The sequence below is a fragment of the Actinosynnema sp. NPDC049800 genome (genome assembly GCF_040656635.1).
Classification (GTDB): Bacteria; Actinomycetota; Actinomycetes; order Mycobacteriales; family Pseudonocardiaceae; genus Actinosynnema.
In genome coordinates, this window is sequence record NZ_JBFAMT010000006.1 from 1 (window position 1) to 57671 (window position 57671).

The 57671-nt window shown below is 73.7% G+C and carries 47 protein-coding genes (1 of these 47 running past the window's edge); 14 read left to right on the plus strand and 33 right to left on the minus strand.

All coding sequences use genetic code 11. From position 1 onward, the window contains the following. Positions 1 to 211 precede the first annotated feature (211 nt). From AB0I91_RS10080 to AB0I91_RS10130, 11 genes are all read right to left on the minus strand, one after another. Positions 212 to 1300, minus strand: coding sequence for a glycosyltransferase (locus tag AB0I91_RS10080; protein WP_498773155.1), 1089 nt, complete (start codon positions 1298 to 1300; stop codon positions 212 to 214). Then, positions 1297 to 2742: an oligosaccharide flippase family protein gene (locus AB0I91_RS10085; RefSeq protein ID WP_499636366.1), complete on the minus strand. Its 1446-nt coding sequence runs from the start codon at positions 2740 to 2742 to the stop codon at positions 1297 to 1299. The genes AB0I91_RS10080 and AB0I91_RS10085 overlap by 4 nt, the downstream gene beginning before the upstream one ends. Positions 2743 to 2915: 173 nt before the next feature. Then, positions 2916 to 4223 carry a glycosyltransferase 87 family protein gene (locus AB0I91_RS10090; RefSeq protein WP_499636368.1) on the minus strand — a complete coding sequence of 436 codons (1308 nt, stop codon included), beginning with the start codon at positions 4221 to 4223 and terminating at the stop codon, positions 2916 to 2918. Continuing rightward, positions 4217 to 5140 carry a YveK family protein gene (locus AB0I91_RS10095; RefSeq protein ID WP_499636370.1) on the minus strand — a complete coding sequence of 308 codons (924 nt, stop codon included), beginning with the start codon at positions 5138 to 5140 and terminating at the stop codon, positions 4217 to 4219. Before AB0I91_RS10095 ends, AB0I91_RS10090 begins: the two co-directional genes overlap by 7 nt. Next, positions 5137 to 6192, minus strand: a complete 1056-nt coding sequence (locus AB0I91_RS10100; protein WP_499636372.1) for a glycosyltransferase — start codon at positions 6190 to 6192, stop codon at positions 5137 to 5139. The genes AB0I91_RS10095 and AB0I91_RS10100 overlap by 4 nt, the downstream gene beginning before the upstream one ends. Further along, complete coding sequence (locus AB0I91_RS10105; RefSeq protein WP_499636374.1) at positions 6182 to 7348, minus strand: O-antigen ligase family protein; 1167 nt, start codon at positions 7346 to 7348, stop codon at positions 6182 to 6184. The genes AB0I91_RS10100 and AB0I91_RS10105 overlap by 11 nt, the downstream gene beginning before the upstream one ends. Continuing rightward, positions 7345 to 7494 carry a hypothetical protein gene (locus AB0I91_RS10110; protein WP_499636376.1) on the minus strand — a complete coding sequence of 50 codons (150 nt, stop codon included), beginning with the start codon at positions 7492 to 7494 and terminating at the stop codon, positions 7345 to 7347. Before AB0I91_RS10110 ends, AB0I91_RS10105 begins: the two co-directional genes overlap by 4 nt. Positions 7495 to 7521: 27 nt before the next feature. Then, entirely contained in the window at positions 7522 to 8475 is a 954-nt protein-coding gene (locus AB0I91_RS10115) for a polysaccharide deacetylase family protein (RefSeq protein ID WP_499615296.1), read from the minus strand. Then, positions 8472 to 9296, minus strand: a complete 825-nt coding sequence (locus AB0I91_RS10120) for a DMT family protein (protein ID WP_499615299.1) — start codon at positions 9294 to 9296, stop codon at positions 8472 to 8474. The genes AB0I91_RS10115 and AB0I91_RS10120 overlap by 4 nt, the downstream gene beginning before the upstream one ends. A gap of 307 nt (positions 9297 to 9603) precedes the next feature. Beyond that, positions 9604 to 10554: a hypothetical protein gene (locus tag AB0I91_RS10125; protein ID WP_499636378.1), complete on the minus strand. Its 951-nt coding sequence runs from the start codon at positions 10552 to 10554 to the stop codon at positions 9604 to 9606. 10 nt (positions 10555 to 10564) lie between these two features. Beyond that, positions 10565 to 11059 (minus strand): SigE family RNA polymerase sigma factor, encoded by a 495-nt coding sequence (locus tag AB0I91_RS10130; RefSeq protein WP_498773137.1) that lies wholly within the window; start codon positions 11057 to 11059, stop codon positions 10565 to 10567. Between the two features lie 133 nt (positions 11060 to 11192). On the opposite strand from AB0I91_RS10130, the gene AB0I91_RS10135 reads away from it, so the two are divergent. Next, positions 11193 to 11816, plus strand: coding sequence for an SAM-dependent methyltransferase (locus tag AB0I91_RS10135; protein WP_498773136.1), 624 nt, complete (start codon positions 11193 to 11195; stop codon positions 11814 to 11816). Between the two features lie 19 nt (positions 11817 to 11835). Here the strand turns inward: AB0I91_RS10135 and AB0I91_RS10140 are convergent, their stop codons facing one another. From AB0I91_RS10140 to AB0I91_RS10150, 3 genes are all read right to left on the minus strand, one after another. Then, positions 11836 to 12741, minus strand: coding sequence for a phenylalanine 4-monooxygenase (locus AB0I91_RS10140; protein ID WP_498773134.1), 906 nt, complete (start codon positions 12739 to 12741; stop codon positions 11836 to 11838). Between the two features lie 95 nt (positions 12742 to 12836). Beyond that, positions 12837 to 13709: an NAD-dependent protein deacetylase gene (locus tag AB0I91_RS10145; protein WP_499636380.1), complete on the minus strand. Its 873-nt coding sequence runs from the start codon at positions 13707 to 13709 to the stop codon at positions 12837 to 12839. Between the two features lie 10 nt (positions 13710 to 13719). Beyond that, on the minus strand, positions 13720 to 14754 hold the full coding sequence (locus tag AB0I91_RS10150; protein ID WP_499636382.1) for a LacI family DNA-binding transcriptional regulator: 1035 nt from the start codon (positions 14752 to 14754) through the stop codon (positions 13720 to 13722). A gap of 69 nt (positions 14755 to 14823) precedes the next feature. On the opposite strand from AB0I91_RS10150, the gene AB0I91_RS10155 reads away from it, so the two are divergent. Genes AB0I91_RS10155 through AB0I91_RS10165 form a run of 3 tightly spaced genes read left to right on the plus strand, consistent with a single transcriptional unit; the run spans position 14824 to position 18564 of the window. After that, on the plus strand, positions 14824 to 16767 hold the full coding sequence (locus tag AB0I91_RS10155) for a glycoside hydrolase 5 family protein (RefSeq protein WP_499636383.1): 1944 nt from the start codon (positions 14824 to 14826) through the stop codon (positions 16765 to 16767). Beyond that, entirely contained in the window at positions 16764 to 17993 is a 1230-nt protein-coding gene (gene manD / locus AB0I91_RS10160) for a D-mannonate dehydratase ManD (RefSeq protein WP_498773126.1), read from the plus strand. The genes AB0I91_RS10155 and manD overlap by 4 nt, the downstream gene beginning before the upstream one ends. 7 nt (positions 17994 to 18000) lie before the next feature. Beyond that, on the plus strand, positions 18001 to 18564 hold the full coding sequence (locus tag AB0I91_RS10165; protein WP_499615314.1) for a dihydrofolate reductase family protein: 564 nt from the start codon (positions 18001 to 18003) through the stop codon (positions 18562 to 18564). Positions 18565 to 18567: 3 nt separating this feature from the next. On the opposite strand, the gene AB0I91_RS10170 is transcribed toward AB0I91_RS10165, so the two are convergent. Then, positions 18568 to 19710 carry a Dyp-type peroxidase gene (locus AB0I91_RS10170; RefSeq protein ID WP_498773122.1) on the minus strand — a complete coding sequence of 381 codons (1143 nt, stop codon included), beginning with the start codon at positions 19708 to 19710 and terminating at the stop codon, positions 18568 to 18570. Positions 19711 to 19774: 64 nt separating this feature from the next. On the opposite strand from AB0I91_RS10170, the gene AB0I91_RS10175 reads away from it, so the two are divergent. The 3 genes from AB0I91_RS10175 (at position 19775) to AB0I91_RS10185 (ending at position 23126) form a co-directional block, all read left to right on the plus strand. Further along, positions 19775 to 21097, plus strand: coding sequence for a right-handed parallel beta-helix repeat-containing protein (locus AB0I91_RS10175; RefSeq protein ID WP_499615315.1), 1323 nt, complete (start codon positions 19775 to 19777; stop codon positions 21095 to 21097). Positions 21098 to 21178: 81 nt separating this feature from the next. Next, on the plus strand, positions 21179 to 21754 hold the full coding sequence (locus tag AB0I91_RS10180; RefSeq protein ID WP_499636384.1) for a TetR/AcrR family transcriptional regulator: 576 nt from the start codon (positions 21179 to 21181) through the stop codon (positions 21752 to 21754). Then, a complete protein-coding gene (locus tag AB0I91_RS10185; protein WP_499636385.1) occupies positions 21738 to 23126 on the plus strand; it encodes a nitrilase-related carbon-nitrogen hydrolase in 1389 nt (462 codons plus the stop codon). The genes AB0I91_RS10180 and AB0I91_RS10185 overlap by 17 nt, the downstream gene beginning before the upstream one ends. Before the next feature lie 7 nt (positions 23127 to 23133). Here the strand turns inward: AB0I91_RS10185 and AB0I91_RS10190 are convergent, their stop codons facing one another. Next, the gene (locus AB0I91_RS10190) at positions 23134 to 25332 is read right to left on the minus strand and encodes a M20/M25/M40 family metallo-hydrolase (protein WP_499636387.1); all 2199 of its coding nucleotides are present in this window, start codon (positions 25330 to 25332) and stop codon (positions 23134 to 23136) included. A 67-nt stretch (positions 25333 to 25399) separates the two neighbouring features. Here AB0I91_RS10190 and AB0I91_RS10195 point away from each other — a divergent pair, with 67 nt between their 5' ends. Beyond that, entirely contained in the window at positions 25400 to 26341 is a 942-nt protein-coding gene (locus tag AB0I91_RS10195; RefSeq protein WP_498773110.1) for a GNAT family N-acetyltransferase, read from the plus strand. A gap of 28 nt (positions 26342 to 26369) precedes the next feature. Here AB0I91_RS10195 and AB0I91_RS10200 read toward each other — a convergent pair whose 3' ends face one another. From AB0I91_RS10200 to AB0I91_RS10210, 3 genes are all read right to left on the minus strand, one after another. Then, positions 26370 to 27989 carry a protein kinase domain-containing protein gene (locus AB0I91_RS10200; protein ID WP_499636389.1) on the minus strand — a complete coding sequence of 540 codons (1620 nt, stop codon included), beginning with the start codon at positions 27987 to 27989 and terminating at the stop codon, positions 26370 to 26372. A gap of 181 nt (positions 27990 to 28170) precedes the next feature. Then, positions 28171 to 29214, minus strand: coding sequence for a hypothetical protein (locus AB0I91_RS10205; RefSeq protein ID WP_499636391.1), 1044 nt, complete (start codon positions 29212 to 29214; stop codon positions 28171 to 28173). Positions 29215 to 29229: 15 nt separating this feature from the next. Further along, positions 29230 to 30525 (minus strand): CoA transferase, encoded by a 1296-nt coding sequence (locus AB0I91_RS10210; protein ID WP_499615331.1) that lies wholly within the window; start codon positions 30523 to 30525, stop codon positions 29230 to 29232. 62 nt (positions 30526 to 30587) lie between these two features. Between AB0I91_RS10210 and AB0I91_RS10215 the strand changes: the two genes are divergently transcribed. Then, complete coding sequence (locus AB0I91_RS10215; RefSeq protein ID WP_499636393.1) at positions 30588 to 31757, plus strand: cytochrome P450; 1170 nt, start codon at positions 30588 to 30590, stop codon at positions 31755 to 31757. A gap of 23 nt (positions 31758 to 31780) precedes the next feature. After that, positions 31781 to 32722: a phosphotransferase gene (locus tag AB0I91_RS10220; protein WP_499636395.1), complete on the plus strand. Its 942-nt coding sequence runs from the start codon at positions 31781 to 31783 to the stop codon at positions 32720 to 32722. Between the two features lie 79 nt (positions 32723 to 32801). On the opposite strand, the gene AB0I91_RS10225 is transcribed toward AB0I91_RS10220, so the two are convergent. The 9 genes from AB0I91_RS10225 to AB0I91_RS10265 all read right to left on the minus strand — a co-directional run bounded on the left by AB0I91_RS10225 (position 32802) and on the right by AB0I91_RS10265 (position 43326). Next, positions 32802 to 33806 carry a sugar phosphate isomerase/epimerase family protein gene (locus AB0I91_RS10225; protein ID WP_498773098.1) on the minus strand — a complete coding sequence of 335 codons (1005 nt, stop codon included), beginning with the start codon at positions 33804 to 33806 and terminating at the stop codon, positions 32802 to 32804. Beyond that, positions 33803 to 34942, minus strand: a complete 1140-nt coding sequence (locus AB0I91_RS10230; RefSeq protein WP_498773096.1) for a Gfo/Idh/MocA family protein — start codon at positions 34940 to 34942, stop codon at positions 33803 to 33805. Before AB0I91_RS10230 ends, AB0I91_RS10225 begins: the two co-directional genes overlap by 4 nt. Before the next feature lie 55 nt (positions 34943 to 34997). Beyond that, the gene (locus tag AB0I91_RS10235) at positions 34998 to 36044 is read right to left on the minus strand and encodes a substrate-binding domain-containing protein (protein WP_498773094.1); all 1047 of its coding nucleotides are present in this window, start codon (positions 36042 to 36044) and stop codon (positions 34998 to 35000) included. Positions 36045 to 36097: 53 nt separating this feature from the next. Further along, positions 36098 to 37105 (minus strand): ABC transporter permease, encoded by a 1008-nt coding sequence (locus AB0I91_RS10240; protein WP_499636397.1) that lies wholly within the window; start codon positions 37103 to 37105, stop codon positions 36098 to 36100. After that, positions 37102 to 38652 carry a sugar ABC transporter ATP-binding protein gene (locus AB0I91_RS10245; protein WP_498773090.1) on the minus strand — a complete coding sequence of 517 codons (1551 nt, stop codon included), beginning with the start codon at positions 38650 to 38652 and terminating at the stop codon, positions 37102 to 37104. The genes AB0I91_RS10240 and AB0I91_RS10245 overlap by 4 nt, the downstream gene beginning before the upstream one ends. Continuing rightward, a complete protein-coding gene (locus tag AB0I91_RS10250; protein WP_499636399.1) occupies positions 38649 to 40022 on the minus strand; it encodes an ROK family protein in 1374 nt (457 codons plus the stop codon). Before AB0I91_RS10250 ends, AB0I91_RS10245 begins: the two co-directional genes overlap by 4 nt. Positions 40023 to 40196: 174 nt before the next feature. Continuing rightward, entirely contained in the window at positions 40197 to 41432 is a 1236-nt protein-coding gene (locus AB0I91_RS10255; protein ID WP_499636401.1) for an epoxide hydrolase family protein, read from the minus strand. A gap of 133 nt (positions 41433 to 41565) precedes the next feature. Beyond that, the gene (locus AB0I91_RS10260; protein ID WP_230569628.1) at positions 41566 to 42768 is read right to left on the minus strand and encodes an ROK family transcriptional regulator; all 1203 of its coding nucleotides are present in this window, start codon (positions 42766 to 42768) and stop codon (positions 41566 to 41568) included. A gap of 9 nt (positions 42769 to 42777) precedes the next feature. Next, positions 42778 to 43326 (minus strand): DUF6939 family protein, encoded by a 549-nt coding sequence (locus tag AB0I91_RS10265; RefSeq protein WP_498773084.1) that lies wholly within the window; start codon positions 43324 to 43326, stop codon positions 42778 to 42780. A gap of 221 nt (positions 43327 to 43547) precedes the next feature. Here AB0I91_RS10265 and AB0I91_RS10270 point away from each other — a divergent pair, with 221 nt between their 5' ends. The 3 genes from AB0I91_RS10270 (at position 43548) to AB0I91_RS10280 (ending at position 46417) form a co-directional block, all read left to right on the plus strand. Then, a complete protein-coding gene (locus tag AB0I91_RS10270) occupies positions 43548 to 44177 on the plus strand; it encodes a LysE family translocator (RefSeq protein ID WP_498773082.1) in 630 nt (209 codons plus the stop codon). 528 nt (positions 44178 to 44705) lie between these two features. Next, on the plus strand, positions 44706 to 45791 hold the full coding sequence (locus AB0I91_RS10275) for an S-(hydroxymethyl)mycothiol dehydrogenase (RefSeq protein WP_498773080.1): 1086 nt from the start codon (positions 44706 to 44708) through the stop codon (positions 45789 to 45791). Continuing rightward, positions 45788 to 46417 carry an MBL fold metallo-hydrolase gene (locus AB0I91_RS10280; protein WP_499636540.1) on the plus strand — a complete coding sequence of 210 codons (630 nt, stop codon included), beginning with the start codon at positions 45788 to 45790 and terminating at the stop codon, positions 46415 to 46417. Before AB0I91_RS10275 ends, AB0I91_RS10280 begins: the two co-directional genes overlap by 4 nt. A gap of 277 nt (positions 46418 to 46694) precedes the next feature. On the opposite strand, the gene AB0I91_RS10285 is transcribed toward AB0I91_RS10280, so the two are convergent. Beyond that, entirely contained in the window at positions 46695 to 49679 is a 2985-nt protein-coding gene (locus AB0I91_RS10285; protein WP_499636404.1) for a hypothetical protein, read from the minus strand. A gap of 172 nt (positions 49680 to 49851) precedes the next feature. Continuing rightward, positions 49852 to 52578, minus strand: a complete 2727-nt coding sequence (locus AB0I91_RS10290) for an ABC transporter substrate-binding protein (RefSeq protein ID WP_499636406.1) — start codon at positions 52576 to 52578, stop codon at positions 49852 to 49854. A 582-nt stretch (positions 52579 to 53160) separates the two neighbouring features. Here AB0I91_RS10290 and AB0I91_RS10295 point away from each other — a divergent pair. Further along, positions 53161 to 53970: a transglycosylase SLT domain-containing protein gene (locus tag AB0I91_RS10295; protein WP_498773074.1), complete on the plus strand. Its 810-nt coding sequence runs from the start codon at positions 53161 to 53163 to the stop codon at positions 53968 to 53970. Positions 53971 to 54214: 244 nt separating this feature from the next. On the opposite strand, the gene AB0I91_RS10300 is transcribed toward AB0I91_RS10295, so the two are convergent. The 3 genes from AB0I91_RS10300 to AB0I91_RS10310 form a co-directional block, all read right to left on the minus strand. Further along, complete coding sequence (locus AB0I91_RS10300; protein ID WP_499615363.1) at positions 54215 to 55609, minus strand: BNR repeat-containing protein; 1395 nt, start codon at positions 55607 to 55609, stop codon at positions 54215 to 54217. 142 nt (positions 55610 to 55751) lie between these two features. Next, positions 55752 to 56537 carry an endonuclease/exonuclease/phosphatase family protein gene (locus AB0I91_RS10305; RefSeq protein WP_498773070.1) on the minus strand — a complete coding sequence of 262 codons (786 nt, stop codon included), beginning with the start codon at positions 56535 to 56537 and terminating at the stop codon, positions 55752 to 55754. A gap of 75 nt (positions 56538 to 56612) precedes the next feature. Then, on the minus strand, positions 56613 to 57671 hold the 3' portion of the coding sequence (locus AB0I91_RS10310; RefSeq protein WP_499636408.1) for a sigma-70 family RNA polymerase sigma factor. Its footprint extends 1023 nt past the window's final position; only the last 1059 of its 2082 coding nucleotides appear in the window; its start codon lies beyond the right edge, outside the window — the gene reads right to left on this strand; the stop codon is at positions 56613 to 56615.

The window sequence follows — 57671 nt, forward strand, 5'->3', positions numbered from 1 at the left end:
GGCCTGGCGGGACGCTCTTCCCCGCCGGGCCTGCCGGCTTCGGCCTGCCTGGAGTGCCCGTAAGGGCCCCATGTCAAATCGAGCCGGACCCAACCCGAGCAGTCACACCGAACGGGCCTTGACCTGAGCGAGCAGTCACCGAACGGGACTCAACCCGCCCCACCCTCAACCACCGAGCGGAACTCGAACTTCACCACCCCTCTCCGCGCCTTCACCGCGCCCCCACCAACAACTTGTCCACCAACGTCGCGATCTGATCCGCCACCTGCCGCCGATCGAACAGCAGCTCCACCCGCCGCCGCCCGTGCGCACCCTCCAGGTCAGCCGCCGACGGATCGGCCAGCCGCACGGCCACCGCCTCCGCCAACCCCTCGACGTCACCGGCCGGCAGCACCGCTCCCGCCTCCCCGACGCTCTGCCGCACCCCGCTGACGTCGAACGCCACCACGGACCGCCCGCACGCCATCGCCTCCAACGGCACCAACGCCATGCCCTCGGCCCGCGACGGCAGCACGACCACATCCGCGGCGGCGTAGAACTCCGCGACCGAATCGTCGTGCCCCCACCACCACACGGACTCGTCCTCGCACGCCGTCCGCCATCTCTCCGCCATCGGGCCGTCCCCGACCAGCACGAGCAGCGCGTCCGGCACCTGCTCCCGCACCACCGGCCACGCCGCGAGCAACTGGTCCTGCCCCTTGTACGGCACCAGCCTCCCCACGCACACCGCCGTCGGCACGTCCGGCAGCCCCAACCGCCGCCGCGCGGCCGCCCGGTCGCCCGGTCGGAACCGCTCGACGTCCACGCCGTTGCACACGACCTCCGCCGGCCCCCGCACGCCGACCGCACGCCCGGCGGCCAACTCGTCGTCGCTCACGCACACCAACTGGTGCGTCCACCGCGCACCGACCCGTTCCCAGATCCGGGCCGCCCACGCCACCACCCCGCCGGCGCTCTGGAACGACCACATGTGCGGCTGGAACAACGTCGGCCGCCGCCCGCGCACCACCAGCCGCCCGACCAACCCGGCCTTGGAGCTGTGCAGGTGCACGACATCCGCCTCCAGGCCGCGCAACACGCGCCGGAGTCGCACCGCCTCCCCCACCGTCCCGATCCCCGGCTGCCGACGGGCCCGCCACGCCCGCACACCCACGCCCAGCCCGCGCGCCCGTTCGGCGAGCGGCCCCGGCGGGGACACGACGGTCACCGACCACCCGAGGTCCCGTTGCGCACGGGCCAGTTCCAGCACCACCGCCGCCACACCCGCCGTGACGGGTTGGCTCACGTGCACGACCCTCACCGGCGCACCACCTCCCGGTTCGCGCCCAGCACGACCACGACGCACACCACCGCCAACACGACTCCCTCGCCCAACGCGGCCACCACGGAACCGGGTGGCCCGAACACGTCACCGACTCCGAACGCCACCGCCGCGCAACACCCGGCCGCCGCGACCACCCCGGCGACGCCGCGCGCCACCGAGGCCAACGGCGGGCCGATCCCCCGCCGCGCCAACGCCCACCACGTGCACGGCACCACCAGCCACGCCGCCGCGACCTGCACCAGCGCGACCGCCACCACCCCGTGCCGGGTGAAGACCACCAGCCCGCCGACCAGCAGCACGAGGTGGCTCACCTCCAGCGCCAGGTAGCGACGCGCGTGCCCGGCGGCCTTGAGCACCTGGTACCACAGGTGCAGCAGGCTGATCCCCAAGCCGTACAGGCACAACAGGGTCAGCGGCACGGCCGCCTCCGCCCACCTCGCCCCGAAGACCACGACCCGGTCGGCCAACGCCGCCGTCACCGCGTACAGGCCGCCGGTCACCACCAGCACGGCCGACGTGAACCGCCCGACCACGGCGGACAGCCCTTCACCGGCGCGGATCAGCTTGGCGCACAACGGCAGCACCACGCCGCCCAGCACCACCGCCACCAGGATGTACGGCACCCACGCGATCCGGTAGGCCAACGAGTACACACCGACCGCCTCCGGCCCGTGCACCCTGGCGATCGCCAGGTAGTCCACGTTGATCAGCAGCACGGCCACCAGCGCGCCGGGCCCGACCACCGCGATCCAGCGCGTCGCCTCACCCGCCGCGCCCGCGTCCCACACCGGCCGGACCCGCACTCCGACGACCACACCGAGCACGGGCTGCGCCACCGCCGTGCACAGCAACCCGACGACCAGCGAGTACGGTCCAGCGCCGGTCACCGCCAGCACCACCGCGACCACCGCGCCGAGCACCGCGCCGCCCGCGTCCGGCAGCAGCCGACGGCGGAAGTCCAGGTCCCGGTGCAGCAGCCCCATCTGCACCCCGGCCACCGCCGAGAACGGCAGGCTCACCGCCGCGAGCCGCACCAGCGGCGCGACCGACGGGGCGTCCAGCGCGTGCGCGATCCCGTCGGCCGCGAGCACCAGCGCTAACGCCAGCACCACCCCCGTGCCCGCGCTGAGCACGAGCAACGTGCCCGCCACCCGGCGCGGGTCGCGGTCGGTGCGGCTGACCACGTCGTACACGCCCATCGACTGGACGACCTGGCCGATGTTGACCAGCGCGACGGCCAGCGCCACCAGCCCGAGCCCTTCCTCGGTGAGGAACGCGGCCAGCACCAGCGTGACGGCCATCTGGCTGCCCTTGCTGAGGAGGTTGACCAGGAACAACCAGAGCGACCCCCGCACCGCCCGCCGCCCGACCGACCCCGCCGCCTCACCCGACCTCGGCGCCTGACCCGGACCCGACACCCAACCGGACGCCACCTCCGAACCAGGCACCACACCCGAACTCGACACCACCTCCGAACCTGCCCCCGACCCTGACCTCGACCCCGCCCCCAAACCCAAACCCGGGCCCAACCCCGGACCCGACCCCGGGCCCAACCCCGGACCCGACCCCGACCCCGCCTCCGAATCGGGCGTCACGTCCGAACCGTGCCCACGGCCGAACACCGGCGGGTCGCCGCGAACACCGCCGCCAGCACCCACGCGACCACGACGGCCACACCGTCGACCGTCACGTCCACCCGCGCGCCCGTCACCGCCCGGATCGCCAGGCTGACGAAGTGCAAGTGCGCGAACGGGACCAGCAGCAGCACCACCGACAGCCCGAGCCGCCAGTCCCGCTCACACCGACCCCGCCACAGCACGACGCCCACCGCCACCAACGACGGCACCGCGATCAGCACGTCACCCGGCTGGTGCACCATGGCCGCCACCACCGCGAGGCACGTGAGCAGGTCCGCCGCGGCGGGCTGTCCCATCCGGTCCAGTCGCCGCACCAGCACCGCGCTCACCACCAGCACACCCACCAGCGCGACCGGTTCCGCGCCGCCGGGCAGCCAGCCCGTGACCCGGTACAGCACCGCCGCGAGGTCGATCCGCTGCGCCGTCATGGAGTCCACCGCGCCGTACGCCGTCTCACCGGCGTGCGCCAGGTTCGCCGCGATCACGTCCAGGAACGGCCCGACGCCACCTCCCCGCACCACCAGCGGCACCACCACGACCATGCTCGCCACCGCCGCGACCGCCGTCCCGGTCACCGCCACCCGCTGCGACCCGCGCACGAACAGCAGCACCGCCAGCGGCAGGCCGAACTGCGGCTTGAGCCACGCCAGCGCCAACGCGACCGCCGCCCACCTCGGCGCGTCCCGCCGGGCCAGCAACGCGCCCGCCGCGCCGAGCGCGATCAGCGGGTTCACCTGGCCGACGTACAGCTGCGCCTTGCCCACCTGGCTGAGCACGAGCAGCGTCGCGATCACCCCCGTGCCCAGCGCCAGCGGCACGTGCGGGCGCAACCGGCCGGCCGCCAGCACCGCGAGCGCGACCAGCAGCACCAGCGACGCCAACGCGAACGCCACGGCGCCCACCCGGTACCCCGGCAGCGCGAACGGCGCGTGCAGCAGCAGGTGGTAGGGCTGGTAGAGGTTGAACGTCTGCCGCACCGGCCAGTGCTCGACCATCGTGGCCGGGTCGTACGGGTTGCCGCCCGCCAGGAACTCGCGGATCGGGAAGTACAGCGCGTCCCGGAAGTCCTGCATCCGCTCCTCGGGCCGGGTGGCCCAGGTCGGCAGCGGCACCTGCCACGACGGCCGCAGCGCACGCCACGACGCCACCGCCCCGACCAACACCACCAGCGCGGTGAGCACCCGCACCTTGTCCTTCGACGCAAGAGCTCTCAACGCCGCGGTCTTCACCACAGCCGCCTTCAGCGCCACGGTCTTCAGCACGTCACCACCGCCACCAGGGTCGCCGCGGCCGGCAACGCGCCGACCACGGTCGCCAGCTCGTCCTGCCGCCCACCGTGGGGCACGACCGCGATCACCGCGTCGCCGTCGGCGGGCTCGCCGGTCTTCTCCGGCAGCTCACCGGCCAGGGCCTCGGCGCGGTCGGCCAGCTCCGGGACCACCGCCACGACGCGCGCGGGCCGTGCCGACGCCTCGCACAGCAAGGCCAACCGCTGCGCCAAGTCGGGGTCGTCGTCGGGCAGCACGGCCACCGGCCGCCGCACGCCACCGGCGCTGAGCGCCGCGCGCACCTGGTCACGCGGCCGGGTCCGGCGCAGGTGGCCGACGGCGTGCGCGGCCAGGCCGGCCAGCACGCCGGCGATCAGCGCCAGGCCGTAGGCCAGCGGCCGGTCCGGGGCGACCTGCGTGGTCTCGGGCCGGTCGAGCAGGCGCAGCCGGGCGGCGGGCGCGAACAGGTCGGCATCCACCACGGTCTGCGCGATCCGGGTCGCGGCCTGCGCGGCCCGGTCGGCGCTGTCGGCCCGCACCGACAGCCGGGCCAGGCCGGAGGCCGGCACCAGCTCCACCGACACCCGGCCGGCCAGGTCGTCGATCGTGGTGCCCAGCTCGCCGGCCGGACCCCGCAGCACGGACGGGCTGCGCGACACCTCGACCAGCGCGGGCAGCGACAGCGCGACCACCTCGCCGAAGCTGGCCTCGGGCGGTTGGTCGGGATCGCCGACGGCCGGCACCGCGAGCACGCCGACTCGGCTCTCGTACTCCTTGCCCGCCACCTCCACCGCGACCACCACGGCGGTCGCGACCAGCAGCGCGATCGCGAGGCTGACCGCCAGCGGACGCTTCAGGACCGCGGGCACCTCCGGGACGCGCACGTCCCGCAACACGCTCAGACCCCTCATGACGCTCCGATCGCGGTGCGCAGCAGTTCGTCGTAGGACCGCATCAGCAGACGCGGGTCGTGCTCGCGCCGCACGGACGCACGGCCCGCCTCGGCCAGGTCGGCCCTGGCCCGCGGGTCGAACAGCAGTGACCGCAACGCCTCGGCCGTCGCGCCGGGATCGCGGCGCGGCACCACCACTCCCCCGCCACCGGCCAACGCCTGCCGCACGCCGTCCACATCGGTCGCCACCACGGGACGTCCGGCGGCCAGCGACTCCAGCACCGCGATCGGCATGCCCTCCCAGTCGCTGGTGAGCACGGTGACGTCGGCGGCGGCCAGCAGGTCGGGCACGTCGCAGCGGTTGCCCAGGAACCGCACCCGGTCCGCGACGCCCAGCTCGGCGGCGCGCACGCGCAGCACGTCGCGGAGGCTGCCGTCACCGGCCAGCCACAGCACCGCAACGCCGTCGAGCTTCGCCCACGCCTCCAGCAGCACGTCGTGCCGCTTCTGCGGTTCCAGCCGGGCCGGGCACAGCGCGACCGGCACGTCCGGCGCGACGCCGTGCACCGCCCGGACCGCGTTCCGGTCCACCCGTTCGGGTTGCGGGAACACCGCGTTCGGGATCACCACCGGGTCGGGCACGCCCGCCGCGCGCAGCCGGTCGGCCGTGGCGTCGGCGACCGCGACGACCGTGCGCGAGGTCCGCTTGAGGATGCGGGCCGCGCCGGTGTAGTCGGTCTCCGCGACGCCGTGGAACACGGTCAGCAGCGGCAGCTTCCCCGGCAGCACGGCCAGGCGCGCGACGAGGCTGGCCGACACGTTGTGCGCCAGCACGACCTGCGGCCGGAAGCTGCGGATCGCGGCCTTGGTGGCCGTGGTCGCGCGCAGCACGCCGGTCGCCCTGCGCCGGGCGACGGGCACGGTGAACGTCGGCACGCCGCACGCGCGCAACGCCTCGGCCCGGTGCCCGCCGCCGCTGGCCACGGCCGACTGCCAGCCGAACTGACCGCCCGACCTGGCCATCCCGGCGACGAGCGCTTCGGCGCCGCCGGTACCCATCTCACTGATCACGTGGAGCACACGCAACGTCGCTCGCTCTCCTCAGACGCAGGTCGGCCGCGGCCACGACCGCGACCAGCGACCACAACGGCAGGTAGTACTGCTGGGACAGGAAGGTCGAGGCGACCACGACCGCGATCAGGGACGCTTGGACGGCGACGATCGGCAGCGGGTCGTCGGTGGTGCGGCGCACCCGTGCGCACGTGACCGCGGTGAACACCAGCAGCCCGGCGAACAGCGCGAAACCGGGCGCCCCGAGTTCGGCGGCGATCTCCAGGTACATGTTGTGCGCCACCGGGGTCTGCTCGTCGATCTCGGCGTTGTTCGAGGCAGCGGGGTAGCCCTCGCGGAACCCGCCCGGCCCCACGCCGAGCGTGGGGTGTTCGGCGACCATGCGCGCGGCGGCCTGCCAGCGCAGTTCGCGGGTGTCCACGTTGGTCCCGGCGACGTGGGTCTTCTCCCGCACCGCCCGGTCCAGCTCCGGTCCGGCGAACAGGACGGCGGCCACGCCGAGCACGGCCAGCGCCGCCACACCGCCCGCCAACGCCTTGAGCGGCACCGCGCGGCGGGCCAGCAGCCACGCGACGGCGGCGGTGAGGGCGAGCGCGCCGCCCCGGGAGAACGTCGCCGCCGCGCCCGCCGCCAGCACGACGGCCGCCGCCGCGGTCAGGACCGAGCGGCGCAGCGCGACCAGCAGCGGCAGGGCGGCGACCAGGAAGTAGGCCAGGTCGTTCGGGTCCTCCAGCGGCCCGGCGGCCCGGGTCTGCCCCTCGGCGACCATGCCGAGCAGCGCGCCGACGGCCGACACCACGGCTCCGGCCACGGTCGCGGCGAGCACCGCCCGCAGCGGCACCTCACGGGAGACGACGTCGATCAGCACCACCGTGACCAGCAGGAACGGCAGCCAGCGCAGGGCGTACCCGGTCGCGAACGGGCCTCCCGCGTGCACCGCCCAGGACGCCAGCAGCACGACGGCGAGCGCGGCGAGGACCACGTGGACCGGGTGCGGCTCGGGCGCGCGGCGTTGCCGCACCCGCAGGACGGCCCAGACGAGCACCAGCAGGGCGGACGGCGCCTTGGCCAGGTGGCCGTGCACGTGCAGGAGGTAGCCCTCCAGCGGCGCGGCGAGCACCGTCGCGCACGCCAGGGCCCGCACCAGCCACGTCATCCCGCCCACCGCGCCCGCCACGTCACCGCCCGCACCACGCCACGCCGCGCCATCCCCCGCACCACGCCACGCCGCGCCATCCCCCGCACCACGCGACGCCGCGCCATCCCCCGCACCACGCGACGCCGCATCACCCGCCGCACCACGCCACGCCCTCCCCCGCATCCGCGACGTCATCCCCCGCACCGCGCCAGCAGCCCGGTGTCGTGCTCGCGCAGGCCCGCGTCGAGCCGGTCGACGTGGGCGCCGGTGCCGATCACCTCGAAGTGGTGCTCGCGCAGCGCGCCCAGCACCCAGCCGAGGAACTCGACCTTCCGCGCGCCGGGCACCGCCATGCCGGGGAAGAACTCCATGCCGGGCGCCTCGGCCGCGCCGAGCACGTCGGTGGGGTGCAGCAGCAGCGACGGCTGAACGCCGCGTGCCCGGCACAAATGCAACGCTGCGGTGAAGTACGCACGGGCCAACCGCGGCGAGACTTGGTGCAGTTGCAGCAGGTACGAGCCGTGGATCGGGACGCGCAGCAGCGGCATGGTGGTGACCGGCAGCTCGACCAGGCCCGTGCCGACGCGCCAGCGGTAGGCGGCGTTGGGCGCGCGGACGCGGGAGAAGCCGCCGAACAGGTCGCGTTCGCCGCCGGTCGGCGCGGTGCGGTTGTGGTAGGCGCGGGCGAGCGGGCCGATCCAGGTGGGCAGGGTGCTGGCGTCGTAGCGGTAGCCGCGTTCGGCCAGCAGTTCCAGCAGGTCGCGGGTGACGCTGTAGCCGGGACCCCGGAAGCCGGTCGGTCGAGGCGCGCCCGCGGCGACGATGGCCGCCTCGGTGCGGGCGAGCTCGGCTTCGAGCCGGTCGCGGGTGTAGCGGTGCAGCCAGGGTTCGTGGCCGTAGGAGTGGTTGCCGATCTCGTGCCCGGCGGCGGTGATGTCGGCGACGGCCTGGGCGCCGTCGTCGCGTTCGGCGTCCGCGCCGACGACGAAGACGGTCGTGGTGAGGCCGTGCGTGCCGAAGGCTTCGAGCAGTCGTGGCACGGCGGTGGGCAGGAAGCTGGGGCGGCGTTCCCACCCGGGGTCGCCGTGGGTCTTGAGGTAGGCCCAGAGGTTGTCGAGGTCTAGGGAGACGCTGGCGGTGTTCACCCGGTCACCTCCGCCGGCGCCTTGGCGAAGCGGTCGGCGAAGCCGAGCAGCAGCACGCCGGACACGACGAGCGCGACGCCGAGCGCCACCCACCACTCGCGGCCGGGTGTGATCCGGTCGCCGAGGGCGGCGATGCCGATGATCGAGGTGAGCACGACGGTGGTGGCGTCCATGGTGGCGACCGTCGAGGTGGCCGAGCCGCGGCGCAGGGACAGCGCGAGGTAGGACTGGCCGACCAGGGCTGCGGCGATCATCAACCACGCCAGCGGGTACAGCGGGAGGGTGAGGAACGGTTCGTCGGCGAGCGTCCGGCTCGTCATGGCGACCACCGCGAACGCCAGGCCGGCGGACGCGGCCAGCGGCACCACTCCGCCGATCCGGCGCTGCACCAGCACGAGCGCGACCAGGGGCAGTCCGAACAGGACGATGCCGAGGCCCTGGGGCACGTCGTGCGCGGCCGACGGCGTGGCCGCCGCGACGAGCAGCACCAGCCCCGTCGCCATCACGACGAGCACCACGACCTCGATCACGCGGACCCGCCAGCCGAGCACGGCGATGCCGAAGAGCGTGGCCAGGCCCACCGCGCACGACGAGCCGGCCTGGACGAGGTACAGCGGCAGTTCGGCGCGGGCCAGGAACGCCAGCGCGAACCCGCCCACCTGGCCCGCGAAGCCGAGCAGGTAGAGCCGGTCGCGGGCGAGCCTGGCGAGCAGCCCGAGCCCGCCGCCGCCTTCGTCGGCGCGCCGGGAGGCGATCGACTGGGCGACGATGCCCAGCGCGTACAGCACCGCCGACGCGGCGAGTTCGAGGTAGCCAGTCACGCGACCTTCCCCTGGAGATAACGGCCCGTGGAGACAGCCGGCACGCGGACGCGGTCGGTGTGATCCCGATATCGGAAGGGGAGCGTAGAACCCGAAAGACCTCGACTCGTTCGAGCGATAGGTGACTACACGATCGAGCTAACCCGCCGACTACACAACGACTTCACGCCTCGGTCGGCCGGCGCGAATACCGACGCTCGGAGCACGCCGCACCAGCCGGCGCATGGGCGGGCGAATGGCAGGCGCGCGGGCCGCCGGTGGCCGGTGTCCGGGCGGGCCGACGGCAGACGTGTGGCGGTGGCCGTGGTTACGCGGCGTCGGCGACAGCCAGGCCGATCCTGGTCAGCTGCTCCTCGGTCAACGGCAGCGTCTCGCGTCCCGCGCCCGTGCGGTCGAACGAGCTGTCCTCCTCCCGCCAAGAGAAGTCCGGGCTGCCGAAGTTCGCCACGGTGATCGCGTAGGTCGCGCCGGTCGTCGTGTAGACGCGCAGCACCTGCGCCACCGACTGGAACGGCTCGCTCACCCGGATCGGGTAGAACTGGAGCACCGTCCCGTCCGCGCGGACCAGTCGTCGCGGCGGGACGCAGTTGCCTTCCGCGAACACCTCCTCGTCGGCCGCCGCGACCGGGTCGACGGTGGTGTGGCCGGCCTTCAGGTCGACGCTGCCGGTGCCGTGCTCGTCGGTGACGTCGAGCCACTGGACGTGCCCGTCCACCGAGTCGGGGTGCTTCTCCTTGTTGGCGGGGATCACACGGGTGTGCAGCTCGCTCACCTTCGCGGGTGACGCGACCTGCGCCACCGCGAGTTCCCACGCGTTCAGCACGGGCAGGGGCGGGCGTGGCGAGGTCCACGTGGTGAACCGGCTGCCGGCGCCCATGTCGCACTGCGGGATGGCCAGGATCTCGCGGCCGGCCGGCGGTGGCGCGGTCGACGCGGGGGTGAAGGTGCCGTAGGCGATGCGCGTCGGCCGGTCCACGGTCGTCCACTCCGGACCCGGGGTCGCGGGCGACGTCGTCACCACCGGCCCGTCGCTACCGGGTCGCGCGTCCGGCGGCGCGGCGAGCTCGCCCAGCGCGGCCGTGCCGAAGCCGACCGCGCCGACGACCGCCAGCACGCCCGCCGACGCGCCGACGCGACGCGCCAGCAACCTGCGACGGCCCCGTTTGAGCACGTCCGCCAAGTCCGTCCGCACGGCGGGCGCCGGTCCGTCCACTTCGGACTTCAGCCGGCCGCTCAACTCCTGCTCGTCCCACATCACGCACCCTCCGTCAGGCCTTGTCCGAGGTGACCGCGCCGCGATAGGCCTCGCGGAGCGCCTGCAACCCGCGGGCGGTCTGGCTCTTCACCGTGCCGGTGGAGCACCGCAGCGCCTCCGCCGCCTGCTCGACCGAGAGGTCGTGCACGTACCGCAGCACGAGCACGGCCCGCTGCCGCGGCGGCACGTGCCGCAACGCGGCCAGCAACGGCTGGCGCTCGTCGCTGGAGGTGTCCGCCTCGACGGCCGACTCCGGCGGCGAGGCCACGCTCTGCTCACGTCGCCTGCCCCGGCGCCGCGAGTCGAGGAACAGCCTGGTCACGATGGTGCGCAGGTACGCTTCCGCGCTCTCCCGCCGCACCTTGGGCCAGTGGGCGTACAGGCGGACGAACGCGCCCTGCGCGATCTCCTCGGCCTCGCCCCAGTCGCCGCACAGCGCGTACGCAGTGCGTCGAGCCTGGTCGAACCGGCTCGCGAAGAACCGGGAGAACTCGTCGTCGCGCCCCACCCGTCGCCCTCCCCTGATGTCCTGCGGTCACCACACCTACGCACTTGCGCCCCGCGGGGTTGCACCGGCCGCCGAGTTGCCGGATCGGCAACTTTCTTTGCCGGTCTGCCGGGGTGGTCCGCACTATCGGGGCATGGACGCAACTGAGGAGTACTGGGAGACGTTCTACCGCGACCGCGACCAGGTGTGGACCGGCAAGGCCAACGAGCTGCTGGTGCGCGAGGTCGCCCACCTCGACCCGGGCGCCGCGCTCGACCTGGGCTGCGGCGAGGGGGGTGACGCGTTGTGGCTGGCCGAGCAGGGCTGGCAGGTGACCGCGGTCGACGTGTCCGCCGTCGCCCTGGCCAGGGGTGCGGCCCGGGCCACCGAGCTGGGGCTGGCCGCGCGCATCGACTGGCAGCGGCACGACCTGGCGCGCTCGTTCCCGACCGGGAGGTTCGACCTGGTCTCGGCGCAGTTCCTGCACTCGTCGGTGGCCGCGGAGGGCGAGCGGGAGGGCATCCTGGCGCGGGCGGCCGAGGCGGTGGCGCCCGGCGGGAGGCTGCTGGTCGTGGGGCACGCCGGCTGGCCCACGTGGCTGGCGGACAACCCGCCGGTGGACTACCGGTTCCCGACGAATGCCGAGGTGCTGGACTCCCTCGCCCTGGGCCCCGAGTGGGTGGTGGAGGTGGACGAGTCGGTCGAGCGCGTGGTGATCAGCCCGGAGCAGGTGCACGGCACGCGGTCGGACGTCGTGCTGCGCTTGAGGCGCGGCTGAGGACGGGCGAGCGGCGACGTCAGGCGACGGCGCCGCGCTCGGCCCGCGAGGGCAGGCCCAGGCGGTCGCGGGTGCCCTCGTCGAAGTCGTCCAGGAAGTCGTGCAGGGCGTCGGCGACGTGGTCCAGCGAGCGCGTCGCGTACAGCACCGGCTGGTACCCGGCCGCGACGTACGGCGTGTCCACGACCCGTTCGACGGCCCACGGCCGGATGTCGGCGCGGTGCAGCTGCCCGAGCTCGCCGTAGGAGGACAGCAGCGCCGCCCCGTACGCCTTGACCCGCCCCTGCTCGAACGTGACGCCGTACTCCAGGGTGAACCAGTACACGCGGCTGATCAGGTCCAGGGCGTCCTCGCTGGACACCCGGGACGCCGCCGCGCCGACCAGCCGGTAGAGGTCGGCGAACCACGGCGCGGACAGGTGCGTGCCGTGGCCGAACACGTCGTGCACGACGTCGGGCTCGGGCGTGTACAGGGGCATCGCCGGGTGCCGCACGTACTGCACGGCGTGGAAGTACCCGCGCGCCATGGAGCCCAGGAACCGCTCGTCCGGCACGAGCCCGCCGGCGAGGGTGAACCGGAACCCGGTCAGCTCGTGGAGGCGGTCGCCGACCTCGGCGTGCTGCGGCACGTGGTCGGCGGGTACGGGTGCGGCGTCCCGGGCGCGCAACACCGCCCGGCACACCGTGTCCCGCTGGGCCGCAGTCAGCGCGGCGTGGACCTGCCGCCAGGTCTCGTGCTCCCGCTCGGTGTAGGCGACCGGAGGTGAGGGCGCGCCCACCTCGTGGTCCTCGGCCAGGGCCGCGATCGCGTCACGGCGGCGGACGTACGCGGGATCGCTCAGACCGGGGTGCAGCGGGGCGGCGCCGAGCCTCCCGTCCGGCGCCACCGGCGTCCGTGCGCGCACGTCGACGGTTTCGCTCGTCATGTCCCGGGGCGTACCCGGCTGTTCCGCCGGCACGCGGCCGAAGGACACCGCTCACCCCGTCGGGTGACATCGGGGCCGCCTTCGGGGACGGAGCGCTACAACCGGGCGAGCAGCTCGGTCAGGGCCGGGCCGAGGTGCCGGTCGACGCGGACGGTCGCGTGGACGTCGCCCCTGGTCTCGCCCTTGTTGACGATGAGGACCGGCTTGCCGGCGGCCGCGGCGCGCCGGACGAACCGCAGGCCGGACATGACGGTCAGCGAGGAGCCGAGCACGAGCAGCGCGTCGGCGCGGTCCACCAGGCGGTAGCACTGCTCGACGCGCGGTCGCGGCACGTTCTCGCCGAAGAACACCACGTCCGGTTTCAGCACGCCGCTCGCGCAGTCGGCGCACCCGACCAGCCGGAACGACCGCACCTCGTGCTCGGCCAGGTCGACGTCGCCGTCCGGGTTGATCCTGGTGGAGGTGGCCTCGAACGCCGGGTTGGCGGCGCGGAACCGCCGGTCGAGGTCCTCGCGGGGGCTCACCGCCCGGCAGTCCAGGCACACGACCCGGTCCAGGCCGCCGTGCAGCTCGACCACGTCGGGCGTGCCGGCGGCCTGGTGCAGGCCGTCGACGTTCTGCGTGATCACGCCGGACAGGTGGCCGCGGGCGTGCAGCTCGGCCACGGCGCGGTGGCCGGCGTTGGGCGCGGCGCGGGCGATGGTCCGCCAGCCGAGGTGGCTGCGCGCCCAGTACCGGCGCCTGCCCTCGGCGCTGCCGACGAACTCGTCGTAGGTCATCGGGGTGTGCTTGCGCAGGCTGCCCGCCGCGCCCCGGTAGTCCGGGATGCCGGACTCGGTGGACAGGCCCGCGCCGCTGAGCACCAGCACCCGACCGTCCGCGACCACCCGCACGACCTCGTCCAGGCTGGTGGTGCGCGGCAACGGCGCGCCGGTCGGCGTCCAGCTCAACGTCGGCCGTGTGCGCATGCGCTCCACTTTACGTGCGGTCGGGGGCCGGGCCCGTGGACTCGCGGACCACCAGTTCGGGCGGTCGGACGTCGACCGAGGCGTCCTCGATCTCGTCCAGGGACGCGAGCAGCACGCGCGCCGCCGCACGGCCGAGGCCGACGAGGTCCTGGCGCACGGTGGTGAGCTGCGGGTAGACCAGCTCGCCGAGCGGCAGGTCGTCGTGGCCGATCACCGACAGCTCGCCGGGCACGTCGACGCCGAGCCGGCGGGCCGCGCTCATCCCGGCCACGGCCATGGAGTCGTTGGCGAACAGCACGGCGGTGGGGCGTCGGCGGTCGGCGAGGAGCCTGGCGGTGGCGTCGACCGCGCCGGCGGCGGTGAAGTCGGAGACGATCGAGTGGCTGGGCGCGAGGTCGTGCGCGGCCAGCGCGTCCTCGACCACGCGCCGCCGGTAGAGCGTGTGGACGCGGTCCTCGGGGCCGGAGACGTAGGCGACGCGCCGGTGCCCGTGCGCGACGAGGTGCTCGACGGCCGCGCGGAGGCCGCTGTCGAGCCCGGTCGCCTGCACCGACGGCACGGGGTCGTCCCGCCACGGCGTGCCGATCAGCACGGCGTTCACGCCGAGGGTCCGCAGCAGCTCGAACCGGGTGTCGCCGATCCGGCTCTCGGTGAGCACGACGCCGTCCACCCGGCGTTCGTCGGCCAGCCTGCGGTAGGCGGCCTCCTCCGCGCTCGGCTCCTCGCCGACGATGTGCAGCAGCAGGCCGTACCCGAGCGGGGACAGCTCGCTCTCGATGCCGGAGATCAGCAGGGTGAAGTGCGGGTCGGCGCTGAGCAGGTCCGGCGACCGCTTGGCGACCATGCCGATCGCGCGGGTCTTCGCCGAGCGCAGCGCGACGGCGGCGGCGGACGGCGTCCACCGGAGCTTGCTCGCGGCGGTGAGGACGCGTTCGCGGGTGGCCGCGGAGATGCTGCCCTTGCCGTTGACGACCTTCGACACGGCCGCCACCGACACCCCGGCGAGGGCGGCGACGTCGGTGATCGTCGGCTTGCGGCTCGGCACCCGGTGAACGTTACACCGATCGGCCCCAGTGCCTCGACAGACGTCAGGTTAAACGATATACCTGTGGTCATGCAGCGCAACTCCGCCAAGCTCGCCGGCCCCGACACCTGGGTGGGGGTCAACTACTGGTCGCGGACCGGTGGCCCGTTGATGTGGCGCGACTACGACCCGGCGGTCGTGGACGAGGAGCTGCTGGTGATGCGCGACCACGGGATCGGCCTGACCCGCAGCTTCTTCTACTGGCCGGACTTCATGCCGACCGAGGACGCGCTGGACGCGGAACTGCTCGCCAGGTACGACGACTTCCTCGACCGGCACCACGCGCTGGGCATGCGGACCATCCCGACGTTCGTCGTGGGGCACATGTCGGGTCAGAACTGGGACCCGCCGTGGCGCGACGGCCGGGACGTCTTCGCCGACGCGTCGTTCCTGGACCGGCAGCGCTGGTACGTCCGCGAGCTGACCGGCCGGTGGCACGACCACCCGGCGGTGGCGGGGTGGCTGCTGAGCAACGAGATCCCGATCTACGCCGACTGGCGGTCGCGGGGCATCGGCACGCTGGACGCGGACGCGGTGACCGCGTGGGCGGCGGCGCTGATCGGGGAGATCCGCGCGGCGGGCGCGACGCAGCCGGTGTCGGTCGGCGACGGCGCGTGGGGCGTGGAGGTCACGGGGCTGGACAACGGCTTCCGGGTGCGCGACCTGGCGCCGTTGATCGACTTCCACGGGCCGCACGTGTACCGGATGGAGGACGACCAGCTGCGGCTGCACCTCGGCGCGGCGTTCGTCTGCGAGCTGCTCGACATCGGCGGCAGGCCCGTGGTGCTGGAGGAGTTCGGCGTGACGTCCGACTACGCGTCGGAGGAGAACGCCGCCCACTACTACCGGCAGGTCCTGCACACGACGTTGCTGGCGGGCGCGACCGGCTGGATACCGTGGAACAACACCGACTACGACGACCTGGCCGACCAGGAGCCCTACCGGCACCACCCGTTCGAGATGCACTTCGGCCTCACGGACTCCTCGGGACGGCCGAAAGCGCAGCTGCGGGAGGTGCGGGCGTTCACGGAGGTGTTGCGGCGCACGGACTTCGCGCGGCTGCGGCGGCCGGACACCTCGATCGCGCTGCTGGTGTCGTCGTTCCTGGAGGCGCGGTACCCGTTCACGCAGCCCGAGGACGCGACGAGCGTGGCGAACAACTCGCGGCAGGCGTACATCGCGGCACGGGAGGCGGACCTGCCCGTGGGCGTGGCGCGCGAGCTGGACGGCGTGCCGGACGACTGCGCGTTGTACCTGGCGCCGTCGGTCAAGCAGCTCACCGCGCCGACGTGGCGGGCGTTGGTGGAGCGCGCCGCGGCGGGCGCGGTGGTGTACGCGTCGTACTTCGTCGGCGAGCACCGGACGCAGCGCGGACCGTGGTGGCCGAAGCTGGACGAGACGTTCGGCGTGGTGAAGCAGCTGCGGTACGGGTTGGTCGACCCGATCGAGGACGACTCGCTGCGGATGGTGTTCCAGCGCGGGTTCGGCGGCATCGGCGCAGGTGAGGAGCTGGTGTTCCGGGTCGGCGGCACGGCGGAGTCGCGCGCGTTCCTGCCGGTCGTGCCGGACGGGGCGGAGGTGGTCGCGGTCGACGGGCACGGGCGGCCCGCCCTGCTGCGGCACCGGGTCGGCGACGGGTGGATGGTGCTGTGCACCTACCCGTTGGAGCACATGGCCGCTTCGACGCCGCGGGTCAACCCGGAACCGACGTGGCGGCTGTACGCGGCGCTGGCCGCGGTCGCCGGCGTGCCCCCGGCGGTCCGGGTGGACGACCCGCTGGTGATGACGGGGCTGATGGAGCACTCCTCCGACGGGCGGGTGTTCGCGTGGTTCGTCAGCCAGCACGCCTCACCGGTCACGGTGGACCCGGTCCTCGACGGGCGGTTGGTGGCGTTGGACGGCTCGCCGTTGGGCTCCGTGGAGTTGGACCCGTACGGCGTCGTGGTGGCCGAGGTGCGGGAGGTGGAGTCGTGAAGATCGCGGCGGTGGAGGTCGTGGTGACCTGTCCGGGGCGGAACTTCGTCACGCTGCGGATCACCACCGAGGACGGGATCACCGGTCTGGGCGACGCCACGCTGAACGGGCGTGAGCTGGCGGTGGAGGCGTACCTGCGCGAGCACGTCGTGCCACTGCTGCTGGGGCGCGACGCCTCGGCCATCGAGGACACCTGGCAGTACCTGTACCGGGGCGCGTACTGGCGACGCGGTCCGGTGACGATGGCCGCGATCGCCGCCGTGGACACGGCCCTGTGGGACATCAAGGCGCGTGCGGCGGGGATGCCGCTGTACCAGCTGCTCGGCGGGGCGTGCCGGGTGGGCGCGCTGGCCTACGGGCACGCGTCGGGGCGTGACCTGCCGGAGCTGTTCGACTCGATCCGGCTGCACCTGGAGCTGGGGTTCCGGGCGATCCGGGTGCAGACCGGGATTCCCGGGCTGGAGACGGTGTACGGGGTGGCGGCGTCGGCGGCCGGCGGCGGCGACCGGTACGACTACGAGCCGGCGCGGCCGACGGCGTTGCCGGTGGAGGAGAGCTGGGACACGCGGGCCTACCTGCGGCACGTGCCCTCGGTGTTCGAGGCGGTGCGGTCGGAGTTCGGGCCGGCGTTGCCGCTGCTGCACGACGGCCACCACCGGATGACCCCGATCGAGGCGGCCCGGCTGGGGAAGGCGCTCGAGCCGTACGACCTGTTCTGGCTGGAGGACGCGACGCCCGGCGAGGACCAGGCGGCGTTGCGGCTGATCCGGCAGCACACCACCACGCCGTTGGCGATCGGCGAGGTGTTCAACTCGATCCACGACTACACGACGTTGCTGAGCGAGCGGCTGATCGACTACGTCCGGTCGGCGGTCACCCACACGGGCGGAGTGAGCGCGTTGAAGAAGGTGCTCGACTTCGCCGCCGTGTACGGGGTCAAGTCGGGGATGCACGGGCCGACGGACATCTCACCGGTCGGCATGGCCGCCGCGCTGCACCTGGACCTCGCCGTGCACAACTTCGGCATCCAGGAGTACATGCGGCACTCGGCGCGGACGCTGGAGGTCTTCCGGACGTCCTACACGTTCGCCGACGGCCTGCTGCACCCGTCCGACGCGCCGGGGTTGGGGGTCGAGCTCGACGTGGACGCGGCCGCCCGGTTCCCCTACCGTGCCGCGTACCTGCCGGTCAACCGGCTGGCGGACGGCACCCTCCACGACTGGTGAGTGACCCATGCGGAAGATCGTGTATTCCCTGTCGGTGTCCGTGGACGGCTTCTTCGAGGACCTCGACGGGTCGATCGACTGGCACCTCGTGGACGAAGAGCTGCACGAGCACTTCAACACCGTGTTCGCGGAGATGGGCGCGTTCCTGGAGGGTCGGCGGACCTACGAGCTGATGGAGGCGCACTGGCCGACGGCGGACGAGGACCCCGACGCCTCCGCGCCCGAGCGGGAGTTCGCCCGGATCTGGCGCGGCATGCCGAAGGTCGTGTACTCGCGGACGTTGGCGACGGCGGGGCCGAACGCGACGATCGTGCGCGACGTGGTGGCGGAGGAGGTGCGGGCGCTGAAGGCGTCGGCGCGCGGCGACCTGGTGGTGGGCGGCCCGGACCTGGCCGCCTCGTTCCGCCGCCTCGGCCTGGTCGACGAGTACCGGGTGTACGTCCACCCCGTGCTGCTGGGACGCGGGCGGCCGATGTTCGGGCCGGAGGACGACAAGGCGGACCTCGACCTGGTCGAGACCCGGGCGTTCGGCAACGGGGTGGTGCTGCTGCGCTACCGCGTCCGGACCTGACGTTCACCGGAAGAGCGTGGCGCCCAGTGGGTGTTGCCGGTCGAACCCGGGCAGGACCAGGAACGTCGCGGCGGCGGTGGCGGTGGTGAACGGCAGCAGGGCGTCGACGGCGTCCATCCGGGTGAGGGTGTTGGTGAACGTCCGCAGGTCGTTCTGGAAGCTGATGAACAGCAGGCCCGGCGCGGGTTCGTCGATGGTGTACGAGCGGCGCAGCATGTGGCCGACGCCGACCGCGTTGGGGTGCGCCCGGCGGACGTGGGCGTCCGCCGGGATCAGGTAGCGCCCGTCCGGCGTCTTGGCGCCGAGGTCCGGGTCGGAGGCGATGACGCCGCCCGAGAGGGGCGCGCCGGTGTCCCGACGCCGACCGAAGACCGCCTCCTGGTCGGGGACGGGCAGCGCGGCGAACTTCGGCAGGTCGAGCTCCATGCGGCGGAGCACGGCGATCGTGCCGCCCGCGACCGGGGCCGGCCCGGCCAGCCACAGGTCCCGCTGCTGTTCGGCGGTCGTGTGCGGGCCCACGATGCCGTCGATGAACCCGAACGCGTTGCGCGGCGCGGTGATGCCCTGGTCCACCGCGACGGTCGCGCCGCGGCGCCCCGACTGCCGCCACCGTTCGCGCACCCGGTCACCGGCCTGGCCCAGCAGGGCCGCGGCGACGACCGACAGGACGACCGGGTCGCCGGCGCAGACCTGCACCAGCAGGTCGCCGCCCCGTTCCCGCTCGGCGATCCGCTCGCGGGAGAACTGCGGGAGGTCCGCGCCGCCGGGCAGGGCGGGGTCGGCGAGGCGCACCAGCCGGGGGCCGATCCCGATCGTCACGGTGAGATCGCCCGGCGGCAGGCCGAGCAGTCGCGCGTCGGTCCCCTCGGCGAGCGTGCGCACCGCTTCGCCCAGCTCGGCCAGCAGCGGGCCGACCGCCACGTCGTCGACGACGTCGGCCACCACGACCAGCAGGTTGGGCTGGGCCTGCGCGGGGAGCGTGATGCCGGCCTGATGAGGACCTGTCGGCGACACCGCCGGGACGTCGTGCCGCTCGGGCGGGGCGGCGGCGCGCGGTTCACACCCGGCGGCGAGACCGGCGGCCAGCGCGGTGGCCCCGGCGCCGAGGAACGTGCGGCGTGACGGGTGGTCTTCGGCTCGGCGCACGGTGGCGAGAGTGCCAGATTCGCCCTACCGCAGGCGAATCCGCCGGTCGTGCCAGACTGGGGCCATGCTTCGTTTCGGCCTCGTCGTGATCACCGCGGCGCTCGTCCTGGCCGGCTGCGGCGGATCAGGCGAGGGCGGCGCCGCCGAGGGCAGGCGGCCCGCCGGCACGCACGTGACGATCCGGGTGCCGGTCGACGCGCCGACGATCTCCGCCGCGGTGGCCCTCGCCCAGCCCGGTGACCTGGTCCTGGTCGCGCCCGGCGTCTACCACGAGTCGGTCGAGGTCGGCACGGACCGGATCACCCTGCGCGGCGAGTCCCGGGACGGGGTCGTGATCGACGGGCAGCTGCGGCAGCCGAACGGCATCGTCGTCACCGCGCCCGGTGTGGCCGTGGAGAACCTGACCGTCAAGAACAACACGCACAACGGGGTCCTGGTCACCGGTTCGGCGGCGGCGGCCGGCGGCACCCCGGGCGACGGCGGCTACGACACCGGCGACGAGCCCGTCACGTTCCTGAAGTCGTTCCTGGTCTCCCACGTGACCGCCACCCGCAACGGGCTCTACGGCATCTATGCGTTCTCCGCCCAGGACGGCGTCATCGAGCACTCCTACACCTCCGGCTCGGCCGACTCCGGGATCTACGTCGGGCAGTGCAAGCCGTGCCGCATCGTCGTGCGGGACAACATCGCCGAGCTCAACGCGGTCGGCTACGAGGGCACCAACGCGGGCGGCGAGCTGTACGTGGTCGGCAACCGCCTCGTCGGCAACCGGGTCGGGCTCACCAGCGGCTCCGACCACCAGGAGAAGCTGCTCCCCCAGCAGGACGCCGTCGTCGCCGGCAACCTGATCGCGGCCAACCAGCAGGACCCGACCCCCGAGCAGGCCGACGGCGGGTGGGGCATCGGCGTCGGCATCGACGGCGGCAGCGACAACCAGGTCGTCCGCAACCGGATCGCCGGCAACGCCACCGCCGGGCTGGTGATCACCGCGACCGCCGACATCCCGCCGAACGGCAACCAGGTCCTGGACAACGCGTTCGCGGCCAACGGCGTCGACGTCGGCTGGACGTTCCCCACCGCCACCCGGGGCCGGGGCAACTGCCTGCGCGGCAACGACCTCGTGACGACGGCGCCCGACGGGCTCGCGACGACCGCGGCCTGCCCGGCCGCCGACCAGTCGCCGTCCGGCACGTGGGCGAACCCGAGGCCTCCTCGCGGCATCCCGTTCACCGACGTGGCCGCACCCGCCCCGCAACCGCAGTTCCCGAACGCCACCACCGCCGGCGCCACCGCCGTGCCGGCCGTTCCGGTGCTGCCGGACATCGCGACGATCGCGCTGCCGTCCGCGTCCCTGCTCGCCGACCTCGCGCTGGTGCGGCTGCCCTGAGCGGCCCGGGCGCCGCGCCACCGCCTTCCTCGCCGCACCGGAACGTCTACGGCGTAGACCCACGCTGTGTACGGTGTAGACATGACGGAGACGGCCGACCGGATCTCGGCGGCGGCGTTGGCGATCCTGCTGGCGGAAGGCGCGCCGGCGGTGAGCATGCGGCGGGTGGCGGCGGATGCCGGGGTGACCGCCATGGCCACCTACCGCCACTTCCCCAACCGTGAAGCGCTGCTGCGCTCGGTGGCGGACGCGGCGGTGGCAGAGCTGACCGCCGACTGGGCCGGACGCGGCCGCGGACTGGGCCTGGCCCAGCGGCTCGACGCGCTGGCCGACGCGTTCCTGGACTTCGCGCTCGGCCGGCCGAACCTCTACCGCTACCTGGTCACCGAGCACCGGACCGACGCGCTGCGGTTCCCGGACGACTTCCACACCGGCGGCTCGCCCGCGTTCGCGCCGGTGTTCGCGACCGTCGAGCAGGCCTTGGCGGACGGCGTGCTGCGCGACGACGACCCCCTGGAGGTCGCGTTGGCCGTCACCACACCGGTCATGGGCCTGGTCCAGCTGTACCTGGGCGGCCGGATGACCCTGTCCGAGAACGACTTCCGCGCGCTGTGCAAGCGCACGACCAGAAGGGTCCTCAATGGACTCCGAACGTGAGCTTCCGCTGGTGGTCCTGGCCGGGTTGGGCTCGGCCGCCCTGTTCTACTTCGGCACGGGACTGGCGCCGATAGCCGCGCTGGCCTGGCTCGCCCCGCTGCCCGTGCTCCTCGTCGCGCCACGCACGTCCGGGCGCGTCGCCGCGGCCCTGGCGTTCGGGGCGTGCCTGTTGGGGCTGACCAACACCTGGCCGTTCCTGGCCCACTCGCACGACCTGCCGCTGTTACCGTGGGGCGTCGCCATCGGGATCGGGATGGCGGCGACCTTCGCCCTGGTGGTGACCCTGTTCCGGGCACTGCTGAACCGCGGACGCGCGCTGCTCGCGGTGACCACGGCGCCCGCCGCCTGGGTCGCGGTGCTGTACGTGGCGGCGTCGACCAACCCCGTCGGGATCATGGGCACGCTCGCGACGACGCAGGCCGACGTGCCGCTGGTCCTGCAGACCACCGCGATCACCGGCGCGTGGGGCGTCGAGTACCTCGTCCTCTTCGCGCCGGCCGCCGTCGCCGCCGTGGTGACCAGGCGTGACGTGCGGGTCGCCGCGTTCGCCGGTTTCGTGCTCGCGGCGGTGTCGATCGGCGGTGCGGTGCGGCTGGCCCAGGACGACGGGCCGGTGCAGCGCGTCGCGCTGGTGGCGAGCAACAACCACGGCTGGGCCACCGACCTGGGCACGCCGGCCGGACCCGAGTTGGTCGCCGCGTACGCGCGGCAGGTCGAGGCGCTGCCGGACGGGGTGCGGGTCGCGGTGCTGCCCGAGGCCGCGTTCGGCGCGCGCGAGGCCCGCCCCGCGGTGCTGGTGGACACCATGACCGCGCTCGCCCGCGCGGAGGGCATCGACATCGTGGTCGGCTTCGCCCAGTGGACCGACGGGAAGAAGTACAACTACGCGGTGACGTTCCCCGCGTCCGGCGGCGAGCCCGTGAAGTACCTCAAGCACCACGACCTGGTCAGCCCGGCCGGGCGCGACCTCGCGCTCCTCGGCTCGACCGGTGTCGCGATCTGCGCCGACGTCAACCACCCCGACCCGAGCTCGGACTACGCGACGGCCGGCGCGCGGCTGCTGGCGATCCCGGCGTCCGACGAGGACGACAACGGGTGGCAGCACAGCCGCACGGCGTTGCTGCGCGGTGCCGAGAACGGGGTCGCGGTGGCGTGGGGCGGGCGCAAGACGCGGTTGATGGCGTCCGACGCCCGAGGTCGGGTGGTCGGCGAGGCGGCCACCGGCGGCGGGGGCCCGTTCACCGTGGTGGTCGCCGACGTGCCGACGGGTGAGGGGCCGACGCCGTACGCGCGGTTGGGCGACTGGTTCGCGTGGCTGTGCGCGGGACTCGCGGTGGCCGGTCTGGTCGGCGCCCGCGTCAGGGCCGGGTGACGAGCGGTCAGAGGCGGAACTCGGCGCGGACCACGGCGGCGTCGAACGCGCGGCTGCCGGACTGCACCGGCATGGCGTCGGGTGGGCGGGGGCCGACCAGGGAGGACGCCTCGGCGGGCAGCCCGGCCCACTGGTCGGCCACGGCCACCTCCAGCGGCGCGCCGAGGTCCAGGTCGCAGGTGATCTCGCGAGCGGACGGGCCGTACAGGTCCAGGGTGGCGCCGGGGAGGGGCGTGGCGCCGAGGCGGCACGCCGGCCGACCGGGGCCGGACAGCGTCACGTGCGTCCGCCACGCGCGCGCGTTCGGCGTGACGCGGAACGTCACCGTCCGCACCGCGGCCTCGGCGGTGGCCACCGGGACGACGGTGGGCGCGGGCAGGCCCAGGTCGGGCGCGGCGGCGCGCATCATCGGCCGGTCCAGCGCCGGGTACGGCAACGTCACCCGTTCCGGGTCCTCCCCCAGCACCCGCGAGGTCCACTCGTCGGGCGCGGGATCGGCGGACAGCCAGCTCGCGCCGCCCGTGTCCTGCAGGTAGATCAGCGAGTCGGGCCGCGGCTCGTCCGGTGCGAAGCCGAACCGCACCGTCCCCACCGCGATCAGCGCCACCGCGACCGCCGCCGCGCCGAGCGCCGGCCGCCACGAGCGCCACCCCGTCAGCAACGGCAGCAGCAGCACACCGGCCAGGACCGCGAACACCACCGCCACGGCGCTCAGCGGCATGCCCAGCGCCACCATCATCGTGCCGACCAACGGCGGGAAGATCGCCGCCGCGACCAGCGGCGGGAGGAAGGCCGCCCGGGTCGTCCGCAACGCGGGCAGGCCGGCCAGCAGGGTCCACTGGAACAGGAACCCGGCACCCGGCACGGCCACCGTGGTGGCCGCCAGCAGCACGCCCGTCACCACCAGAACTCCGGCGACGACCTCGGCCGGCGACCACCGCCGCACCACCCGTGCCGCCGCCAGCAGCACCGCCGCCCCGAGCAGGCAGAACCCGGCGACGAACCAGCCCCGCTCGGGCGGCTCCGACAACGCCAGGAACCCCAACCCCGGCCGGACGGCCGCCACGAGTGCCCACACCCCGAACACCGACGCGCCCGCCACGACCACCGCGCCGACCGCGACCCCGGCCACGGCGGCCACCGCCCGCCACCGCAATCGTCCACTTCGGACACCCAGGACCAGCAGCGACGCCAGCGCGAGGACCGTCACCGCGGCCAGCGCCACCGCGAGCCACGTCGGGTAGCGCACCAGCACCCGGGAGAACAGGTCGAAGTACACCGCGTCACCGGCGCCGGCCCGCAGGTCTCGGTCGCCCAACGCCCGCATCAGTCCCACCATCGTCTCGCCGTGGTGCTGCAGGCTGCCCCGGTCCAGCCGCTCCAGGTCGTCGTACGGCGAGTGGTAGTCGCCGACGTGCTCGATGAACGCGCTGTTCAACCCCCGTGCGCCCGCCTCCGCGAACAGGGTGAAGTCGCTGTAGTTCGGCATCCGCCGGTAGACCTCGTAGGCGAACGAGTTCGCGATGGGCCTGCTGCTCGCCTCGCCGAACGCCGACACGAGCGGCGCGTTGTCGGCACCCGTCTGGAACATCCACACGGGCCCGCCGCTGCCCCGCGCCTCCCAGTTCAGCACCGCGCCGACGCCGTCGACCCCGTGGCGTTCCACGTACGCCGCCGCGCCGAGCGCCCCGGCCTCCTCGCCGTCGGTGAACAGGAACACCACGTCGTTGCGCACACCGCCGGTCCTCAGCGCGCGCAACGCCTCCAGCATCGCCGCGACCGCCGCGCCGTCGTCGGCCGCGCCGGGACCGGTCGGCACCGAGTCGTAGTGCGCGACCAGCAGCAACGCCTTGCCGCCGCTGACCGACGGTTCCGTGCCGCGCACGCGTGCGACGACGTTGTGCGTGGTGGCCACCCGGACGCCCCGCCACGGCCGGACGACCTCGTCGGACTCCACCACCACGTCCGCGCCGAGGCCGCGGGCGGTGTCGACGAGGTACTCGCGGACGCGCTCGTTGTCCGCCGACCCGATCGGGTGCGGTCGTCGGGCGATGGCCGCCAGGTGCCGCTCGGCGCGTCCGGCGGCGAACTCGGACGGCGGCGCGTCCGCCACGGGCGCCGGCGGCCGGAACGCCAGCACGGCCGCCACACCCACCACCGCGATCACCGCGAGCAGGACCGACACCCGACGGACGCCCTCGACCATCCGGAGACCCTAACCCGCCCGAAACCCGGTCGACAGGGGCCGGACGCGCGGCGCACCATCTCCCGCCATGGACGCCCTTCCCGCCGGTCACACCGTCCGGCCGCCCCGCACCGACGACGCCGAGCTGGTCCTCGGCCTGGTGCACGCCTGCACCACGGCGGTCATCGGGTTCGCCGACTACACGCTCGAGGACATGCGCGACGAGCTGACCCGGCCGGGCTTCGACCTGGAGCGCGACGCGTGGCTGGTGCTCGACGCGGCGGGCGCGCCCGTCGGCTACGCGACCGCGAACGGCAAGAGCGGCAGCGACGAGGTCGACGTCGACGTGGTGTCGCAGGACCCGGTGCTGGTGGACTGGCTGTTCACCAGGGTGCTGGAGCGCGCGCGGGAGATCGGGCGCGCCGGCGGGCACGACGCGGTGACCGTCGACCACGGCGTCTACCGGGACGACGTGGCGTTGCGCGCCCGGGTGGCCGCGCTGGGGTTGGAGGTCGCCACCACGTTCCACCGGATGCGGGTCGACCACGTCGGCGACGTGCCGCCGCCCGCGCCCGTGCCGGGGCTGGTGCTGCGGCAGGCCGTGGACGAGGACGTGCGGCGGGTCGCGCACGAGGTGTGGAACGCGTCGTTCGCCGGTCAGTTCGGGTTCGTGCCGAAGACCTACGAGGAGTGGCACGAGCGGCAGGAGCGCAAGTCGACCTTCGACTGGTCGGGGCTGTGGCTGGCGGAGCTGGACGGGCGGCCGGCCGGGTTCCTGGAGCGCACCGACCAGTTCGCCGACGAGGACTGCGGTTACGTCGGCTTCCTGGGCGTCCTCGCCGAGGCGCGCGGGCGCGGGGTGGCGAAGCACCTGCTGGGGCACGCGTTCCACCTGGACGCGTCCACCGGGCGCGCGGGCACGATCCTGCACGTCGACTCGAACAACCCGACGCCCGCGCTCGGCCTCTACGAGTCGGTGGGCATGCGGCCGGTGCTGGTGATCGACGTGTGGCGCGGCCGGTTCGGGTGAGCCGCGCCCTCGGTCCGGCGGACGGCCGCTAGGCGTTCTGCTGCCCGTCGATCGCCCACTGCCCGTCGACCTTGACCAGCGTGTAGAGGTGCCGCTCGGTCTGGGTCCCGCCGGACTTGAACGTGTACGACACGGTGGCCGTGACCTGCTGCGGCCCGACCGCCTGCACGTTGCTCACGGTCACCGCGCTGATCCCGCCCCACCAGCCCTGGTAGTCGGCGAACGTCGGCGTCTTCTCGGCCTTGAAGCCGTCGGTGAGGCGGGCGTACGCGACTTCCAGGTTGTTCGGCAGCAGGCCGTAGTAGTCGCTCAGCGCCTGGTCCGGGCCGATGTCGGCGGGCGGCTGGGACGTGCTCGGGGTCGTCGGCTCCGGCGCCGCGGTGGTGGTGGTCGTGGCCGGCTGCTCGTCCTCGGTGGTCTGGGCGGGCTGGGTCCCGGCGGGCGCGTCGGACGTCGGCTGGGCGGTGGTGGTCTCGCTGGTGGCGCCCGATCCGGCCGACGGTGAGCCGCCGTCACCCCGGTTGACCAGCCACGCCACGAGGGCGATGGCGATCAGGGCCACGACGGCTAGCGCGACCAGCGCCTTGCGGTCGCCTCGCTTCTCCTCGTTCGACGGCGGGACCGCCGGCAGCGGCTGAGGCGGGGTCGGTTGCGAAGGGGTGGGTTGGGACGGGGTCGGCTGCGGAGGGGTGGGGTTGGCCGGAGCGGGGTTGGCCGGAGCCGCGTTGGCCGGAGCGGGGCGGATCGGCTCGGGCGTGGGTTCGGCCGGTGCCGGTTCGGGGGTGGCGATCGGTTCGAGGGGCGAGGCCAGGATCGCGGTCGGCGTCGGGGACGGTGGCGGTGACGTGCCGTCGAACCGCACGTCCCGCAGCATGTCCGCCGCCTCGGCCATGCTCGGCCGGGTCTCCGGGTTCGTGTCGAGCAGGCGCATCAGCACCGGAGCCAGCGGGCCTGCGTTGCGCGGCGGCGGGAAGCGGCCGTCGGCGACCCGGTGCAGCAGCGCGATGGTGTTGCCGTCCACGCCGAACGGCGGCGTGCCCTCCAGCGCCGCGTAGAGCGTCGCGCCGAGCGCGAACACGTCCGCCGGGAACTCGCCCTTCCCGCCGCGCGCCACCTCCGGCGCCAGGTAGGCGGGCGTGCCGACGAGCATCCCGGACGCGGTGACGGTCGCCTCGTCCGTCGCGCGCGAGGTGCCGAAGTCGGTGACCTTGACCGTGCCGAACTCGGTGACCAGCACGTTGCCCGGCTTCACGTCCCGGTGCGTGACGCCCGCCTTGTGCGCGGCGGCCAGCCCGTCCGCCAGCTGCACGCCGAGCCGGGCCACCTCGTCGGGGGGCAGGGTGCCGCGTTCGGTCATCACGGTGGCCAGGCTGCGCGACGGCAGGTACTCCATGATCAGCCACGGGTGGCCGTCGTACTCGACGACGTCGTACAGCGCGATCACGTTGGGGTGCGACAGGCGGGCCGCGATGCGCCCCTCCCGGATCGCGCGGTCGATCGACTCCTGGTCGAACCCGGTGCGGGACAGCAGTTCCTTGACCGCGACGATGCGGCGCAGCCGCTGGTCCTCGGCCCGCCACACCACCCCCATCCCACCCGTGCCGATCCGCTCGGTCAGCCGATACCGGCCTGCGATAGTGCGGTCCACCACCCGTGCTCCCAACGTCGCGCGCACGTCCGGCGACGGGGGTACCCGATCGGGTGACCCCTCGAACGTCCGTTTCAGTCGTAACACTTCCAGTGGTCGTTTGTCCCTTCACCACGCGGGTCCGCCACGCAGGTGAGCCGAGCGCCACCGAACCGCCGGTGGCGGGCGCCCACCGCACGTGTCAGTCCTTTGTGGACTGGCGTGTGCTCCGGTTCGGCGAGGTGGGGCGCTCCAGCCCCGACCACAGCCGACCGTCGACCAGTCCGGGCGGCACCTCGACGGGATCGTCGTCGAACAGCGCGTGCACCGGGCCGTCGGGCAGCAGCACGGCGTGATCGGTGACGACCGCGACGTACCCGCCCGCGCGGAAGTCACCGACGACGGTGGCCGGGAACAGGTCGTCCGGCGGCCGGCCCTCGTCCTCCGCGACCGCGATGGCGGCGTGGGCCGCGAGGACGTCAGGCGCTTCCGCGTCCGCGGACCGGTGCACGACGCGGTCGAACACCAGCCAGGCGACCTCCCGGCGGTGCTTGTCGGCGGTGAACAGGGTCGTCCGCGGTCCCGGCTCGAACCGGACCAGCACCTGCGCGCCCGGTGCGGGGCGGGACAGGAGCCGACGCGGGGCGAGCCGGGCGGCGGTCAGGCGTGCGGCCTGGACGGCGGCGATGAACGCGATCACGCCCACCACCAGCCACAAGGTGGGGTGATCGCCGCGCCACGCCCACACCGCGAGCGCCACGCACGTCACCACCATCACGCCGATCAGCAGCTTCCGCAGCCCCGCAGGCCGCCGCGTGACCGGGTCGTCCTGCGGCAGGTCGACCGTGACGGGTGCGGCGAGTCCGGCGAACGCCCGCCGTTGCCGCCTCGGGCCGACCAGGAACCGGGCCAGGGAGTACGCGCAGTACGCGCCGTTGATCGCGAACGGGACGACGACCCACGGCGGTTCGCCGGCCACGCCCAGCAGGACCGCCGAGGCGATCGCCACCGCACAGCCCAGCCTCGGCCGCGCGATGAGCACGATCGGGGTGGCCAGCACGACCAGGTAGCGCACGCTGCGCGGGACGGGGTTGTCGGCTTCGGAACCGTCCGCGATCAGCGCGATCACCAGCGCGATCAGCCACGTCGTCACCGCCGGCGCCACCCGACCGACCCGGAAGGACGCCGGGTGCCGCCACTTCCGCGCGAACGCCCAGTCCAAGACCGGCGCCGGAGGTCTAGCCATGACGTCTCGCCCCTTTCACCGCCAACGGGGTTCGTCGGTGCCCCAGAGGGTTGGCGGATGGTCCCACTTCCCATGATCGGTGAGCGGCGGGCGGGCGTGGCGGAGGACGCCGTAGGGCGACGGGGTCTCGACCAGCCAGGGGTCGGGGTCGTAGTCGCCGTGGACGGGCGAGGGCTCGATGTCGTGCAGGAGCCAGGACGCGGTGCCGGCGAGCGACAGGCTGACGTGCCGGCCGTGGGGTTCGGCGAGGGCGCGGAGGACGGCGGCGGCGAGCAGGTAGCCGGTGCCGTGGTCGAGGGCTTGGGCGGGCAGCACGCCGGGGACGCCGTCGGTGCTCTCGGCGGCGGCGATGCCGGTGGCGGCCTGGACCAGGCTGTCGAACCCGCGCCGGCCGGCCAGGGCGCCGGTGTCGCCCCAGGCCGTCAGCTGGGCGACGACCAGGTCGGGGCGTTTCGCTCGCAGCGCCTCCGGGCTCACGCCGTGGCGGTCGAGCGCGCCCGGCCGGTAGCCGGTGACCACGACGTCGGCGTGGTCGAGGAGGTCGTCGAACGTGCGCCGGTCGTGCCGGTCGGCGAGGTCGAGGAGGGTGGAGCGCTTGCCCGTGCCGGTGTCCGCGTGGGCGTCGGGGTCCTCCGGCAGGTGGGGCGGGTCGACGCGGAGGACGTCCGCGCCGAGGAACGCGAGGGTGCGGGTGGCGACCGGGCCGGCGATGACCCTGGTGAGGTCGAGGACGCGGACGCCTTCGGCGGGGCGGGAGGCCGGTGGGAGGACGCGTTTCGCGGCGTCGGTGGGACGGGTTTCGACCAGGGGACGGCGGGTCGGGTCGGGTTCGGTGGCGACCGCGACGGCCAGGCCGCCCGCGGCGTAGACGGTTTCCTGGACGTCCAGGGCCCGGCGGGTGGCCAGTTCGCGGGCCAGCGCGGCGCGGTCGTCGGTGACGCCGAGGGCGTCGAGCAGGCGTTCGCGGTGGTGGGGGTAGTTGGCGTGGGTGCGGACCCAGCCGTCGGCGGTGCGCCAGAACCCGGACAGCGGCGCGAACGCGGCGCCGGGGCGGCCGTCGACGAGGAGGTGGCGTTCGCTGGTGAAGGCGGTGGCTACGGCGGCTTCGCGCACCGTGACCGGCGGGGTCGGGGTGCGGTCGCGCGCGGCTTTCAGCTCGGCCGCGGCGAGGGCGCACACGCCGACGGTGGCCCGTGCCAGGTCCCGGACGGGCAGTCGGGCGGCGAGCACGTCGCCCGCCGGGGTGTAGTCGACGGTCAGGTCGGGTCGGCCGCCGAGGGCCGCCCAGGCTTGCGCTGTCACCGGGTCCACGGGTGCAGTCTGCTTCTTCTCGCGCCTGTGGGAGGTTGGTGGCGGCTATAAGGTCGATCACCATGGACTACCCGATCGTGCGTCGTCCCGGGTTCGATCCGCCGGCGGAGTTCGCGGCGTTGCGGGTGGAGTCGCCGGTGTGCCCGGTGTCGTTGCGGCACGGCCAGCAGGCGCACCTCGTGACGCGGTACGACGACGTGCGGGCGGTGCTGCGCGATCACGGCCGGTTCTCGTCGGACCCGAGCACGCCGGGCTTTCCGCAGCTGCGGCCGGTGGTGGACCGCAAGGCCGCGCCGGGGAGCTTCCTGGTCACCGATCCGCCCGAGCACACGCGGTACCGCCGGCTGGTGACGGGCGAGTTCACCGTGCGGCGGATGGCGGCCCTGCGTGCCGACGTGGAGCGGATCACGCGGGAACGGTTGGCCGCGTTGCGCTCGGGGCCGCGGCCCGCCGACCTGGTGACGGCGTTCGCGCTGCCCGTGCCGTCGGACGTGATCTGCCTGCTGCTCGGCGTGCCGGTGGCGGACCAGGAGTTCTTCTCCACCCGGAGCCGGGCCCACCTGGACCGGTCGTTGTCGGCGGCACGGGTGCGGGAGGCGTTGGACGAGCTGCACGGGTACCTGGCCGACCTGGTCCGGGCGCGCCGGCTCGCGCCGCGGGACGACCTGGTCAGCCGGTTGGTGCGGGAGCCGGGGCTGACCGACGAGGAGGCGGTCGGGATGACCGTGCTGCTGCTCGTCGGCGGGCACGAGACGACCGCGAACTCGATCGCGCTGTCCGTGCTGGCGCTGCAACGGGAGCGGGCGTGGTGGGAGGCGCTGGTCGCGTCGCCCGACCTGGTCGACAACGCGGTGGAGGAGCTGCTGCGCTTCTTGAGCCCCGTGCACCACGGGGTGGTGCGGGCGGTCGCGGGTGAGGCGGCCGTCGGTGGCACGGTGCTCGCGGCCGGCGAGGGCGTGATCGCGTCCCTGTTCGCCGCGAACCGCGACCCGGCCGCGTTCCCCGACCCGGACCGCCTCGACCTGCGCCGGGACGCGCGGGCGCACCTCGCGTTCGGCAGCGGGGTGCACCAGTGCGTCGGGCAGCTGTTGGCGCGCTTGGAGATGCGGGTCGCGCTGCGGGCCTTGGTGACGGAGCTACCCGACCTGCGCCTGGCCGTGCCGTTCGAGGAGGTCGAGTTCAAGTTCGACGCCCCGATCTACGGCCTCCGCTCCCTGCCGGTCACCTGGTAGCGCACGCCGGTGAGGATGCCCCGATGTCAGCTCGCGCGCGTGCCGTCGATCCCGGCCTGCTCGCCCGGTGGTGCGTGGAGCACCTGGGCAGCCCGCCGGCGGCGGAGTTGTTCAGGTCCGGGTTCCTGTCCGCCGTCATCGGGCTGCGGCTGGCCGACGGCCGTGAGGTCGTGGTCAAGGTTCGTCCGGACTCGCCGCGGACCGCGGCGTGCGTGGAGGTCCAGCGCCGCGTGTTCGAGGCCGGCTACCCGTGCCCGCGGCCGCTCACCGGCGCCGCGCCGTTGAGTGGTGACGTCGCGACCGCGGAGGCTTACGTGCCCGGCGGTGCGCTGCTCCCGAGCGCGGAGCGCGCGGCCGAGGCCTTCGCCGAGGCGTTCGCGCGGCTGATCCGGCTGGCTCCGCGGCCGGGCGACGTGCCCGCGCTCGACCCGCCACCGTCGTGGGCGGCCTGGAACCAGGGCGGGGACGGGCTGTGGCCGCGTCCCGAGGGTTCTGAAATCGACCTCGACGAGGTGTCCGGCGCGGCGTGGATCGACGATGCCGGGCGCCGGGCCCGTGACCGGCTGCGCGCCGGCGGGTCCGACGCCGTGATCGGCCACTGCGACTGGCTCGCCGGCAACCTGCGCTGGAGCGGCGACGCGCTGCTGGTGGTGCACGACTGGGACAGCGTGGTCGCGGAGAGCGAATCCGTCCTGGTCGGTCTCGCCGCCGCGCTGCACTCGACCGTCAGCCCGGACGACCTGGCCACCGTCGAGGAAACACAGCGGTTCCTCGACGCGTACGGCCGTGCGCGTGGCCGGGAGTTGAGCACCGAGGAACTGCGGCGGGCGTGGGCGGCAGGCGTCTGGACCAGGGCCTATGACGCCAAGTACCAGCACGCGGTCGGCAGGCCCGTCACGTCGCTGTCGCAGGACGAGGCCCGCGAGCGCCTCCGTCGTGCCGGGATCGACCCGCCGAGGCCGTAGCCGACGATCACGCGGCGACGCGACGCGACGGGACGACGCCGGCGCCCACCCGGTCAGGTGGGCGCCGGCGTCGGCGGGGTCACTCCCCCGTGCTGAAGGCGGCGTCGAACGAGGCGGCCGGGGGGTCGAAGAGGTGCCGCCGGATGAAGCCGACCGCCTCCTCCGCCCCGCGCAACCGGTCCATGCCGGCGTCTTCCCACTCCACCGAGATCGGACCCCGGTAGCCGATCGCGTTCAACGCGCGGAACGACTCCTCCCACGGCACGTCACCGTGCCCGGTCGAGACGAAGTCCCAGCCGCGGCGCGGGTCGGCCCACGCCAGGTGCGAGCCCAGCCGGCCGTTGCGGCCGTCGAAGCGCTTCTTCGTGTCCTTGCAGTCCACGTGGTAGATCCGGTCGGCGAAGTCGAGGATGAAGCCGACCGGGTCCAGGTCCTGCCACACGAAGTGCGACGGGTCCCAGTTCAGCCCGAACGCGGGCCGGTTGCCGACCGCGTCCAGCGCCTTGCGCGTCGTCCAGTAGTCGTACGCGATCTCCGACGGGTGCACCTCGTGCGCGAACCGCACCCCCACCTCGTCGAACACGTCGAGGATCGGGTTCCACCGCCGGGCGAAGTCGGCGTACCCCTCGTCGATCACGGCCTGCGAGACCGGCGGGAACATCGCCACGTACTTCCAGGTCGACGAACCCGTGAACCCGACGACCGTGTCCACGCCCAGCCGGGCCGCCGCGCGCGCGGTGTCGGCCATCTCCGCGGCGGCACGCTGCCGCACGCCCTCCGGCTCGCCGTCGCCCCAGATCCGCGCGGGCAGGATCGCCTGGTGGCGGAAGTCGATCGGGTCGTCGCACACCGCCTGCCCGACCAGGTGGTTGGAGATCGCGAACACCTCCAACCCGTACTGCTTGAGCATCGCGCGCTTGGCCGGCACGTAGTCGTCGTCCGCCAACGCCCGGTCCACCTCGAAGTGGTCACCGGAACAGGCGATCTCCAGCCCGTCGTAACCCCACCCGGACGCGAGCCGGCACACCTCCTCGAACGGCAGGTCGGCCCACTGGCCGGTGAACAACGTGACCGGTCGGCTCATCGGTGGTCTCCAATCGTGGTCCAGGTCGACTGCTGCCCGGCACTCTCCTCCACCGCCGCGAGCACCCGCTGCACCCGCAGGCCGTCGGCGAAGCTCGGCGACGGGTCGACGCCGCCGCCGATGGCCGTGAGGAAGTCCGCCGCCTCGTGCGTGAACGTGTGCTCGTACCCGAGCAGGTGACCCGGCGGCCACCACGCGCCCACGTACGGGTGATCAGCCTCGGTCACGAGGATCCGCCGGAACCCGGCCGCCGAGCCGTCGTCGGCCGAGAACACCGACAGCTCGTTCATCGACTCGAAGTCGAACGCCAGGCTGCCGCGCGTGCCGTTGACCTCCAGCCGCATCGAGTTCTTGCGACCCAACGCGTACCGGGTCGCCTCGAACGTGCCCAGCGCGCCGGAGGAGAAGCGGGCCAGGAACACGGCCGCGTCGTCCACCGTCACGTCGGAGAACCCGTCGCCGTCGGGCCGGGAGCGGACGAAGGTCTCGGTGGTGGCGCTGACGCCGGTGATCAGGTCGCCGGTGACGTACTGGGCGGCGTCCACGATGTGCGCGCCGAGGTCGCCCAACGCGCCCGAACCGGCCTTCTCCTTCCGCATCCGCCACGTCATCGGCGACGACGGGTCGGACAGCCAGTCCTGCAGGTACACCGCGCGCACGTGCCGGACCTCGCCGATGCGGCCTTCCTCCACCAGCCTGCGGGCCAGCGCGATCGCGGGCACGCGCCGGTAGTTGAACGCGACCATCGACCGGACGCCGCGCCCGGCGGCCTCCTCGGCGGCGGCGGCCATCGCCTCGGCCTCCGCGACGGTGTTGGCCAGCGGCTTCTCGCACAGGACGTGCTTGCCGGCGGCGAGCGCGGCGAGCGCGATCTCGGCGTGCGTGTCGCCGGGGGTGCAGATGTCGACGAGGTCGACGTCGTCCCGGGCGACGAGCGCGCGCCAGTCGGTCTCCACGGCCGCCCAGCCGTACTTCGTCGCCGCGTCCTTGGTGCGCACCGGGTCACGGCCGCCGAGGACGGCCAGGCGGGGCGTCAGGGGCACGTCGAAGAACCGGTGGACGCTGCGCCAGGCGTGCGAGTGCACCGCGCCCATGAACGCGTGGCCGACCATGCCCACGCCGATCTCTTCCGTCATCAGCAGCCTTTCGCAGCAGTGTCGATCCAGCGACGGTGTCGGTCCGGCGACCCGGTCAGGAGTCGAAGCCGACGTCGAGGTACTGGTCGACGTTCTCCTTGGTCACCACGGCGGAGTAGGTGGTGATGGACGCCGGGATGTCGTGCTCGGCCATGTCGCCGATGCCCTTGGCCTGGCCGAGCAGCCTGGCCAGCGCGATCGCCGAGGACGCCATCGACGGGCTGTAGAGCACGGTCGCCTTGACCACGCCGCTGTCGGCCTTGATCAGGTCCATCATGTTGCGCGAGCCGGCGCCGCCGACCATGACGAACTCCTTGCGGCCGGCGCTGTCGATCGCCGCCATCACGCCGATGCCCTGGTCGTCGTCGTGGTTCCACAGCGCGTCCAGCTTGGGCGCCGACTGGAGCAGGTTGGCGGTCTGCTGCTCGCCGGACTCGGACGTGAACGACGCCGAGACGCGCGGCCCGACGGAGAAGCCCGCCTTCGCCAACGCGTCGCTGAAGCCCTTGCTGCGCTCCTGGGTCAGCGGCAGCGAGTCGATGCCCGCGACCTCGCCGATGATCGGGTTCGAGACGTTCTTGGCCTTGAGCTGCGCGGCGATGTACTCGCCCGCGTTGACGCCCATGCGGTAGTTGTCGCCGCCGATCCACAGCCGGTAGGCCAGCGGGGTGTCGAAGACGCGGTCCAGGTTGATCACCGGGATGCCCGCGTCCATGGCCTGGCGGCCGACCTCGGTGAGCGCCTTGCCGTCGAACGGCAGCACCACCAGCACGTCGACCTTGTCGTTGATCAGCGTCTCGACCTGGCCGATCTGCTGGTTGACGTCGTTGGTGCCCTCGGTGGCCTTGAACGTGACGTCGGAGAACTCGTCGGCCTGCGCCTTGGCGTTCTTCGTCATCGCGGCCATCCAGCCGTGGTCCGCGGCGGGCGCGGAGAAGCCGATGGTGACCTGCTTGCCCGGCTGGCTGTTCTGGCCCGAGCCGCCCGCGACGGCGTTCGGCGCGGTGTTGCCGGACTCGTTGGACGTGCACCCGGCGAGCAGGGCGGCGGTGCCGACGGCGGTGGTTCCCCAGAGGAAGCGGCGACGGTCGAGTGAGGGCATGGCTGACTCCCGGGCGGTGTGTCGGGTCGGTGTGGGTGGCTGTGCCGTGCGCGTCAGGTGGTGTGCCCGCCGCGGCGGCGGGCGGTGGTCCGCTGCAGGAGCACCGCGGCGATGATGATCACGCCCTTGGCGATGTTCTGGATGTCGGTGTCGAGGTTGTTCTGGGTGAAGATGTTGCCCACCAAGGTGAAGATGAGGACGCCGATCAGCGTGCCGATCAACGAGCCCCGGCCGCCGCTGAGCAGCGTGCCGCCGATGACGACCGCGGCGATCGCGTCCAGCTCGTAGAACATTCCGTTGGTGGACGCGCCGGAGGTGGTGCGCGCGACGACCATGAGCGCGGCGATGCCGCAGCACAGGCCGGCGATGCCGTAGACGAGCGCGGTGTGCCTGCGGACGTCGATGCCGGCCAGGCGGGCGGCTTCGGCGTTGCCGCCGACGGCGAACGTGCGACGGCCGAAAGCGGTGCGGTTGAGCACCACCCAGCCGACCGCGAACACCGCGGCCAGCATCCAGATCAGCACCGGGACGCCGAGGATGTCGCCGCGGAAGAAGGTGGTGAACCCGGTCTCGGTGACGACCTGCGTGCGGCGGCCGGAGAGCCGTTCGGCCAGGCCCTTCGCCGACGCGTACATGGCGAGGGTGGCGATGAACGGCACGATCTTGCCGTAGGAGATCAGCACCCCGTTGACCAGGCCGCAGCCGAGGCCGACCAGCAGGGCGCACAGCACCATCACCACCGGCCCGTAGGACTGGGTGGCGACGGTGGTCATCCACACGCCCGACAGCGCCACGATCGAGCCGACGGACAGGTCGATGCCGCCGCTGATGATCACGAACGTCATGCCGACGCTGACCACGCCGATCGCCGCGGCCAGCCGCAGCATGGTGGAGATGTTGGCCTCGGTGAGGAAGCTGTCGGGTCGGGTGGCGTAGCCGACGACGCACAGCACCACGAGCACGCCGAGCAGCCCGGTGAGCCTCAGGTCGAGGTTGCGGCGGTGCTTGGGCGGCTCCTGGGGTGCGGCGGATTTCGGGTCGAGGACCCTTGCTTCGGTCACGGGGCCTCCTCAGGCACGACATCGGTGGTGTCGGTGGCGGCGGCTTCGGTGACGGCGCTGCCCGCCATCACCATGTCCAGCACGGCGGACTCGGTGAGCTCGTCGGCACGCCGGTCCGCGATCACCTCGCCGTCACGCAGCACCAGCACCCGGTCGGCGAGGCCGAGCACCTCGGCGACCTCGCTGGACACCAGCACCACGGCCACGCCGGCCGCGGCCAGTTCGTGGATCACCCGGTACAGCTCGGCGCGCGCGCCGACGTCCACGCCGCGCGTCGGCTCGTCCAGGAGCAGCACCTTGCAGCCGCGGACCAGCCACCGCGCCACCACGGCCTTCTGCTGGTTGCCGCCGGAGAACTCGGCGACCAGCCGGCGCGGGTCGGCGGGGCGCAGGTCGAGCCGTTCCAGGGTGGCCTTGGAGTCCTTCAGCTCGCGGGCGCGGTCGAGGAAGCCGGCGCGGCTGTAGGCGGGGAGGCTGGACAGCGTCACGTTGTGCGCGACCGTCAGGTCCAGCAGCAGGGCCTGGGCCTTGCGCTCCTCCGGGGCCAGGCCGATGCCCGCCTTCACAGCGGCGACGACGCTGCCCGGCCGCACCGGTTTCCCGTCGACCGCGATGTGCCCGGCGTCCGGTTTCCGCGCGCCGAACACGGTTTCCAGGATCTCGCTGCGGCCCGCGCCGACGAGGCCGGCGATGCCCAGGATCTCGCCCGCGTGCACGTGGAAGCCGACGTCGCTGAACTCGCCCTTGCGGCTCAGGCCGGTGACCGTCAGCACCTCGCGCGTCGTGTCCACGGTGGACGCCTCGCGGTGCGGGAAGACCGTCTCGACCTTGCGGCCGGACATCAGGTCGACCAGGTCGGCGGTCGGGGTGTCGGCGGGGAGGTTCGCGGCGACCGTGCGGCCGTCCTTGAGCACGGTGACGCGGTTGCCGATGCGCCGGATCTCTTCGAGGCGGTGGGAGATGTAGAGGACGGCGACGCCGTCCTTGGTGAGCTCGCCGACGATGCGGAACAGGTTGTCCACCTCGTCCGCGGCCAGGGCGGCGGTCGGCTCGTCCATCACGATGAGCCGGGCGTCGTGCGCGAGGGCGCGTGCCATCGACACCAGCTGCTGACCGGCGGCGGACAACCGGCCGACCTCCCGGTCGGGGCCGATCTCGGGGTGGCCGAGGCGCGCCATCAACGTCCTGGTGAGGTCGCGGGCCGCGCGGCGACGGGTGAAGCCGAACCTGGTCGGCTCGTGGCCGAGGAACACGTTCTCCGCCACCGAGATGTCCGGGACCAGGTCCAGTTCCTGGTACATGGTGGCGACGCCCAGCCGCAACGCGGCCACCGGCGACGGGAGGGTGGTCCGCGCGCCGCGCCAGGTGATCTCGCCGTCGTCGGGCTGGTGCGCGCCGGCCAGCACCTTGATCAGGGTGGACTTGCCCGCGCCGTTCTGGCCGAGCAGGCAGTGCACCTCGCCCTCGGCGACCTCCAGGTCCACCTGGTCCAGGGCGCGCACGCCGGGGAACGTCTTGCCGATGCCGGTCATCCGGAGCAGGGTCATGCCGAGGCCCCTTCGTGTGAACCGCCCGTCTTCGGGCCGCTGTCCTTGACGGGCACGACGGTCGGGTCGTCCAGCACGCGGCGCAACGCGGCCAGCGCCGCGCCCTTACCGCCCGCGGTGAAGCCGAGGGTGGAGGCGGTGACCCGGGTCCGGCCCTGCTCCTGCGGCGCGACCAGCCAGTCCTGCAGGGCGGCGAAGTAGCCGCCGAGCACGATCTTGCGCGGGTCGAGCACGGTGACGAGGATCGAGAGGCCGGACGCCAGCGCGGCGGCCGTGCGGTGCAGCGCGTCGAGGGTGCGGGCGTCACCGCGCTCGGCCCGGCCGCGCAGGATGGACATGCGCTCGGTCGGCGCGAGCTCCGGGTCGTGCACCCGGTCGTGGCGCGGCGCGCAGGCGTGCAGGAACGCGTCCAGGCCCACCTGCGTCTCCCAGCAGCCGCGGCGGCCGCACGCGCAGTACGTGCTGCCGAGCGGGTCGAGCACCATGTGGCCGACCTCGCCCGCGCGGTTGTCCGCGCCGCGCACCAGCGCGCCGTTGGCGATCACGCCCGCGGCCACGCTGTGGTCGCCGTTGAGGTAGACGAGGTCGTCGACCGGGTCGCCGTCGTGCACGGCGTAGGCGGCGAGGTTGGCCTCGTTGTCGACGTCGAGCCGGTCGAGGGGCAGGCCCGTCCGCGCGGCCAGGCCGTCGACCACGGCCACTTCGCGCCAGCGCAGCCGGGTGGCGGTGGCGGTGCCCGCGGTGCGGTCGGCGCGGCCCGGCACGGCGACCGTGACGGCTGCCCAGTCGGCCTTCGGCAGGTCCTTCAGGGCGGTGCGGGCCAGGTCGGCGAGTCGGTCGAGGGCGTGCTCGGGCGCGCTGGTGTCGCACCTGGTCTGGCGGCGCAGGCGGACGTCGCCGGTCAGGTCGGTGATGGTCGCGCCGACGTGGCCGGGGCGGATGTCGAGGCCGATGCCGCACACCGCGCCGGGGCGCAGCTGGACCAGCTGGCCGGGCCTGCCCTGGGTGGTCGTGGTGCCCGCGCGTTCGGTGAGGCCGCGTCGTTCGAGGTTCGCGAGCAGCGGGGAGAGGGTGGCCTTGGACAGGCCCGACCCGGCGGCCAGTTGGGCGCGGGAGAGGGGGCCGCGGGCGCGGAGCGTACGCAGCAGGAGGCCGAGGTTGGCCTCACGCCTGCCTTCGGTCTGCGCCTGCATCGTGGCTCCGACTTCGTCGGGGAGTCGATCGAACGAGGTGGTCCAGCTCACGTTCGGGGGTAGGTTGCGGCAGATCCTGGCAGTTGAGCGCGCCGTCTGACAAGAACTTGGGCTCTCTTTTGTCGATTCGTTGCAAAAGTCGGCTCGGTTTTGACGGAAGCTCGCGACTGCCGCCACGCCCGACTGCTGCCGCCGAGGAGTGGAGGTGAGGGAGGTGGGGAGGGGCGCGGGGTGGAGGTCGGCGCTGCGCTCCGGGACACCGACAGGCTCAGCTGTGCGCTCCGGGACACCGATCGGCTCGGTACTGCGCTCAGGGGTGGCCTGGCGGTGGGCTCGTGCCAGGTGGGGTGGTCAGGGCCGCAGGGCGCGGAAGGTCTGGCGCAGGTCGGTGGTCCAGGCGTTCGGGTTCTCCCAGGGGATGAAGTGGCCGCCTTGGTCGTGGGCGTTGACGTTCACGTGGTTGAACCAGGTCGCCGGCGGGCCGTTCTTGAACGCTCGGACGCGGTCGTCCGCGGTGTGGATGCCCGGTGGGTTCTCGTAGGTGACGAAGGTGAGGCCGACCGGGGCCTGCACGACCGGGGTGCGGTGGTGGGCCGGGGTCCAGGGGTGGCGGTTGGCGTTGGCGTAGTAGCGCATCGAGGTGGCGATCGAGTTGTTCACCCAGTAGATCGTGGCGTGGGTGAGCAGGTCGTCCTTGGTGAAGACCGACTCGACGTCGCCGCCGTGGTCGCTCCACCCGTGCCAGCGCCGCAGCAGCCAGGCCAGCAGTCCCGCCGGCGAGTCGCTCAACCCGTGGGCCAGGGTGGCGCCGTCGAGCACGTGCACGGCGAGGTGGGACGCCCAGCGGTGGTCCAGTTCGACGATCCGGGCGCGGACGTCGGCGGGCTGGTCGTCGGTCAGGGGCCGGTTGCGGGCGAAGTCCCAGGCGCGGGGGCCGGTGAAGAAGTCCAGCGGCAGCCCGGAGCCGATGTGGATGCCGTACAGCTCGTCGGGGTACTTGTGGCCGAGCTGGCTGGAGACGATGCCGCCGATGTCGCAGCCGCCGGCGGCGTACTTCGCGTAGCCCAGCGTCTCGGTCATCAACGTGTGCCAGAGGTCCGCGACCTTCCAGAAGTTGACGTCCGGGAAGCCGGTGAGCGGCCCCGGGAAACCGAAGCCGGGCAGGGACGGCACGATGACGTCGAACGCGTCCGCGGGGTCGCCGCCCGACGCGGCCGGGTCGGCGAGCGGGTCGATCACCTTCGACCAGTGCCAGAACGTCCACGGCCAGCCGTGGGTGAGGATCAACGGGATCGGGTTCGGGCCCCGGCCGGGCTTGCGCATGAAGTGCACCGGGACACCGGCGACGTTCACCTGGTACTGCTCGTAGGCGTTGATGGCGGCCTCGGCCTCGCGCCAGTCGTAGCCGTCCCGCCAGTAGGCGACCAGCTCGCGCAGGTAGCTGTCCGGGACGCCGTAGGACCAGTCCTCGTTCCCCTCGTCCAACGGCGGACGGGTCGCGGCCAGGCGGGCGCGCAGGTCGTCGAGGACCCGGTCGGGCACGTGGATCGGGCTGGGTTCCAGGGGGAAGGCGTGCGAGGTGGTCACGGCGTGGTTCCTCAACGGGACGGCGGGATCGGCGGTCGGGGGACGGCTCGACTGGGGCCGAGGCTCGGCGGTCGGGGGGCAGCTCGACGGCCGGGCTTCAGCCGGCAGCCGGGGACAGCTCGGCGGCCGGGGTTCAGCCGGCCGGGGAGAAGGCCCGGTCGGTGGCGGACCAGGCGGCGCCCGTGACGCCGGCCAGGTCGCCCAGCTCCGAGAGCACGATGGGCAGGTTGCCGGTGGCCAGCGGCAGTGAGCGGCGGTAGACGGCGCTGCGCACCTCGGCCAGCAGGGAGTGGCCCAGTCTCGACACGCCGCCGCCGATGACGACCATGCCCGGGTTCAGGAAGCTGACCAGGGAGGCGACCACGTGCCCGAGCCGCCGGCCGCCCTCGCGCACGAGGTTGGCGGCGGCGAAGTCGCCGGCCGCGGCGGCGGTGCCGACGTCCTCGGCGGTGAGCAGGCCCTTGTCGTGCAGGGCGGTGGCCAGGGCGACGGAACGACCGCTGCGGGCCAGCGTGTTGGCGTCACGGGCCAGCGCCGAGCCGCCGAAGTACGCCTCCAGGCAGCCGACCTCGCCGCACGCGCAGGCCGGGCCGAAGTCGTCCAGCCTGATGTGCCCGATGTCGCCCGCGGTGCCGGCCACGCCGCGGTAGACCTTGCCACCCAGCACGATCCCGCAGCCGATCCCGGTGCCGACCTTGACGAAGATCAGGTCTTCCAGCGACCGCGCCACGCCGGCGTGGCGTTCGCCCAGCGCCATGGCGTTCACGTCGTTGTCGACCGTCACCGGGCAGCCCCACCGGCCCGCCAGCTCGTCCCGCACGGGATAGCGGTCCCAGCCGGGCATGATCGGCGGCGCGACCGGCATGCCGTCGCGGAAGCTCACCGGACCCGGCAGGCCGATGCCCGCGCCGATGAGCCGGCCCGACGCCTTGGCGTAGACGACGTCGGCCAGCTCGGCGACCCGGCTCAGCACCGGCGCCGGCCCGCTGCGCACGTCGCACTCTTCGCTGCGGCTCTCCAGCACCTCGCACCGGCCGTCGGTGACCGCGACCGTCACCGAGGTCGCGCCCACGTCCACGCCGAGCACGCGCAGGTCGTCGGCCAGGTGGACGAGCGTCGACCGCCGCCCGCCCCGGCTCGCCGCCGGTCCACCGACCTGGACCAGGCCCACGTCCACCAGCCTCGCCAGCTCGGCGGTCAGCTTCGCCCGCGGCAGCTCCAGCCGCTCGCCCAGCGCGACCCGGGACATCGCGCCCTCGTCGCGGAGCAGTCCCAGCAGTTCGGACTGCCTGCCGGAAACCACCCGCGGCTGCTGGCCGCTGCCCGTCGCGCTCATGGCACCAATTTACGGCCAGCGGTCCTCCAGGTGCGCGGCGATCAGGGCGGCGTGGGACAGCGGGGTCCGCAAGTCCGCCACGTCGCCGTTCGTCGTGTAGTCGAGCAACACCACCTCCCCCCGTCGGCTCAACTCCTTCAGCTGCGCCACCTCGTCGGCGACCCGGTGCTCCAGGACCCAGCGGTAGGTGGGCAGGTAGATGGCGCGCCGCGCGTCCTCGTAGGCCAGCAGGCGCTCACCGGCCAGCCCTTCGCGGTGGCCCCGGACCGGGCCCGATCTCCGGACCGTGCGCTTCAACCCGGTCATGGTCTTCACGTCGAGCTTCGCCCGGTCGACGTCCTCGCCCTCGAAGACCTTCAACGCCTGCCAGACGCCCTCCACCGACTGCGCCGTCACCTCCGGCGTGAACGGCACCGGGATGCCGCCGTGCGGGAAGAACGGGCTCAGCCGCACCCACGGCGGCGGCCCCTTCGACGTCACGTCCACCACCGTCGCGCCGGGATGCGTCTTCGCCAACCACGCCGCGCCCCGCCGCCTGCTCGCCACCCGCACCGCCATCGCCGCTCCCCTCCTCGACGCCGTGATGGTGCCAAAGGGGTCCGACAATTCCGGGGGCGTCCACTCCGGACGCCCGGTGTCGCGGCGTGCAACCCGCCGGTGCGGCCCGGCGGTCAGGTGGGAGGACCACGGGTGTCCCGTCCCGTCTGCGGTGACCTGCCGGCGGTCCAGTCGTCGGGAATTCGCGGGCGCACCGCGCCGGGCGGGTGTTGCATACCGGCATGCCGATCGACCAGCACCTGCTCGCCCTGTTCACGCTGACCACCGTCGTCGCGATGGTCACGCCCGGTCCGGACATGCTGTTCGTCCTCGGCTGCGGGATGCGCGGCGGCCCGCGCGCCGGCCTGCTGGCCACGGCGGGCGTGGCGACCAGCGAGGCCGTCCACGTGATCGTGGCCGCCGCCGGCCTGGCGGCGCTGTTCGCCGCGGTGCCGGTGGCGTTCACGGTGGTCCGCACGATCGGCGCGGCCTACCTCGTCTACCTGGGCGTGCAGGCCATCCGCCACCGCGGGCGCACCGTGGTCGGCGAGCCGGTGGCGGGCGGCATGTCCGGTCGTCGGGCCTTCCTGACCGGGATGGCGACCAACCTGCTCAACCCGAAGATGGTCACCTTCACGATCGCGTTCCTGCCGCAGTTCATCAACCCGGACCTGGGCCGGGTGTGGCTCCAGTTCGCCATCCTGGGCGCCATCCTCATCGCGCTGGAGTTCGTGGTGGACGGCGCGGTGGGCGTGCTGGCCGGTCGCATCGGCGGCTGGCTGCGCCGCAGGCACGCCGCCCGCCGCCGGATCGACGTCGCGACCGGCGGCGTGTTCATCGGGCTGGGCGTCCGGCTGGCCGTGGAGCGCTGACCAGCGCGGGCAGGCCGGCGCGGGCGCAGGGCGGCCAGGCTGGGCCGCAGCCGCGCGGGCCCCAGCCGCGGCGACGTACGGGCGGCCAGGCGGGCGAGCACGAGCGTCGACTCCGCAGCCCGTCGGCGGCGATCACCTCGATCGCCGCGTCCACCGCGCGCTGCCTGCGACCGGCCACCACCTCACCCCCGCCTTCGTCGGGTCGGCGGGCTGGTCTACCCCACCCACCCGGACCAGTGGCAGCGGTTGCGGGCGGAGCGCCGCCTTGCCAGGGTGGCGTTCGACGAGGCCGTGCGACGGGAGGCGCCCGTGCGGGCGTTCTCCCGCACGACGACCGCCGACACCCGGATCGGCCCGACCCCCATCCCCGACGGCAGGAAGATCCCCCATGCTCCTCGGCACCGCCGACCTCGACCCACGCCGGCGAAGCGGGTGCACCACGTCGACCAGGCCGGACCTTCGGAACAGCGCCACGACGACACCTCGCGCGCAGCGACCCGTGCACGCGCACGACGACGGAGGCTCTCAGTGACTCACACGGTTCGTGGCGTGGTGGCCCGGGGCAAGGGCGCGCCGGTCGAGGTGACCGAGGTCGTGGTGCCGGATCCGGGACCGGGTGAGGCCGTGGTGGAGGTCCAGGCGTGCGGCGTGTGCCACACCGACCTGCACTACCGCGAGGGTGGCATCAACGACGAGTTCCCGTTCCTGCTCGGCCACGAGGCGGCCGGGGTGGTGTCGCAGGTCGGCGACGGCGTCACCGGTGTCGCGCCGGGCGACTTCGTGGTGCTGAACTGGCGCGCGGTGTGCGGCGCGTGCCGCGCGTGCCTGAAGGGCAAGCCCTGGTACTGCTTCGACACCCACAACGCCGCTCAGCCGATGACGTTGGCCGACGGCACGCCGCTGTCGCCCGCGCTCGGCATCGGGGCGTTCGCCGAGAAGACCCTGGTGCACGCCGGGCAGTGCACCAAGGTCGACCCGAAGGCCTCCCCCGCCGTCGCCGGGCTGCTCGGCTGCGGCGTGATGGCCGGGTTCGGCGCGGCGGTCAACACCGGCGGCGTCGGCCGGGGTGACAGCGTCGCCGTGATCGGCTGCGGCGGTGTCGGCGCGGCGGCGGTGGCGGGCGCGAGCCTCGCCGGCGCGACCACGATCATCGCGGTCGACCTCGACCCGAGGAAGCTGGAGTGGGCACGCGGCCTCGGCGCCACCCACACCGTGGACGCCGAGTCGGAGGACGTCGTGGCCCGGGTGCGGGAGCTGACCGGCGGGTTCGGCGCGGACGTGGTGATCGACGCGGTCGGTCGACCCGAGACGTGGGAGCAGGCGTTCTACGCCCGCGACCTCGCCGGCACCGTCGTGCTGGTCGGCGTGCCGACCCCGGACCTCCGCGTCGACCTGCCGCTCATCGACTTCTTCTCGCGCGGCGGCGCGCTGAAGTCGTCCTGGTACGGCGACTGCCTGCCGTCCCGCGACTTCCCGTACCTGATCGACCTGCACCGGCAGGGCAGGCTCGACCTCGACGCGTTCGTCAGCGAGACCATCGCGCTCGACCAGGTCGAGGAGGCGTTCGCCAAGATGCGCCGCGGCGACGTGCTGCGCTCGGTGGTGGTCTTCTGATGGCACGCGTCGACCACGCCGTCACGCGCGGCACGTTCAACCTCGACGGGCAGACCTTGGCCGTGGACAACAACGTCTGGGTCATCGGCGACGACACCGAGTGCGTGGTGATCGACGCGCCGCACGACGTGGGGGCGATCCTCCGGGTCGTCGGGGGGCGGGAGGTGAAGGCGATCCTCGCCACGCACGCCCACGACGACCACGTGCGCGTGGCGCCGGAACTCGCCCGGGCGACCGGCGCGCCCGTGCTGCTGCACCCCGCCGACCGCGTGCTGTGGGACCTGACCCACCCGGACGTGAAGCCGGACGGCGACCTCGCCGACGGCCAGGTGGTGGAGGTGGCGGACGTCGCGCTGCACGTGCTGCACACGCCCGGCCACGCGCCCGGCGCGTGCTGCTTCCACGTGCCCGCGCTGGGCGTGGTCTTCACCGGCGACACGCTGTTCCACGGCGGTCCGGGGGCGACCGGGCGGTCGTACTCGGACTTCGACGTCATCGTCGACTCGATCTCGCGGCGGCTGCTGACCCTGCCGGAGCGGACGGTCGTGCACACCGGGCACGGGGAGGACACCACCATCGGCGCGGAGGCGCCGCACCAGGGCGACTGGATGACGCGGGGCCGCTGACCGCGCCGGGCCCGCGTGCGGTCGACGACGCGGGCCCGGCGGCCGTCACCCGCGGGTCGCGCCAGGACGCTGTGGCCGGGTCGGCGGCGGCCACCCGGCTGATCGTCCGCCGCATCCGCAGGTCGCGCCACGACGCGCGGCCAGGTCGGCGGCGCCCACCGCGGTGATCCAGTCGTCCCGGTCGCCAGTCGTCCCGGTCGCCGGGCGGGCCGGTCGCCGGGCGGGCCGGTCGCCAGGCGGGCCGGTCGCCGGGCGGGCCGGTCGGGTGACACAGGCGTCAGTAGATCCGCGTGGACGTGTAGATCAGGGTGAAGCCGGTGTTGGTCAACGCGCCGGCGGAGTCGAAGCACGCGATCCAGACGTGGGTCTCGTCGGCACGGCTGTAGTCGTTGAGCTGCATCACGCTGCAGTGGTTGCCGCGGCCGTGCGCGGTCACGTGGACGGTGCTGCGGATGTGGCCGTTGGTGAAGTACGCCTTGTACTTGCCGGTGGACAGCCGGTCCAGCGTCATCGGGGCGTTGCCCGACGCCCACCTCGTGGTGATCACCGGCGCGCCCGAGGTCGGCGAGTCCTCGGCGACGAGGTAGTCGCCGACCGGCTTGCGCGGGTCGTCCAGCAGGTTGCCCTCGACGGTGAACGCGGCGGTGAACGCGGTGTCCGCCGGCGAGCCGTCCGGCGCCGTGCACGCCAGGTCGGCGAGGTGCCCGCGCCTGCCCACCACCGCGCAGTGGCGCAACGCCGGGCCGACCGCCGTCACCTCGACCGCGCCGCCCGACGAACCGGGGAACTCCGCCGTGTACCGGCCGACACCCGTCCTGGTGACCGCGCCCGCGTTCACGCCGTGCCGCCAGTCGGGGACGAAGGTGGCCGCGGTGGGCTGGTCGTCGAAGACGAACCCGCGCCTGGCCGAGGCGGACCCGGCCAGGTACCGCACGAAGAACGGCACGTCGTCCGGGTTGCCGGCGCGGTCGAAGCACACCACGTCGACCACCTCGTCGGCGCCGTCCTGGAACCACCCCGCCGGCTGGCACGACACCCCTGGCCGGTAGCCGACCGAGCCACCCCAGGCGGCGAAGTCCTGGGTGGTCACCTTCACGCTGCCGCCGGGCGCGCCGACGGCGGGCAGCCGGATCCGCTGCCTGCCGACGGCGACGTGCGTGGCGGTCGGGTGGCCGACGGCCGGCTTGGTCATCTCCCACGGGCCGTAGGTCCAGTTCGCTTCGTCGTTGTCGGGCACGGGCCCGGACAGCCACCGGGTGGTCCCGACCGCGCCGTCGACCGGCCAGACGCGGACGTGACCCCACGTGGCCGGGATCGTCGGGCGGGTCGTGGTGGTGGTCGTGCCGGTCTCGGTCTTGGTCGTCGGGTATCCGGGCCGGCCCGTGTCGTGCCCACCCGGCCCTTCCCGGTCCTCCGGCACGCCACCCGGTGTGGTGCCGTTCGTCGGGGCCGGTGCGGTCACGGGGCCGTCCGGCGCGGTGGTGGTGGGGCCGTCGGTGACGTTCGTGCCCGGCGGCTGACCCACCACCGCGGCGGTCGGTGGCATGGCCGTGGCCTGGTCACGGCTGCCGGACGCCGACATGGTGGCCAGCACGAGCCCCGCCACCGCCACCATCGACACGACCCCGCGCACCACGGCCGGGTTCTCCTGCACCAGCCGTGCCAGCTGGACGCCTCCCGGCGTGCTCGTCAGCACGCCGACGCACGCGTCCCGCGCCGCCTTGGCCGACGCCGCCACCGTGCCGCCCGCCTCGGCGATCCTGGCCAGTAGAGCGTCCACAGTGGACAACGGCTGCCGCGCGGACAGGTGCTGGACCTCCCCGTCCAGCTCCCGCACGCGGGACGCCAGCCGCTCGTCCTGGTCGTCGCCGATCAGGCTCACCGCGCCGGCCAGCAGCTCGGCGGCCTGCCTGGTGTGGCCGTCGTTGAGCCGGCACACGGCCAGCGCGTAGCGGAAGGACAGCTCGTCGCGCACCGAGCCGGCGCCGACCGCGGCGCGCAACCCGAGCCCGAGCACGATCGCCAGCGCGCCCCAGTGCCGGGTCCACGCGAGCGCGGCGGACGCCGTGCGGGCCAGGGCCAGCGCGGTCTCGTGCAGCTCCGCGTCCAGGGTCCGCTCCAGCGCCCGTTCGACGACGTGGATCTCACCGGCGACGGCGGCGGGTCGCGCGCCCGCCACCCACTCCGCGACGCGTTCCACGAGCGGGACGAGGTCGGCTCCGGCGAACGGCGGCACGACGCCGCTGACGCGGTAGCCGCCGTCCTCGACGTGCGCCAAGCGCTTGCGCGCCAACAAGGCCGCACCTTCGGCCTCGGGCACGCCGCAGACGGCGGTGAGCAGTCCCACGCCCCACCGCACGTCCCCGAGCGCGGCGAGCGTGCGCAGGGCGCGATCGGCCTGATCGGTGAGCGAGTCGAGGACGACGGCGACGCCCTGCGCGAGCGCCTCGGCGCTCGACACGCCCTCGGGCACCGTGCCGAGGCGGCGGGCGGAGTCCCGGACCGCGGCGCGCTCGATGACGTCCAAGGGGTTGCCGTCGCACGCCCGCCAGTCCTCTGCCACCTCGTCGGCGTCGACCTGGTCGCCGAGTTCGTCCCGCGCCATGAGGAGCGCGTCGTCGAAGGACAGCCCGCCCAACGGCCGCCGCCGGCCCGCCACCCACAGGTCGTCGCGCCGGGACGTCAGGACGAACACGCTGCGGGGCATCGCGGACAGGAGCAGGAGCGCTTCGTCCGGGGGCAGGTCGACGCCGTCGAGCACCACGAGCGCCCGGACGTCGCCGAGCGCCCGTCTCGCCAGGTCGTCGGGCACGACCGCGTCCGCGTCGACCTCGAAGCACTCGTGCAGGAGTTCCCGGACGGCGTGCGCGGCGGTCCGGAACCGCCCGGTCGACCACACCACGCCCACGTCGGAACCGAGCACGCGCCCGGACAACGCCCCGGTGTTCGCCGCGTGCTGGAGCAGCAGGGTCTTGCCCGAGCCTCTCGGTCCCGTCACCACCACGTGGCTGCCGGCGGCCACGGTGTCGCGCAGGAAGGCCAGGTCGTCCTCACGCCCGCGCAGCGGCGAGCGGGGCGTCTGCTCGACGGTCGCCGGCAGCGCCCGTCGCACGAGGTCGCCGCGCCTGAGCACCGGCCGCCGATCGACCACCTGGTGGACGTGGATGTCCCGCCCGGCCTGCAGGACCTGGGCGGCTCCGAACGCCAGGGCCCGCTGGCCGGGCACCCTCCGCCCGATCCCGGGCCATCGCCGAGTACCCACCGCCAGCCATGGTCCTACGACCTCCCGCAGCGGAGGCCGCAACGATGCGGACCAACCAGGGAAATGCTCGGTCCACCGGATCTCAGCGGCACGCGCGGTCGGCCGGACGAAGAGGTGTGGCGTCGCGGTCGACCGCGTGCCGGACCGCGGCGGTCCAGGTGGCCCCCGCGCCTCAGCGTGGCGTGGTGGGGCACCAGGACGCGCGGCGGAGGTCGACGTCCTGGCGGTTCGGGTAGTCGCCGCACGACGCCAGCACGGTGGGCGCCTTGCCGTCCGCCACCCGCAGCACGGCCACGAACTTGTCGATCGGCACCTGGCCGTCGCCGAAGTCGATCACGCCGCTCTCGCCGGACAACGCCCGCGCGCCGCCGACGTCGCTCATCTCCTTCCAGATGTGACCGGGCGAGACCGGGATGTTCCCCAGCTGGATCATCGCGTGCACGTACAGGTACAGGGTGTCGTAGGTGAGCGCGGCGTGGCCGTCCAGCGACGGGTTCGCGCCACCCTCGCACTCCTCCGGCATGAGCTCCCGCAGCTTCTGGTGCATCTCGGTGGCCGCCGCGCAGTCCGGCGAGCCGATCGCGAACGACACGTACTCGAACGGGATCTCGGGGTGCTGCCCCCGCAACGTGTCGTTGGCCGCGTAACGGGCGATGTCGTCACCCGCGAGCAGCGCCGGCGGGTCGCTCTTGCACCCGGCGCTCAGCCCGTCCATCAGCTTGCCGAAGTCCGCCGGCCGGCCGGCGAAGAACACCACCTCGTCCTCGCCGACGCCGCACAGGTCCTGGCCGAGCCGCCTGGCGTCGGAGCCCTGCCCGTCCGACGCCGGTCGGTACGACTCCTCGCGCACCCGCAGCCCCTGTTCGGCGAACCGCTCCGCCACGTCGAGGCGCAGGTTGGCCGCGTAGGAGTCCGCCTCGTCGCTGGAGTGCACGATGACCACGCCCCGCTTGGCGGGGTGCGCCGCCCGCACGTGCCGTGCCGCGACCTGCGCCTGGCGGTCGTTGGTCGGCGAGACCTGGAAGTACATCCGGGTCGCGGTGGGCATCGCGTCGTCCGAGAGCGTCGCGGCCACCACCGGGAGCCCGACCTCGCCCAGCTCGGTGATGGTGTTCCTGGTCGGCGTGCTGCTCAACGCCATGCCGAGCACGCCGATGATGCTCTTGTCCTCCGCCAGCATGGGCCGGAGCTTCTCGGCCAGCACCTCACCGTGCTGCATGGCCGAGCCCGCGTTGCTGAGCAGGACCCGGATCAGGGGCTCGTCGGAGTCGGTGCGGTCGAGCAGCCTCGCCTGGCGGGCCGCGACGCCGACCAGCCGGGCGGTGTTGCTGGCCAGCGCGTCGTGGCTCGCGCTCATGGCCGACACGTACACGACGGTCGCGTAGGGACGTCCGGGGTCGCGCTCGTGCGCCTCCACCACCCGCCGGTTCTGGTCCACGATCAGCTGCTGGATCCGGTTGAAGCGCGTGAGGTCGTCGCCGGCGGGCGCTTCGAGCAGCGGCACGAGACCGGTGGTGACGCCGACGCAGTCGTCCCCGATCCGCTGCAGCGTGTGCGCGTCGGGGTTGTCGCGGTCCAGCCCGCAGTGCGCGTGGCGCCAGGACTCGTCCGCCGCGACGATGTCGCGCACGTGCCGGTAGCCGACCGTCGCCACCGACGCGAGCAGCAGCACCACCACGATCGCGAGCACCGACGTGCGCGACCAGACCGGCGCCTGCCGCACGGACAGCGTGGCCGTCGGCGGCACCTCCCCGCGCACGACGCTCACGTCGGGCACCTGCAACGGCAGGAACCACGCGGTGGGCCGGCGGGCCCGGCTGTCGGTGGCCAGCTTGCGCGCCCACGTCTCGTAGGCGTGGCCCGCCTGGCTCACCGACGCCGGTTCGCGCTCGGCGGTGGTCTCCGCGTCCGGCGGCACCTTGGCGCTGCCGGAGATGATGACCAGCGGGTCGAACGCGCCGGTGTCGTTGCGCACGTCGTTGATGATCTTCAGCACAGCGTAGCCGCCGTTGTCGCGGCGGATGCCGTCCAGCAGCACGACCGGGTACACCGTGCGGCGGGCCGACCTGATCCGCCACCACGACCGGCGGTACGCGCGGCGCACGTCCTCCAGGAACGCGTTGACCAGCAGCTTGGCCAGCTGGCCGGTGTCCTCGCGCGGCTCGGCGCTCTCGCCGGGCACGAGCGCGGAGGTCAGCCGCTCGGCGAAGCCGATGAACGTGCCAGGGTCGTGCGGCGCGAGGTAGGGCTGGCGCAGCAGCCACCGGTACTCGCTGCCCGGCACGAGCCCGCGCAGCTTCGCCCGGAACAGGAACGACGGCGCGAGCCGCACCACCAGCCGCACCCACCACGGCGCGGTGCCGGTGGCGTCGTCCAGCACGTCCTTCAGGTCGTCGCCGCTGCGGCGGCCGAGGTCGCGCTCCCGTAATCGGGTCAGCAGGGTGGCGGCCGACTCGGGGTCGGCGCCGTCCATCCGCTGGTTCATCAGCCAGTAGACGAGCTCGAAGCGCCGGAACTCGTGCCGCCCGTAGCGGTCGTTGGCGCCGTGGGCCAGTTCGCGGGCGACGTGCACCAGCACCGAGCCGACCGCTTCCAGCGTGCCGGTCTCGGGCGTGTCGGCGTCGGCGGCCGGTTCGGCGAAGCGGTGGTAGGCGTGCGGCACGCGGCCGGGGTGCGCGCCGCGCAGGTGGGCCTGGAGCGCCTGGAGCAGGCCGTCGGCCGGCTTGCCGCGGACGAGGCAGACCAGCGGGATGCCGCGGTCGCCGCTCGCCCGCGCGCCCGCCCGGCGGCCGGGCAGCTCGCCGAACCGGGGTCGTTCGGTGAGGTCCTGCAGGAGCTTCACCAGCTCGTCCACGACGTCGACCGACGACAAACGCTCCCCTGCACCGTGTTCGGCCACCGGACTCCTCGCGGACCAGCCTCGTCCCACCCTCGGCGGCGTGACGCAGGACTTCCGACTTTAGCCGTCCGGAGGGTCCGGTTCGGGCGGTTCCGCCAGGATCGCCCCACGTCACCGCACTCTTGCGGACCAAGACGGGCCGTGGTCCGGGCATCAACGTCGGCGGCGGAGCCGGGCCGGTTCGACCTCGACCGCGACCTCGACCGCGACCGCGCCGCGCCCGACGTCCGCAACCTGAGCCTCGGGCCGGCGCGACACCTACAACCCGCCGACGGGCACCGGTGGCTCCCGTGTTTGCGCCGTTCGAGGCCGGTCCCTCCCACGCCCACTACCCTTCTCACCCGTTAGTGGCACACAGAGCAACAATCGGTAGTGGTTGCTCGCCACAAACGTGACGAGCGTCACCCATTAACGCCCATGCCTTGCCTCCGCAAAACACGAACGGTTACGTTCTCGGCCGCAGATCACGGTTCCATCACCGAAGGGACACGGGCCCGACATCCCCCGATACGGCCCAAGTCCACCTGGATCCCCCGCCAGGTCTCCGGTGACGGAGTTCCCCGACCGCAGGAGGCTGCACCCTTGGCTCGGCACGTCCGTCACAAGAACAAACGTGGGCAGACCACCTTCCAGGTACCCCCGCCGCCGCCCGGCTACAAGGGCGCGCACCGGGCCGAGGCCGAGCGGGTGCTCCCGCGACGCATCGCCGGTGTCGCGGTGGCCGTCGGCATCGTCTCCGGCGCCGGAGCGGCGGCGCACGCGATGACCGGGACGTTCAGCCCGGTGGCCGGTGGCGCGGACCTCGGCGGCGTGCCGGACGAGACGGTGCGCACCGGCAAGGTCGACACGGTGCACGCCGTGGACCTCGGCTCGGAGACCGCCCGGATCATCCGCCAGGAGCAACTGGCCGCGCTGCACACGTTCAACCAGGCCAGCGGCATCGCGCAGGACGGCTACACGGCCCGCAAGGCGGCCGAGGAGCAGGCGGCGCGCGAAGCCCGCGAGGCCGAGGAGGCGCGCAAGCCGCCGAAGCAGCGCCAGGTCGAGGGCTGGATCCGCGAGGCGATCGCCGTCCTGGCCGCCAACGGCACCGCGATCGACGAGAGCAGCGTCGACGAGATCTACACGATCATCATCAAGGAGTCCAACGGCAACCCGAACGCCGTCAACACCTGGGACTCCAACGCCGCCCGCGGCACACCCTCCAAGGGCCTGATGCAGTGCATCGACCCGACGTTCCAGTCCTACAAGCTGGCCGGGTACGACGACATCTACGCGCCGGTCGACAACATCATCGCGGGCGTCCGCTACACCTACGCGCGCTACGGCGGCTTCGCCCGCCACCCCGGGCTCGTCGGCATCAACGCCGGCACCGGGTACGTCGGGTACTGAGCGGGTCGAGCCGGTCGCCGTCCCGGTGGGACGGGTCACGCCGACGCACCGCGACGAACGGGTGCACGAGAGCCGCGGCCGACCGCCGTGCGCGGCGACCGGTTCGACGAACGCCTGGTCCGACGAACGCCCGAGCCGCGGGCCGTCGCGGTGACCGGACGTTCCCGATCGGCTCCCGCGTCGCGCCGGGTCACCCGACCGACCCGGCTCAGGGGCCCTCTGGCCGAGGACCCCTGACCGAACCTCAGCCCAGGCGGAAGTCGGCGACCCGGATCGGCGACGGCGTGGTGCCGCTGGAGCGCTGTTGGTACTGCACCGACAGCACGCCGTCCGCGGCCAGCCTGGACGTGTCGACGTTGACCTCGCCGAACGCGTTCATCGACGACCGGTCGAAGACCAGGGTCCAGTCGGTCCACCCACTGGCCTTGCTCGCCGACACGATCCGGCCGCGCGGCATCACCAGGTAGGCGTTGTCGGCGCGGTCGAAGACGAGCTTCGTCCTCTGGGTGCTGCCCGGCGCCACCGGCACCTCGCGCTTGGTCCACGTGCCGTTCGAGTTGCGCACCACGTGGAACGTCCGCCCGTACTGGGTGCGCTGCTGCGAGTAGTTCGAGACGCACTGCGTGAACCGGCCAGGCACGTAGCTGATCACCACGTGGGGCGTGCCCGCCGAGTCCGCGTTCTGGCCCTCCTGGTTCATCAGGCCGTGGTTCGGGTCCAACGGGTCCGCGACCAGGCCCGGCGAGGTCACCGACACCCGCGTGCCGCCCGTCGTGCCGACGACCGCGCCCGCCCCGTTGCGCCAGGTCCGACCGCGGTCGTCGCTGTAGACGTAACCGGTGTCGTGGTTGGTCAGGCCGCCCGGGCTGCACAGCACGCCCGAGTTGCCCTCGCGCCAGGTGAACGCCGCGTGCAGCCGACCGCGCCGGTCGTAGGTCAGGCCGTGCAGGTACATGTTGCGGGTCGTGGACACGACACCGTTCGGCCCCTGGTAGTTGCCGGTGGCCGACGACCACCCGCCCAGCCGCCGCCACGCGCCGCCGGTGTACTCGGCCAGCTCGTTCACGCCGTTGCCCGACCTGCCGGTGCGGAAGCTGAACTGCAACGCGCCCTCGGGCGTGACGACGAACTGCGGGTACGTCATGTTGCCGAGCTCCACCCCGCCCAGGGTCCGCTGCACGGCGCCGAACACCGACGGCGACCAGGCGTGCGAACCGGGCTGCGAGGCGAGCCCGGCGACCGACTTCGAGTAGTACAGCCGCGTGTCGTGGGTGTCCATCGCGACGTGCAGCGTGCCGTCCTGGGGCGAGATGCCCAGCGAGATCACGTTGTGCGAGTCGTCGGCGCTCAGCCGGTGCGGCAGCACCGCCTTCTCCCAACTGCCGCCCAACGCCCGCCGCGCGATCACGGCGTTGCGCGTGGAGGTGTACCAGGCCGCGTACTGGTGGCCGTTGTAGGTGACCAGCGCGTCCTGGAACGCGTTGTTGTTGACCAGGCCGTCGTAGGACACGAAGTACAGCGCCGACTGGTCGAGCAGCGTGTCGGACAGCAGGGTGACGCCCGGCGCGGCCTGCGCCACGCCGGGCTGGACCAGGGACGCGGCCAGCACGATGGCCGCCGCGAGTGGTGCCTTCCTCATTGAAGACCTCGGGGATCGGTTGTCGGTGACGACGGCGGACCACGACTGTGACACAAGGCTGAAACGTTTCACAAGAAGTGGTCCACCGGGTGCCGATCACCCACCCGCGGTCGGGCCGCGCGGAAGCCTGTCGGCGGACGTGTCAGGGGCGCAGGCCGGCGCGCACGACGAGCGCGTCGTGGTCGGTGTGCGTGGTCGGCTCGATCTCCAGCACGGGCGCGGCGAGGGTGCCGTAGGCGTGCTGGATGCCGGGCGCCTGCGTGGCGGCGGCGTCGGTCAGCGTCCAGTGACCCCGCGGCGCGCAGGAGGCACGCCGGTTGACGTCGCCGGCGAAGAGGGTCGGTCGCCCGCGGGAGGCGAGCACCCCGGTCAGCTCGGCGCACTGGACCGCGTTGGGGGTGCCGGGCGCCTCGCCGCCGGTGGACAGGTGGGTGGTGCACACGTCCACGCGGCGGGCGGTCGTCACGCACAGCCAGCGCCGTTGCTCAACCCCGTTGAACACCGAGAACGGCGCGTCCTCGGCGGCGTGGATCGCCTCCTTGGTCAGCACGGCGTTGCCGAACACGCCCCGGCCCTCCGGCGACTTGCAGGCCAGCGGGGCGCCGCGGTAGATCACCGTCGCGAAGCGGTGGTGGTAACCGGTGCGCGCGGCGATCTCGGCCACGTCACCGCTGCACGCCTCGTTGAGGGTGACCGCGTTGACGTCGTTGGCCTCGATGCGGGCGACCACCTCGGCCACGATCTTCGGGTACTCGGTCCTGGCGTAGCAGCCGGCGTACCCGCTGGAGCAGACATTCATGTGCAGCAAGGAGTAGGGCGGGCGCGCGCCCGGCCCGTCGGCCTCGGCCACCCCGGGTGACAGCAGGCCGATGGCCACCAGGCAGGCGAGCAGTGCGGCGCGCGAGCGCGCGGTGCGTCGTGGGATCACAGCGGGATTGTGCGGACCGCGCACCGGGATCCCGAAGGCCCTTCGGCAACTGTTCACCGCGGCGCACGCCGCCGGTCAGCGCCCGGTCGTCATCGGGGCGCCCACGGACGGGTCCTTGGTGTTGACGAGGTAGTCGGTGGGCGGCAGGGAACCGTCCGGGGCCCGGGGGCCTTCGGCGGTGGTCGCGTCCAGGCTGCGCAGCACGTGGGTGCCCCAGTCGGGCAGGTCCCAGGTGTTGCCGTCGGCGGGGACCCGGCGGGCGGGGACGACCTGCTCGCGGTTGCCGAAGGAGAAGTTGCGGCGCACCGCGGAGTCCGAGGAGCCCAGGGCGAAGCCGTCGCCGGCGTTGCGCAGGGCGCTGTTGCCGGTGAACGCCTTGGGCGTCGAGCCGCCGGCCGCGAAGCCGTCGCCGTTGTTCTTCCACGCGGCGCTGCGGGTGACGACGTGCGCGCCCAGCTCGCCGAGGTCGAAGCCGCGGCCCGAGCCGCCGACCGAGGGCAGGGACCAGCGGTTGACGCCGTTGCCCCAGGACCAGGTCGAGTCCACGGTGACCGGGTCGGTGAAGCCGTCGACCACCAGCCCGTCGTCGACGTTGTGGAACGTCCGGCAGCCGCGCACCACGTTGCCCGCGCCCGAACCGGGACCGAGGACCAGCCCGTCCGCGTCACGGCCCGCCGGGTCGTGGTTGTCGTGGAAGTCGCTGTCGAGCACCTGGTTGTCGGCGGTGTCGGGTCCGTGCAGGTGCAGCCCGGAGCCGAGGTTGCCGTGCACCGACAGGCCCTGGAACACCGTGGCGCGGCACGACCGGCACGAGTACGCGACGCCCGGCGCGCCGGTGATCTCCAGCCCCCGCACGACCCAGTGCGCGGCTTGCTGCGTGACGAACGGCCCGCCGCCGCGCACCAAACCGCCGTCCAGGACGGCGTGCTCCCCCGCCGCGCTCATCAGCGTGATGGGCTGGTCGGGCGTGCCGCTGGTGGTGATCTCCACCGGGGAGGCCGGGCGGTGCGTGCCGCCGCGCAGGTAGATCGTCTGACCGGGCCGCACCACGGACACCGCGTGGCCCAGCGAGGCGAACGGCTCGGCCTCGGTGCCCGCGCCGGCGTCGCTGCCGCCCGGTGCGACGTAGAGCGC

Excerpts from the sequence above, each read along its gene's own strand:
- AB0I91_RS10095 (WP_499636370.1), bottom strand. The coding sequence starts at position 5,140 with ATGAGGGGTCTGAGCGTGTTGCGGGACGTGCGCGTCCCGGAGGTGCCC.
- AB0I91_RS10105 (WP_499636374.1), bottom strand. The coding sequence starts at position 7,348 with ATGACGTGGCTGGTGCGGGCCCTGGCGTGCGCGACGGTGCTCGCCGCG.
- AB0I91_RS10135 (WP_498773136.1), top strand. The coding sequence starts at position 11,193 with ATGGACGCAACTGAGGAGTACTGGGAGACGTTCTACCGCGACCGCGAC.
- AB0I91_RS10140 (WP_498773134.1), bottom strand. The coding sequence starts at position 12,741 with ATGACGAGCGAAACCGTCGACGTGCGCGCACGGACGCCGGTGGCGCCG.
- AB0I91_RS10145 (WP_499636380.1), bottom strand. The coding sequence starts at position 13,709 with ATGCGCACACGGCCGACGTTGAGCTGGACGCCGACCGGCGCGCCGTTG.
- AB0I91_RS10155 (WP_499636383.1), top strand. The coding sequence starts at position 14,824 with ATGCAGCGCAACTCCGCCAAGCTCGCCGGCCCCGACACCTGGGTGGGG.
- AB0I91_RS10165 (WP_499615314.1), top strand. The coding sequence starts at position 18,001 with ATGCGGAAGATCGTGTATTCCCTGTCGGTGTCCGTGGACGGCTTCTTC.
- AB0I91_RS10175 (WP_499615315.1), top strand. The coding sequence starts at position 19,775 with ATGCTTCGTTTCGGCCTCGTCGTGATCACCGCGGCGCTCGTCCTGGCC.
- AB0I91_RS10180 (WP_499636384.1), top strand. The coding sequence starts at position 21,179 with ATGACGGAGACGGCCGACCGGATCTCGGCGGCGGCGTTGGCGATCCTG.
- AB0I91_RS10185 (WP_499636385.1), top strand. The coding sequence starts at position 21,738 with ATGGACTCCGAACGTGAGCTTCCGCTGGTGGTCCTGGCCGGGTTGGGC.
- AB0I91_RS10190 (WP_499636387.1), bottom strand. The coding sequence starts at position 25,332 with ATGGTCGAGGGCGTCCGTCGGGTGTCGGTCCTGCTCGCGGTGATCGCG.
- AB0I91_RS10195 (WP_498773110.1), top strand. The coding sequence starts at position 25,400 with ATGGACGCCCTTCCCGCCGGTCACACCGTCCGGCCGCCCCGCACCGAC.
- AB0I91_RS10205 (WP_499636391.1), bottom strand. The coding sequence starts at position 29,214 with ATGGCTAGACCTCCGGCGCCGGTCTTGGACTGGGCGTTCGCGCGGAAG.
- AB0I91_RS10215 (WP_499636393.1), top strand. The coding sequence starts at position 30,588 with ATGGACTACCCGATCGTGCGTCGTCCCGGGTTCGATCCGCCGGCGGAG.
- AB0I91_RS10220 (WP_499636395.1), top strand. The coding sequence starts at position 31,781 with ATGTCAGCTCGCGCGCGTGCCGTCGATCCCGGCCTGCTCGCCCGGTGG.
- AB0I91_RS10225 (WP_498773098.1), bottom strand. The coding sequence starts at position 33,806 with ATGAGCCGACCGGTCACGTTGTTCACCGGCCAGTGGGCCGACCTGCCG.
- AB0I91_RS10230 (WP_498773096.1), bottom strand. The coding sequence starts at position 34,942 with ATGACGGAAGAGATCGGCGTGGGCATGGTCGGCCACGCGTTCATGGGC.
- AB0I91_RS10235 (WP_498773094.1), bottom strand. The coding sequence starts at position 36,044 with ATGCCCTCACTCGACCGTCGCCGCTTCCTCTGGGGAACCACCGCCGTC.
- AB0I91_RS10245 (WP_498773090.1), bottom strand. The coding sequence starts at position 38,652 with ATGACCCTGCTCCGGATGACCGGCATCGGCAAGACGTTCCCCGGCGTG.
- AB0I91_RS10260 (WP_230569628.1), bottom strand. The coding sequence starts at position 42,768 with ATGAGCGCGACGGGCAGCGGCCAGCAGCCGCGGGTGGTTTCCGGCAGG.
- AB0I91_RS10265 (WP_498773084.1), bottom strand. The coding sequence starts at position 43,326 with ATGGCGGTGCGGGTGGCGAGCAGGCGGCGGGGCGCGGCGTGGTTGGCG.
- AB0I91_RS10270 (WP_498773082.1), top strand. The coding sequence starts at position 43,548 with ATGCCGATCGACCAGCACCTGCTCGCCCTGTTCACGCTGACCACCGTC.
- AB0I91_RS10300 (WP_499615363.1), bottom strand. The coding sequence starts at position 55,609 with ATGAGGAAGGCACCACTCGCGGCGGCCATCGTGCTGGCCGCGTCCCTG.